The following is a 57671-nucleotide window of genomic DNA, read 5'->3' on the forward strand; positions in this document are numbered from 1 at the left end:
ACGAACTGGGTGAACGAGTTCACCACAGCGATAATCGGCTTGCCGAAATCCTCATCCTTCATGCCGGTGGCGCGCCATAGGCCGCGCGCACCCGCCATATTGCGGCCGTGGGTGGTTGTTCGCGAACGATAAGGAGGCATTTTCAAACCTTTTAGGAACTATTCTAATTGTAACCGTTATGACAGAACCGTTTCCGCAGAGCAAAGCGCAATTTGCCCCATATTGCCCGATATTATCGGGAGGGGCGGGACCGTTTGCAGGCTTGCGGACAACGGAAAGGGTTCCGGCGTGCGACGATTTTCGCAGGCGCAGACAAGGCAAACTAGCACATTATTGTTATAATGCAAAAGATTTCGCGCTGGAAACGTAAGGAAATTACCCGGCCTTAAGAGGAGGCACCGGCCATGGCGGTATCGAGCAGGGCGTTGGCTGTCTTCATCCGCTGTTCTGCAGCGGGGCGAAACTCTTCCGGCAGGCGGTCCGGATGATTGCTGGCGGCAAAGCTGCGACGACGACGCTGCAGCTCGGCACGCTTCAAGCCCGGCTGCAAGTCCAGCTCGTGGCGGATTGCATCCGGTGACTGCTTCTGCATGCGCGCGGCCAGCTCCTGCTTTGCCTGTTCGGGCCCGATTACGGTCTCCGGCAAACTTCCAATGTCGAACAGGCTTTCGAGGTCGTCCGGTTGTCGCGGCATCGCTGGCGTATCGCCAAGCTCTGCGGACAAGATCGCGGAGGCAAACCCGAATTGCGGCCGACGAATGTCGTCCGCCGGGCCTGCGTCAGCCTCGACTTCCTTCAGCACAGTTGCAAAATCGGGAAATGTCGGCTGCATCCTGCCCCGTCACACCACATGCGAAACGAGGGCGGAAGCCAGCGTTCGCGTCAGCACGGATGGCGGGATAGGCTTTTGGAAAACGGGCACTTCCGGATAGCGCGCTGCCAGACGGGGAGGCAATCCGCCGCCGGTGTGGATGACCACGAAGACATTCCGGCTCTTCAGCCGGTCCAGCACAGCTTCCACATCGCCATCGGCAAGGTTCACATCAAGAATGGCCGCATCTATTTCATTGCGGTTGATGATGTCTATCGCCTGCCGGACGGTGCCGACCGGACCGAGAACGGTTCCGTTCGCATCCTCGACAGTCGCGGCGACATCAAGGGCGACGAAAATCTCGTCTTCCACCACCAAAACCCGCCGCTGTCCAAGATCGTTCATCACTTGTCTCGCTGCCTCCCTTTTGAGGTAAGCCCTTCACGCAAGAAATGCGCGAGCGCAAGCAGAGGTTCCCTTGGCCGACATGATAATTCGCTAATGGTGAATCAAACCTTTACCAGCCTGGCAACAGTGTCAGAAGGCGGTGAAGGTCAATGTCGTCAGCGAGCGGATGATATTGGGAATGTTGAGAACATTCTCGTTGATGAACTTGCCGATATCCTGATCCTCGGCGATGTAGATCTTGGCCAGAAGGTCGAATTCGCCGCTGGTGGAGTAGAGCTCGGAGACGATTTCGCGCTGAAAGAGCGTATCGGCAACCTCATAGGTCTTGCCGGGGGCGCACTGCAGTTGCAGGAAAACGGGCTTCATGTCTCTTCCTTTCGCGACGGGACTGCGTGGCGCATATGATAGCGCATATCACGGCAATGTTTGCAGGTTACAAACACGGACGGCTCGATGAAATCAAGAGCGAAAACAGGGCGGATCGTGACATCCGGTCTAAGGGTCGTGTCCGCAGTCCTGTCCTGCATGCATGGCTGGTTTACCGGGGCGTTTTAATTTACTCAATTGTAATTTTCTTGAGAGGACGCAATAAGACTTCTCCCAGAAATTGTAATTTGCGCGTCCGATTTATATGAAGTTCGTACTCCCTGCCGTTCTGTTGCTGTTCTCGCTCGCCTTTTTCACGGCGTGGCTGTCCGATCGCGGCCGCCAGTTTCTGGTGTCCAGCAGCGCTTGCTTCCTGTTGATCGGCCTCGCAATGCTGGTCCAGCTTGGCAATTTTCCTGCAGACGACAGGCTGAACACAGTGCTTTCAGCTGCATTTTATGTCGGCGGCACGCTGGTTGGCGGTTACGGCATTCTGCAGCGCAGTGATCTGCGCCTCACATCTGCTTTTTACATATTGAGTTTCGCGCTCATCGTCGGCGGCGTCTGGTATTACTGCTATATCGAGCCAAATCTTCTGTCGCGGGTCTATGTGCTCAATCTCGGCATGGCCACGCTGATCCTTTCTTTCGCATGGCAGACACGAGGCCTGTTCAAGGGTGCGCTGGTCGACAAACTGCTGCTGGTCATGCTCGTTCTGGTGGCATTGCAATTCGTGCCGCGCACGCTTCTCACCGCCCGCTCCCTGCTCGGGGAGGTCGACGGTGAAAATTTCGCAATGACGGTATTCTGGCAATGGACGGTGTTTTCCACTGCCGTCGCCGCAGTGCTCACCGGCTTTGCCTTGCTGGCCGCCGCCGGTTATGACCGGATCGGCGAGCTGTCGCATGAGCGTGACAGCGATCCCCTGACCGGACTTCTCAACCGGCGTGGGCTGGAAATGCGTTATATCGCGTTTTCACAGGCGAGAAAGGGCGTGCCGGGCTGGGTTGCCGTATGCGATATCGATTACTTCAAGGCATTGAACGATGCCTACGGCCACGCGGCGGGTGATGCGGTCCTGAAGGAATTTGCCGGGATTTTGCGCAAGCTCATCGGCGAACGGCCGTTGATCGCCCGTACCGGTGGCGAGGAATTCGTGATCTGCCTCGATGACATGCACGCCGAGAATGTTTTCCAGCTTATGGAAGGCGTACGGCAGAACATCGAGAGGCATCGCTTCCAGCATCTGTCCGAAGGAACCAGTGTCACATGCAGCATCGGCTGCGTCCGCATGCCGGAACAGGGCGATTTCTGGCAGACGGTCGATCAGGCCGATAAAATTCTTTATGCCGCCAAGAACGAAGGGCGCAACCGCACCCATGTGGAAGGATTGGGCCCGAACAGCGCCGATTAATCTATTCGCAGGGATGAAATTTGGGGATGGCGGTTTTTAAGGTTGGCCTTCGATAACATTCCGGTGATGATCCGCACATTGCCGCAAATCATGCTTATTATCGCCGCCCATAATGCGATTGCCGAGGAGTTCCTGAAAGTCCGATGAAATTCATGTCCGTTGTGTTGCCTGCGTCCGCTTTTGTCAGTCTCCTCCTTCTTGGCCTGGCGGTTTCTCCGTCTTCTGCGATGAACGCCTCTGAAAAAGCCCAGCTTGAGAAGCTCGACCCGGCAACCCGTCTGGAGCAGCGCTGCGACGTGGAGGCCATGGAACGCATCACGCGGGAGCAGAACAAGTTTTCGGTCGACAAGGTTCTGGCCTATGCTTTCTCCGATCCGGTGACCAGGAAAAACTCCATCAAGGCCGATGGCGCAGCCTTCCGCAGCCGGGAACACTGGTACAAGCTGTCCTTCGTCTGCAAGACGGACGAGGAACACATCAATATTGTTTCCTTCCGCTATGACATCGGCGATGAAGTGCCCCAGAACCAGTGGGACAAGCATTACCTCGTCCCTTAGAGCCTGTTCCAAAAGTCGTCCTGTGCGGCTGCAAATGGCAATATCTGCGTTCCGGTGCTCACGTACCTTGAGTACGCTCCGCTCCGTTACTCGAAAATCACCATTTTCGCACACACACGCCGCTTTTGATCAGGCTCTTAGAGCGCATCCCGAAAAGTGTGAAACGGCTTTCGGTTAAGATGCGTGTTAAAACAAGTATTTAGAGCGCGCCCTATTCTTCAGAATCGTCGGAACGGCAGGCCGAAAGCAGCGTCACTTCCTTGGCGGTGTGATCGGCTTCGAGATGGCTCAGCACGGCCTGACCGTCCTTGTCGCTCCAGCGGTAGCTATCCTGCTCATCGATGGCGACGTACTTCTTGAGATTATCGTGCCATTGGAGCGCGATCATCTTGCCCTCGGCGTCGAGAACGGCAAAGCCGGGGGCATCGCCGTTACGAATATAGGTGACAGGCACGACAACCCCGCGTTCGCAGATGTAATCGACCCGTTCGATAGCATTTGTCTGGGAGTTCTGCGCCGACGCCGACAATGCGGAAGCGAGCGTCAAACCCGCTACAATCGTCGGCAAGACGTAAAATTTGCCTGTGCTGTATGCCATGATTGAAAATCCTCTGGTCAGCCAATTCAGCATCTTGAAGATATTCCTTCGCCGCAAGGGTTCAAGGCCGGATGGGTTTCCTTGGTTAATGGTCGAAAGCGCCCGAAAAAAGATTACCGGCCGACCGATTTCCTGCAACCGAAACAGGTTTAGTGCGTTGTTAGCCTGCCGGTCGCGAGATCGGCTGAGGCCCGGATGAATACTTGCCCCCCGCAACCCCAATCCGGGCCTCACTTTTGGGGAGCGGAACACCTATCCCTCAATTTATTGGGATTGTTTCCGAATGGGGAAAGCTTAGTTCATATGAAACCCAATTAATCAGAAAACTATAATAAGTTCCGGTGATTTTTCATGACGCTTAATATTGTCGCAGCCTTTGTTGTCGTTGGTTTGCTCCTGTTGCTTTTGAAATGGCGCAAGACGGGATTCGTTTTGATCGGCCTAGCGGCGGTTCTTTATGGTGCGATTGTTTCGGCAATTCTCCCCGACTATCTGATGAACCGCTTGCAATCGTCCTATTCATCGCAATTGCAAACGCCGCTTGAAGACAATACCGCCTTCATCGTCTTCGGCATGGGAACGCAGACTGTCCACGAACGCGGCCAGAAAGTGGTCGAACCGCTTGCTTTCTCCTATGGGCCGATTTTAGCGGCTGTCGCCATGAACCATCAGTGTGTCGAAAAGGGCTTTAGCTGCAAATTTATTACCAGCGGCGCCGATGTGGCCGGAACGGGCGTTTCCGAGGCTGCTTCGATCGCTCGACAGCTCGAAGGGGCCGGTATTGATCCGGCGTCCATCCTGCTTGACGAAAAGAGCCGCAACAGCTGGCAGAACTCCAAGAATACAGCCGCAATCCTGCGCGAGATCAAACCGGCGAAGGTCGTTCTGCTGCAGGCAGCGCCGATGATGAACCGCGATCTTCTTTATCTGGCGCATTTCGGCGTGACGCCCGAGCCGGTTGCTGCCGCCTATCTGACGGGATCCCATACGAATATGTCTTCGCCGGGCCTGTATTTTCTGGCGACAGATGTGGCGCTTCACGAGGAGATCGGCGTCCTGCGTTATGCGGTTTATAATTTCATGGGCTGGAACGAGCCGAAACAGCCTCCGCTCGAACTGGGGCAACCTGCGGTGAATACACCCGCAGCAACTGCGCCGTCTGCCGAGCCCGTGCCGGTACAGTAAGTGGGCGCAGTGAGTTAATGATGCTATCGCCGGCATGTTTCGACATGCCGGCTGAAAAAATATCCCCGATATCTCCCATAAAATGAGTAGATTTTTCGAAGTCGTTTCAAATAACGACCGGCTTGTGGCATCCTGTCTTCAAAGAGCTCTGATACTGTCTTGGCCAATGAAACATGGAGGCGGTCATGAAGATATCGAGATTTTCGCTCACCTTGGCAGCATTGGTCGCTGCGGCTTCGCTGGCCGGAACCGTTCAGGCAAGCTTTGCCGATCAGACGCTTCTGAACGTATCCTACGATCCGACGCGTGAGCTCTACAAGGATTACAACGCCGCTTTTGCTGCCCACTGGAAGGCTGAAACCGGGGAAACTGTCACTATTCGCGCTTCCCATGGCGGGTCGGGCAAGCAGGCGCGTTCGGTGATCGACGGCATCAAGGCCGATGTGGTTACGCTGGCGCTTGAAAGCGATATCGATGCCATCGCCCAGCTTTCGGGCAAGATCGACAAGGATTGGCGCAAGCGCCTGCCCAACAATTCGGCTCCCTATACGTCAACCATCGTCTTCCTCGTGCGCAAGGGCAACCCCAAGGGCATCAAGGATTGGGGCGATCTGGTAAAGGACGGCGTCGAGGTCATCACACCGAACCCGAAGACGTCCGGCGGTGCGCGCTGGAATTATCTCGCGGCGTGGGCCTGGGCCCATAAGCAGTACGGTGGTGACGAGCAGAAGATCAAGGATTACATCGGCGAGCTGTTCCGTCACGTGCCTGTGCTCGATACAGGCGCACGCGGCTCGACCACCACTTTCGTGCAGCGTCAGCTCGGCGATGTGCTGCTAGCCTGGGAAAACGAAGCCTATCTTTCGGTCGCGGAATTTGGTGAGGATGCATTCGATATCGTCGTTCCGCCGCAGTCCATTCTGGCTGAACCACCGGTCGCCGTCGTGGACAAGAACGCCGAGGAAAATGGCACCACCAAGCTGGCGCAGGCCTATCTCGAATATCTTTATTCTCCGGAAGGTCAGGCCCTTGCTGCCAAGCATTTCTACCGTCCGTCGAAACCTGATGTCATTCCTGCCGACAAGCAGCGCAAGTTCCCTGACTTGACGCTGGTGACGATCGATGATCCGATTTTCGGCGGATGGGCGAAAGCACAGCCCTATCATTTCGGCGACGGAGGAACGTTCGACCAGATTTACAAGCCGGGAAAATAATCCGGAATTTGAAGGCAATCAGTAAAACAAATACTGAAGAGGGAACAAACCAGCGCATGTCCTCGCTCCCTGCACGGGCCAGAGCAGGGTCGCACTTCAGAAAGCCGAGCGTCATTCCCGGTTTCGGGCTGACGTTCGGCTTCAGTGTTGCCTATCTGACCCTTCTCATTCTCATTCCGCTTGCGGCATTGGTGCTGCGTTCCACCGAAGTCGGGTTTTCCGGTTTCTGGCGTCTCGTCACGGACGAGCGCACATTGAAAGCGCTTGAAACCAGCTTCGGCACCGCTTTCATCGCGGCGCTGGTCAATGTCGTCTTTGGCGTCATCCTTGCCTGGGTTCTGGTACGCTATCGGTTTCCGGGACGACGGTTCGTCGATGCGATCGTCGATATTCCTTTCGCGCTGCCGACTGCAGTGGCCGGTATTGCGCTCGCCGCAATCTATGCGCCGAATGGCTGGATCGGCAGCCTGCTGGCTCCGTTCGGCATTCGCATCGCCTTTTCGCGGGCGGGCATCATTATCGCGCTGATCTTCATCGGCCTGCCCTTCGTGGTGCGCACGGTCCAGCCGATCATGGAGGAAATCAGCCGGGAGGTCGAAGAGGCGGCGGCAACGCTTGGCGCATCCCGGTTCCAGACGATCTGGAGGGTGCTGCTGCCAAGCCTGCAGCCCGCCATTCTGACCGGCTTTGCGCTCGCTTTTGCGCGCGGCGTCGGCGAATATGGCTCGGTTATCTTCATCGCGGGCAATACGCCCTATGTCTCGGAAATTGCGCCGCTTCTGATCGTCATCAAGCTGGAGGAATATGATTATGCCGGGGCGACAGCGCTTGCCACTGTGATGCTGGCGCTTTCCTTCGCGATGCTGCTTTTCATCAATCTCATCCAGTCGTGGACACGGAGGAAATACGGTCATGGCGAATGAACCTGTGTCTTCCGCTCCCCGTAACAGCCGAAGTGCTGTCACCGAAAGTCTGCCGACGCGGATTACGCTGATTGCTTTGGCGCTGGCCTTTCTGGCGCTGTTTCTCATCCTGCCGGTGATTGCGGTCTTCGTGGAAGCCTTCCGCAAGGGGGCGGGTGAGTATCTGGCGGCACTGGTCGAGCCGGATGCCTGGGCCGCGATAAGGCTTACGCTCATGGTTGCGGCCATCGCCGTGCCGCTCAATCTGGTCTTCGGCATCGCGGCGGCATGGGCCATCGCGAAGTTCGAATTCAAGGGCAAGGCCCTGCTGACAACGCTGATCGATCTGCCGTTTTCTGTGTCGCCGGTCATTTCAGGTCTTGTTTTCGTGCTGCTTTTCTCAAGTCACAGCCTGCTCGGGCCGTGGCTGTCGCGGCACGGTATCGAGATATTGTTCGCCGTTCCGGGCATCGTTCTGGCAACGGTGTTCGTCACGTTTCCCTTCGTCGCACGCGAACTGATCCCGCTGATGCAGGAACAGGGAACCGGCGATGAGGAAGCGGCGATTTCGCTCGGCGCCAATGGCTGGCAAGCCTTCCGCTATGTGACGCTGCCCAATATCAAATGGGGGCTGCTTTACGGCGTGCTGCTTTGCAATGCGCGTGCAATGGGCGAGTTCGGCGCTGTTTCCGTTGTCTCTGGACACATTCGCGGTCTCACCAATACGATGCCGCTACATGTGGAAATTCTCTACAACGAATATAATTTCGTCGGTGCATTTGCTGTGGCATCGCTCCTGGCCTTTCTGGCGCTCCTGACACTTGCCATCAAGACCGCATTAGAATTGCGCTATGGCGATGAACTGGCCGGCAGCGGAAACGGGCACTAACATTTGAGTAAACGGTTCGCCGCAAGGCGGCAGAAATAAAGCATGGCCGCGCGGCGGCAGGGGAAAGGATTGGGAATGGAAGTTCGTGTTGCCGGTGTGCGTAAGGAGTTCGCTCGCTTCCCGGCGTTGCATAATGTCTCGCTGGATATTCGTTCCGGCGAGCTGATCGCTTTGCTGGGGCCTTCCGGTTCTGGCAAGACCACGCTTTTGCGCCTGATTGCCGGGCTGGAAACCCCGACCGAGGGAACGATCTTCTTCGGCGACGAGGATGCGTCTCAGAAGAGCGTCCAGGAGCGCAATGTCGGCTTCGTCTTCCAGCATTATGCGCTGTTCCGTCATATGACGGTGGCGGATAATATCGGCTTCGGTCTGAAGGTGCGTCCAAGCGCGACACGTCCGTCGAGTGACGATATTCGCAACCGCGCGCTGGAACTGCTTGATCTCGTCCAGCTGCAGGGACTGGAAAAGCGCTATCCGGCGCAGCTTTCCGGCGGTCAGCGCCAGCGCGTGGCGCTCGCCCGCGCCATGGCGATCGAACCGAAAGTCCTGCTTCTCGACGAACCTTTTGGTGCCCTCGATGCGCTGGTGCGCAAGGAACTGCGCCGCTGGCTGCGCGAAATTCACGACAAGACCGGCCACACGACCGTCTTCGTGACGCACGATCAGGACGAGGCGCTGGAGCTTGCCGACCGTGTGGTGGTGATGAGCCAGGGCCGTATCGAGCAGGTCGGCACGCCGGACGAAGTCTATGACAATCCGAATTCCCCTGGCGTCTATGGCTTCATCGGTGAGTCCAGCGTGCTTCCGGTGCGGGTCGAAAAGGGCGAGATCTGGCTGGTGGATCGCAATATCGGCATCAGGGCCGAAGATGAGGCGGATGGCGACGCGCAGCTCTTCTTCCGTCCGCACGACGTCGAATTGCTGGATGGTTGCGGTGGCTGCATCGCAGGGACAGTGGTGGCAAGTCGCCGTTCGGGCGGCAAGCGGCGCGTGGAACTGGAAGTCGGCGGCGCGCGCGAGAGGGTCGAGATCGAAATTCCAGCCGAACATCCGGCTGCGGAAAAAAGCCGTATCGCTTTTCGCCCGCGTTACTGGAAGCTTTTTCCGGCCACTGAAAACAGCCCGGAAACAGGTTCGCAATCTGGTTCCTGATCGTCACTTTCCGGTGAAGCGAAATACGAGGCCCGGCAGACATGCGGTGATTCCCGCAAGCCTGCCGGGCTTTTCTGTATTGAAGGCCGTGATCCGGGTTGCGATGAAATTTTCCGGCACGTTACCTGCGGTAGTATTATTTTTATTTTCAATATGTTAGGGTTGCAGGAAACGGGGTGTTCCATAACGCAACATTAATGGGCGGAAAGAATTGTGCGTTGCGATTCAAACGGTTTGAAGATCAGCACATTGCGCCGTCGCATTTTGGCCAAATGCGGTCGACATTCAGGGAACCGATCACGGATACTGCCGTTTCCTTGAAATGAAAATTTGGAATAATGTCAGTATCCACCCGCCGCAGAAAACTCATTTCCTTCGGAAAGGCTGTTAAGGCAGATGCCGGAATTGTCTTCTTCGCTCTCCAAATCAACCTCTACCGAGAATAAATCGCCGATGCCGCAATCTTCGATGGAACCCAAATCCAGCGAGCCCGATGCGTCGGGCCGGATTCCGCCTGAACAACCATCCCCGATCCGGGCCCTATACAAAACCGAGGAAGAGCTCGGCGCGCTTGCCGCTGCCGTAGCGCGCGGCGAAGACATTCCGCTGCCAGGCTATATTGCCTTCCCGTTCGATCAGCGCCTGTCCGAGAACGGCAAGCTGATCCTGCATGCCTATCGCGCATCCGATGCCGCGTCGCGTGCGGGGGAAACCATCACGCCAGCCGCTCAATGGCTGCTCGACAACCATTATCAGATCGACAAGAACGTGCAGCAGGCCCGTCGCGACCTGCCGCGCCGCTTCATCCGCCAGCTGCCGCTCTACAAGGCTCCGGTCGAAAAATATGAAGGTATGCCGCGCATCTTCGCGCTGGCCTGGCTTTATGTCGCTCATACGGACAGCAATTTCTCGCTGAAGACGCTGACGGCCATCGTCAAGGGTTTCCAGACTGTCGAACCGCTGAAGATCGGCGAATTGTGGGCGTTGCCGTCTGCGGTGCGCTATTTCCTGATCGAGAATGCACGCCGTCTGGCGCTGCGCGTTGATCGCGCGCGCATTATGCGCAATCTCGCCAATACGGCTGCCGACCGCATCGTGGTCGCTGCCGATGGAACCGAACTGGATTCGGTTCTGGCGCAATATGCCGATGCCGCCCGCGACAGCACGTTCGCGACCCACCTTCTTTATCGCCTGCGTTCCTCATCGACAGACACCACGGCTGCCGCGAGCTGGCTGGAACGGATTCTGGAGCAGGAAGGCAGCAATCCGGAAGACGCCATCGTCGAGGAACATGCCCGCCAGTCCACCGGCGGCGTCACGATGGGCAACGTCATCCGCAGCCTGAAATCCATTGACGACGTGGACTGGGAAACCTGGTTCGAAACCGTCAACGAGGTCGATGCGATCCTGCGCGACCACAGCGATTTCGAGCTGCTGGATTTCCGCTCCCGCAATGCCTATCGCGTGACCATCGAAAAGCTCGCCCGCTATTCGGACATGAGCGAAATCGATATCACCTGGGCAGCGCTCAAGCTGGCCGAGGATGGTCATCGTGCGGAAAAGGCAGGCCATCCCGAGGCGGAAGGCAAGGGCGCGATCGCCTATTACCTTTCCGGAGAAGGCCGCGAGGAACTGGAGAAAGTTTGCGGCTACAAGGCACCCTTCGGCGTCAAGGCGCTGCGCTTCTATCGCGGCCTTGGACTGTTCGGTCTGTTCATTCCAACCGCGATCTTCACGATCCTGATTCTGCTGCTCGTCAATTATTGCATGAGCCGCGCCGGTCTATCGACCGATCTGCGCACGCTGTTCACGCTTCTGGCCGTTTTCCCGGCAATGGATGCGTCCTATTCGCTGTTCAATGCGCTGGTGCCGTGGTTCGTCCAGCCGACACGGCTGATCGGTTTCGAATATAAGGAAGGCTTGCCCGCGGAAGCCTGCACGCTGGTTGCGGTGCCGACCTTCATCACCTCGCGTGATTCCATCGACGAGCAGATCCGCAATCTGGAAGTCCATTATCTCACCAATCCGCGTGGTGAAATCTACTTTGCGCTGGTCAGCGACTGGACCGATGCGAAGCAGGAAATCACGCCTGCGGATATGGAAATCTATGAATATGCCCGCGAGGAAATCGCCAAGCTCAACGAGCACTATACCGGCGACGACCAGCCGCGCTTTTTCCTCCTGCACCGCCGCCGCCTGTTCAACGAGAAACAGAATTGCTGGATGGGGTGGGAGCGCAAGCGCGGCAAGCTGCACGAGCTGAACCTGCTGCTGCGCGGCGATCAGGATACGAGTTTCTTTCCGGCGGACGAGCGCCTGCCGAAGGAAATCAAATATGTGATGACGCTGGACGCCGATACGCGTCTGACGCCGGAATCCGTCACGCATCTGGCCGGCAAGCTCAGCCATCCGCTGAACCGTCCCGTCATCGATGACAAGACCGGCAAGGTCGTGCGTGGTTACGGTATTCTCCAGCCGCGCGTCACGCCGTCGCTCACCACTGGCGACGAGGCGTCGTTCCTGCAGCGCGTCTTCTCGGTCAATCGCGGTATCGACCCTTACGTCTTTGCGGTGTCCGACACCTATCAGGATCTGCTTGGCGAAGGCACCTTCACCGGCAAGGGGCTTTACGACATCGACGCTTTCGAGGCGGCGTTGAAGGGCCGAGTGCCGGAAAACACGCTTCTCAGCCACGATCTTCTTGAAGGCGGCTATGCGCGTGCGGCACTGGTCAGCGACGTCGAAGTGGTCGAGGATTATCCGACCGGCTACAATGTCGACGTGTCGCGCCACCATCGCTGGGCACGCGGCGACTGGCAGCTTCTGCCATGGCTGTTTTCGGCGAGCCGTGGCGTCAGCCACATCACGCGCTGGAAGATGGTCGACAATCTGCGCCGCTCGCTCAATCCGATCCTGTGGCTGATTGCAGCCGTCGTTGGCTGGAGCGTGTTGCCGATCGGGCCTGCTGCCGTCTGGCAGGGCTTCCTTATTCTCTCCATGTTCGTCGCGCCGACATTCGGCATTGTTACCAATCTCATTCCATCGAACATGGACTATTCGCTGAAAGGTCATGCGCAGTCGGTGCTGACCGACATCGCACTTGGCACGGCTGACGTGGCGCTGCGCACCACCTTCATCGCCCACTCGGCATTCCTGATGGCCGATGCCATTGCGCGCACCGTCTATCGCCTGTTCGTTTCGCACCGCAATCTTCTGGAATGGCGCACGGCGGCGCAGGCGAGAACCTCTCCCGATACGTTGCTGTTCTATTTCCAGCTCATGTGGCCCGCCATAGCCATTGCGGGGCTGGCGATCCTCTTTCCGCTTGCCGCCCAAAGCCATGCGGCAATGATTGCGGCACCTTTTGCCGTCATCTGGTTTGCCTCGCCGCTGATTGCATGGCTGGTCAGCCGTTCTGCCAAGCCGCAGGACACGCTGGAAGTGCTTTCTTCCGACAAGTCCGATCTGCGCCGCTATGCGCGCCGGACCTGGCGTTACTTTGCCGAATTTGCAAATGAAGAAAACCATCATCTGCCGCCGGACAACTTCCAGGAGGATCCGGCGCCGATTGTCGCGCAACGCACGTCGCCGACCAATATCGGTGTCTATCTCCTGTCCGTCGTCGCCGCACGGGACTTCGGCTGGATTGGCTTCGGTGAAACGCTGGATCGCGTCGGGGCGACCGTCGATACGCTCGAGAAGATGGAGAAGTATCAGGGCCATCTCTACAACTGGTACGAGACCAACACGCTGACGCCGATGCGTCCGCTCTACGTCTCGGCGGTCGATAGCGGTAATCTTGCCGGGCATCTCGTCACCCTGTCGTCGGCACTGGAAGAATGGGCGGAAGCGCCGTCTGTCTACATGCAGGGCGATCTCGACGGCATTCTCGATGTCAACGACATTCTGGAAGAGACAATCGCGAAAATCCCCGATGACCGCCGGATCCTGCGTCCGTTGCGCCGTCGTCTGGAAGAGCGGATTGCCAATTTCCGTCGCGCCGTGATTTCCATCAAGGATGAGCCGGAAACGGCCTCCTTCCGCACGATCAACCTGTCGCTGTTCGCAACCGATATTGTTCGCCTGATGGACGAACTTGATGGCGAAATCGAAACACCGGCAAGTGCTGAAGCCGTGGAATGGGCGCGCATTCTGGTCGATACCTGCAAGGCGCATACCGATGATTCCATCGGCGAGCATGACACGGATGCGCTGCGTGAGCGTCTGCGTGATCTTGCTACCCGCTCGCGCCAGCTCGCATTCGACATGCAGTTCGGTTTCCTTGAACGGAAAGAACGTCGCCTTCTTTCTATCGGGTTCCGCGTGCAGGAAAACGAACTGGACGAAAGCTGCTACGATCTTCTGGCGTCGGAAGCACGTCTGGCGAGCCTGTTCGCCATTGCCAAGGGCGACGTGCCGGTCGAACATTGGTTCAAGCTTGGCCGCCTTCTGGTGCCGGTTGGCTGGAAGGGCGCTCTGCTCTCCTGGTCCGGCTCGATGTTCGAATATCTGATGCCGCCGCTGGTCATGTCCGAGCCGCTCGGTTCGCTGCTCGACCAGACCAACAAGCTCGTGGTGCAGCGCCAGATCGACTATGCGACCTCGCGCGGTCTGCCATGGGGTATTTCGGAAGCGGCGTTCAATGCGCGCGACGCGCATATGAACTACCAGTATTCCAACTTCGGTGTGCCGAATCTCGGCCTGCAGCGCGGCCTGTCGCGCAATGCGGTTATCGCACCCTATGCGAGCCTGCTTGCCGCGCAGTATCAGCCTGCGGCAGCCGTCGCAAACCTGAAGCGCCTTGCCAAGCTCGGCGCGCTCGGACGCTATGGCTTCCACGATTCGGTGGACTTCACGCCGTCGCGTGTTCGCGAAGGCGAACTCTGCGCAGTGGTGAAGAACTATTACGCCCACCATCATGGCATGGCGATCATCGCGGTCAACAACGTGATCTTCGAAGGCCGGATGCGCGAGCGTTTCCACTCCGATCCGGTGATCGAGGCTGCCGAACTGCTGCTGCAGGAAAAGGCACCGCGCGAAATCCCGATGATCTACGCCAAGACGGAAAATCCGATGCGCGTGGATTCCGGCGGCTTCGACGATGCGCCGATGCGGATCGTCGACAAGCCGTTCAAGGCACCGCGCACCACGCATATGATGTCGAACGGCCAATATGCGTTGATGGTGACGGCCAATGGCTCGGGCTATAGCCGCTGGCACAATTGGGACGTCACCCGCTTCCATGCCGACGCCTCGGAAGACCTTCAGGGTACGTTCCTGTTCCTGCGCGACATGGAAAGCGGCTATTGGTGGTCGGCGACCGGCGAGCCGGTCCGCAATCCGGAAGAAGAAACCAAGACGGTCTTCACCGAGGACAAGGCGGAATTCTACAAGACCGCCGGTGATATCAAGACCGTCATGGAAGTGATTGTGTCGTCGGAGTCCGACGGTGAAGGCCGCAGGCTCGACATCATCAACACGTCTGCCCGCGACCGTATGATCGAGGTTACCTCCTATGCGGAGCTGGTGCTGACCGATAGCGACAGCGATGCCGCCCATCCGGCCTTTGCCAAGATGTTCGTGGAAACCGAAATCTCCGATAACGGTTCCACCATCTATGCCAAGCGCCGCAAGCGCGCGCCGTCCGATCCGGATATTCACGTTGCGCATTTCGTGACCGATCTTTCCGGCTCGATCCGCGAAACGGAAGTCGAAACTGACCGCCGCGCCTTTGTCGGGCGTGGCCGCAGCTTGCGCGATGCGGCGGCCTTCGATCCGGGTGCCAAATTCACCGGCAGCCAGGGCTGCGTACTCGACCCGATTGCATCGGTGCGCACACGTGTCCGTGTTCCGGCGCACAAGAAGGTGAGCCTCGTTTTCTGGACCTTCGCAGGCGGTAGCCGCGATGCGGTGGAGCATGCCGTGGCGCTTCATCGCCACCCCGAAACCTTCGCCCGCGAATATTCGCTGTCGTGGACCAGTTCGCAGGTGCAGCTCTACCATATCGGTATCAAGCCTGCGGAAGCAGCCGATTATCAGAAGGTTGCCGCCTATCTGCTCTATCCCGAGCGGACGCTGCGCCAGCCGCCGGAAACCATCGCCAGCGGCCTCGGCAAGCAGTCCGATCTGTGGCCGATGTCGATTTCCGGCGACTATCCGATCTTTGCGCTGCGCATCGATAACGAGGCTGATCTTGACGTATTGCGCGGTGTGCTGCGCGCGCAGGAATACTGGCGCAGCAAGGGCCTCACGGTCGATGTCGTGGCGGTTAACGAGCGTGCCTTCTCCTATGCGCAGGACACCCAGCGCGCCATCGACTGGATCGTTGAAGGTTTCCGGGCCCGTGGCGGCGGTCAGCCGCACATCTTCGCGGTTCGTCGTGACCAGATGAGCGACGAAAGCTACAACACGCTGCTCGCTTCGGCCCGCATCGTCATGCATGCGCAGAACGGCTCGCTGGCCGAACAACTGCGCCGCAGCGAGGAAATTACCGTCGATCTGGCGGCACGTGATGCCAAAACCGCAATTGCCGGTCAGGCGTCCGGCCAGAATATCAGTGCCGCAGGACTGGCACCTGTCGCCATCGAGCGCGGAACGGAAGAACGCCGCCCGTTGCTTACACCGGCGGTCAAGCCGGCACCGGGGCATCCTGCTCCGACCGGTGACGATCTCCGCTTCTGGAACGGCTATGGTGGCTTTGCCGAGGATGGCAGCTATGTGGTGCGCATCAACAACCGCACCACCACGCCGCATCCGTGGATCAATGTGATCGCCAATCCGAATTTCGGTTTCCATGTCTCGGCGGAAGGTTCGGCCTTCACCTGGGCAGGCAACAGCCGCGATTACCAGCTCACCCCATGGGCGAACGATCCGGTCACGAACCGTCCGGGCGAGGCGATCTATATTCTCGACCGTGAAACGGGCCGCACCTTTGCGCCGACGGCAAGCGTGCTGCGCGACGAGGCGGCGACCTATGAAGCGCGCCATGGCCACGGCTATTCGAGCTTCGGGGCACAGCATGGCGAGCTGGCGCTCGATCTCACCCACATCGTGGATGCGGACAAGCCGGTGCGCCTGTCGCGCCTTACCATCACCAATAACGGGCGCTCCAAGCGCAAGCTGCGCGTCTATGGTTATGTCGAATGGGTGCTGGGCAGTGCCCGGTCCAAGAATGTGCCTTTCATCGTACCGTCGCAGGACGAGGAACTGGGCGCGCTCTTTGCGGGCAATCCGTATCATCCGGACAAGTCCGGGCAGATCGCCTTCTTTGCAGCAACCGAGAAGCCGCAATCCGTCACGGCCGACCGCAGCGAGTTCATCGGCACCACCGGTTCGGTGGACAAGCCGGAGATCGTTCTGGCTGGCAAGGCGCTTTCGGGTACGGTCGAAGCAGGGCGCGATCCATGTGCCGCGCTCGCTCTCGATATCGAGGTGGGTCCAGGCGAAGCGCGTGAACTTGTCTTCCTGCTCGGCAATGCTGCCGATCAGAGACAGGCAAAGGCTCTGATCGCCGAGACCCGCAAGGCTTCGTTCGGCGACAAGCTTGCTGCCGCCAAGCGCCAGTGGGAAGGTCTGTTCGACCGCGTTCAGGTGAAAACGCCAGACCCGGCTTTCGACCTTCTGGTCAATGGCTGGCTGCCCTATCAGGCAATTGCCTGCCGTATCTGGGCACGTGCTGCCTTCTATCAGGCAAGTGGTGCGTTCGGCTTCCGTGATCAGTTGCAGGACACGCTGTCGCTGCTTCTCATCGATCCGACGCTTGCCCGTGCGCAGATCCTCAATGCCGCATCGCGCCAGTTTCCGGAAGGCGATGTCCAGCATTGGTGGCTACCGGCAACGGGAGCGGGTGTTCGCACGCTGATCTCGGACGATGTTGTCTGGCTTGGCTATGGCGCTTCGCTTTATGTCGAGACGACGGGCGACCGTGCGATCCTCGATGAAAAGCTGCCGTTCCTCGAAGGACGCAAGCTGGAAGAGGGCGAACATGACGCCTTCTATCAGCCGGAAATCTCCGAGCACACGGCAAGCCTCTATGAGCATTGCGCCCTGGCGCTCGATCTTGCTGTCGAGCGGACCGGCAAGCACGGCCTGCCGCTGATCCTGGGCGGCGACTGGAATGACGGCATGAATCTTGTTGGCGTGAAGGGCGAGGGCGAGAGTGTGTGGCTCGGCTGGTTCCTCGCCTATACGCTGGGCAAGTTCATCCCGATTGCCGAAGCGCGCAAGGACAAGAAGCGCGTCGATATCTGGAAAGCCCATCTGGAAAGCCTGACGGCCGCACTCGACCGCGATGGCTGGGATGGCCAGTGGTATCGCCGCGGTTTCTACGATAACGGCGCGCCGCTCGGCTCGAAGGACAGCGATGAATGCCAGATCGACGCCATTGCGCAGTCGTGGAGCGTGCTGTCCGGCGTTGCCGATCCGAAACGCGCCGAACAGGCGATGGCCTCGCTCGAAAAATACCTGCTGGATGACGAAGGCGAATTGCTGCGTCTCTTCACGCCGCCTTTCGACGTGACCATTCAGGAGCCGGGTTACATCAAGGGCTATCCGCCGGGCGTTCGCGAGAATGGCGGCCAGTATACCCATGGTGCGACCTGGGCCATCATGGCGCTTGCCCGTATGGGCAAGACAGCAGAAGCATGGCGCTTGTTCTCGCTGATCAGCCCGGTCAGCCATGGCCGCAACCCGGATGTCTACCGTGTGGAGCCCTATGTGATCGCAGCCGACATCTATTCCGTCGAGCCGCGTCGCGGACAGGGCGGCTGGACCTGGTATACGGGTTCCGCTGGCTGGTTCTACCGCGTTGCGACGGAGGGTATCCTCGGCGTCACCAAACGTGGTGACAGGCTGCATCTCGACCCGGCCTTGCCGCCGGAATGGGACGGCTATGAAGCAGAGCTCCGCTTCGGCGAAGCGCTTTATCGCGTGAAGGTCGTGGCCGGTGCTAAAGACAAGGCCGTAAAGCTCAATGGCCGCAAGGTTAGCAAGCCGGATGAAGGTGTGCCGATCAAACCTGATGGCGAACACGAAATCATCGTAGAGCTTCCCAAACAGAAGTGAACCGATTAAAAAGGCGGGTGAAAACCCGCCTTTTGCACGACCCGGCCAAGTAAAGCCGGTCACCTGTGCTATCGGAAACATGATTTTTTTTCTGGAGGCCGTCATGGCCAAGACTGATATTGCGCGCCGCGTCTATAACCACGCATGGAAGCTCGATCCCATTGTCCGCAGCCTTCTGGATACGGATTTCTACAAGCTTCTGATGCTGCAGATGATCTGGGGCCTTTACCCCAAGGTGGACGCAACCTTCTCGCTCATCAACCGCACGACCTCGGTGCGCCTTGCCGATGAAATCGACGAGGGGGAATTGCGTGCGCAGCTCGATCATGCCCGTACGCTGCGTTTCTCCAAGAAGGAGATGATCTGGCTGGCGGGTAACAGTTTCTATGGCCGTAAGCAGATTTTCCAGCCCGAATTCTTGAACTGGCTGCACGATTTCCAGTTGCCGGAATATGACCTGCGCCGCAAAGACGGCCAGTACGAGCTGCATTTCCATGGCGCCTGGTCGCACACGACCATGTGGGAAATTCCCGCACTTGCCATTATCAACGAATTGCGGTCGCGCGCGGCGATGAAAAACCTCGGGCCATTCTCGCTCGACGTGCTTTATGCCCGCGCCAAGGCGAAGATGTGGAGCAAGGTCGAACGCTTGCGCCAGCTTCCGGGTCTGAAGATTTCCGACTTCGGCACGCGCCGCCGCCATTCCTTCCTGTGGCAGCGCTGGTGCGTCGAAGCGCTGAAGGAAGGTATCGGCGATGCCTTTACCGGCACCAGCAACGTGTTGCTCGCCATGGATACAGATCTTGAAGCGCTCGGCACCAATGCGCATGAATTGCCGATGGTGCTGGCCGCGCTCGCCAAGACTGACGACGAACTGCGCTCTGCGCCCTATCGCGTGCTGCAGGACTGGAACCGTTACTATGGCGGCAATCTTCTGATTGTGCTGCCCGATGCCTTCGGCACTGCTGCCTTCCTGCGCAGCGCCCCGGACTGGGTTGCAGACTGGACGGGTTTCCGCCCTGACAGCGCCCCGCCCATCGAAGGCGGCGAGCGCATCATCGAGTGGTGGAAGTCACGCGGCAAGGATCCGCGCGAAAAGCTTCTGATCTTTTCCGATGCGCTCGATGTGGACACGATCGAGGAGACCTATCGCCACTTCGAAGGGCGTGTGCGCATGAGCTTCGGCTGGGGCACCAACCTCACCAATGATTTTGCGGGCTGTGCCCCGAAGGAAATCGAAGGGCTGAATGCGATTTCGCTGGTTTGCAAGGTGACGGATGCCAACGGCCATCCGGCGGTCAAGCTTTCCGACAACCCACAGAAAGCGACCGGCGATCCCAAGGAAGTGGCGCGTTATCTCAAGTTCTTCGGAAATGAAGAACGTGTGGACCAGCTCGTCCGCGTGTGACGAGCTGTAGCGCTGTTTATTCCATCAGTCGTGCGGTGCCGGAAACGCGGATAGAGCCGCCGCGCTCATTGCCGATCTGCGCACGCAGGTGTGATGGGCTACCCATATCCTCACCCTGAAAGACCTCGATCTCGCCGCCATGCGGCCAGCCGCTGTCACGCAGATAGGCGGCAAAGGCTGCCGTGGCCGCACCTGTGGCCGGGTCTTCATAAACCCCGCCCGATGCAAACGGGTTGCGGCTGTGGAAGCGCTTCGGCGTCTCGGAATAGATGAGCAGGATTGTCGTCCAGCCCTGCCGATTCATCAGGATGCGCCCGCGCGCCATGTCGTAATGCATCGAAGCCAGCTTTTCGCGTGAGCGAAGCGGAAGCACGATATGGTCTGCCCCGGCATGGATCAGAGCCGGTGCAAGGCCGGGCGCGAGGTCGTCCTTTTCGAAACTGAACAGCGCCAGCGCCTGTTCCACTTCCGCATCGTTGGCGGCGCGCTGGCGCGTCGGCGGCGATTGCAGGCTGGCCGCAAACAGCTCGCCTTCCTTGCGTCCTTCGACGCTGATATCGCTATTGTTGAGCTTGAGGGCGAAACGACCGTCGCCCATACGCATGGCCAACGCAGCGCCGAGAGCAATGGTGGCATGGCCGCAGAACGGGACTTCCATTTCCGGCGCAAAATAACGAACGCGCCAGCTATCGCCGTCAGGCGCGGCAAAGGCTGTTTCGGAAAAGCCGACGTCCTTTGCGATTTTCTGCATATCTTGCGGGGAGGGCAGGCGGTCGGCGATCAACACTCCAGCGGGATTGCCACCCTGATTGCCTTGCGAAAAGGCTGCAATACGCAACACGTCCAATGGTTTCTCCTCGCCAGTCTGATTCGTGTCCCGCCCACCCCTATAGAAAGCGTGAAATGTGGCCGGTCAAGCAGTCTGTCGGCCAGTGTGGCGAATCCGAAATTCGCATCACTTAGGAGCAGCGCCGTGAACGTACTTCAAATCCACCACACTAGCGGAGACTATCAACAGCATAGGCCGCTCCATTTCCTCCGACAGTGCCGGCCATGCCGCGATCTGTTCTGGCGACGGGTGCCATTCCTCCAGCCGGTTGATGGCAAATCCGGCTTCGATCAGCGCATTGACGGTCGTGCTGAGACGGCGGTGATATTTGATGACGCCCTCTGCCAGCCAGTCAGTTCGCCGCTCGCCTTCCACCGCATAATGATCGACCGGCCAGCGCTTCTGGCCATTGCCTTCTTCGATCCAGCCAGGCGCAAGCGGCGCCATGAAGACCGGATGCTCGATCGTGAATACGAACCGGCCTTGGGCCCGCAACGCTGAATGGATCGAGGTCAAAAGGCGCGGGAGGTCGCGGATATAGTGAAAGGCCAGCGAGCTATAGACGAGATCGAAACTGGATTTCGGCAGCTCCAGTTCTTCCATGTCTGCCTGGATGTAGTGAACGGCGTCGTCCCGAGTGTCGTGGCGGGCGCGTTCGAGCATGTTCTCCGAAAGATCGTAGCCAGTGACTGAGGCAGCCCCCTGTTCGCGGGCGAAGCGGCAAAACCAGCCAAAACCGCAACCGAGATCGGCAACATCACGACCGGTCAGATCGGGTAGAAGGGAGCGGACAAAGGGCCATTCCGGTGCGCCTTCCAGCCCATGTACCGAGCGCGGCAACTGGCTGTAAGCGGTGAAGAAATCATCACGATCATAAATATTCTGGGCCATGGTCTATCGTTCGGTCAGCGCAAGTTTTGCCCCGAGCGCGACGAAGGCGGCAGCAAAGCTGCGGCGCATCCATGCAAGAACGGCAGGGCGCGAGATGATCTGGTTACGGACGGCAGCGGCGAAAACACCGTAGATAGCAAACACCACGAATGTCATGGCCATGAAGACGAGAGACAGTTCCACCATGCGGGCCACCGTTCCACCCTGCTGCGTATTCACGAATTGCGGCAGGAAGGCGAAGAAGAATATCGACAGTTTGGGATTCAGCAGATTGACGAGGATCGCCGACCAGATGACCTCGCGGTCCGAACGCGGTGCCTCGTCGGTCTCGATCTTCAGCGTGCCGTGTTCCTTGAGCGTCATCCACGCCATATAGAGCAGATAGGCGACGCCAGCATATTTGATGATTTCAAAAGCCAGTGCGCTGGCATGGAGCAGAGCTGCGAGCCCGGTCACGGCTGCCAGCATATGCGGCACGATGCCGAGCGTGCAGCCGAGCGCGGCAATGACCGAAGCCCGTGCACCACGGGAAAGCCCTGCCGCAAGCGTCACCAGTACGCCAGTGCCCGGAGACGCAACAATGATGAAGGATGTCAGCAGAAATTCGATGCTCATGATGCGTCAGCTTTCTTTTGCGCATTATCCTAAGCAGAACCGCTTCGCACTTTTGCTGGAAATGCCCGTACTGGAAATGCCAGTACTGGAAATGCATGTGCACGCATCATGTCACGGCTTTGCCGTGCGTCAATCCTTCATCTCATGCGCCCATGGTGGGTTTGCACCTGCACGCGAGACGGTCACAGCAGCAGCCCGGACGCCGAGCGCGACAGCGGAATGGATCTGGTCTTCGGTCAGTTCGACAAGCGCGTCCTTGTCGAGAAGGCCCTGATTGTGAAGGCTGGCAAGAATGCCGGCATTGACTGTGTCGCCTGCGCCAACGGTGTCGACCACGTCCACTTTCACACCGGGTACGCGTACGGTTGCCTTGGCCGTATAGGCGTCGGCGCCATGCGCACCCTTGGTGATGACCACCAGTTTCGGTCCAAGCTTCAACCATTCAGCAGCGATTTCGTCATGGCTGCCCTTTTCACCAAACCAGGCGAGGTCTTCGTCCGAGAGCTTCACGATATCGGCAAGCGCGATCATGCGCTTCATGCGGTGCAGATGTTTTTCGCGGTCGGTGATGAAGCCTGCACGGATATTCGGGTCGAGGAACATGACCCGTCTTGGTGCCTCGCGGGTCATCAGCGCTTCATAGACACTGCCGCACGGTTCGGAAATCAGGCTGATGCAGCCGAACAGCATGGCGTCAATGGCGTCGTCGACATAGGGCATGTCGCTCTCGGTCAGCATGCGGCCCGCAGTGTTTTCATCATAGAAGGCGTAACGTGCCTGTCCGTCGACCAGACGCACGAAAGCCAGTGTCGTCGGGCGGTCTGAGATTGCGGCAAAGGAATAATCGACGTTGGATCGGGCCAGATTATCGCGCAGCACTTCGCCGAAAAAATCAGACGAAATACCCGAAAAGAAACCGGTTGGAACGTCGAGGCGTCCAAGCGCGATGGCCGTGTTGAAGACGGAGCCGCCCGCGAAAGGCTGAAACGCGGTCTCCCCCGCCGCAGTTTCGCGTGGCAGCATGTCGATCAGGGATTCACCGCAGCAAAGGATCATGAACACGCAACTCAATTGTTAAATCGATTAAAACAGACATAAGCACAAAAGCGCGGAGAATTTCAATCTCCGCGCTTTGTTTGGATATCAGACGTGCTGGCCGCCATTGATATGAATTTCCGAACCCGTCACATAGGATGAGGCCTCGGAGCAAAGGAAATAGATGGTTTCCGCCACTTCCGATGTCTTGCCGAGGCGGCGCATCGGGAGTTGTTCCACCAGCTTGTCGGTCCCTGGCGAAAGGATCGCCGTATCGATTTCGCCCGGTGCAATGGCATTGACGCGGATACCATAGGGGCCAAAGTCGGACGCCATTTCGCGGGTCAGTGCGGCGAGCGCGGCCTTCGACGTTGCATAGGCGGTTCCGGCGAAGGGATGCACGCGGCTACCGGCGATCGAGGTCACATTGACGACCGAGCCCTGCGCGGTTTCGAGTTCCCTGAACAGGCCGCGTGCCAGCATGATCGGCGCCATGAAGTTCACCTGGAACACGTCACGCCAGACCGCCATCGGCGTCTCGATGGAGTTCATGCGGCGCCCGCCTTCCGCCTTTGGCGAAATGCCCGCATTGTTGACCAGCGCATGAAGCTTGCTGCCATCGGCTTCGAGGCGGCGGCGGATTTCGGCAATTGCCTTGCCGACATCTTCCTGATCGGCCAGATCGACCTTGATATGATCTTCCGGACCTGCGGGCCACGGGCAATTTTCGGAAAAATCCTGTCGCGAGCAGGTGATGACACGCCACCCGGCACGCGAAAAACGTTTCACTGTCGCGTGGCCGATGCCGCGGCTGGCACCGGTCAGGACCAGGGTCCTGCGCTCGGTATCCGTCTTGGAAGTATCGGAACCGGAAACGTCTGTTTTGGTGACTTGGGACATGGAAACCTCGCTCTCCAATCTTGAATAGACCAAGCCGCTCAAGATTTCGAGGGGAATTAAAGCGCATCACGAAAAGTGTGAAACGGTTTTCGGATTTAATGCGCGTTAGCGAAAATAGTGAGAGCGATGATCTGTTTCAATCAGATCGAAATGCGCTTGAGCACGCTTGCATTGAAGCTGCTTCACCTGATCGCACGTAAGGGCCGCCTGTGGTGACGGCCCTTGCCGGTGTTGCCGGTGCTACTGCGAATTGCCCATAATGATGTCGAGCAATGTCGTGGATTTTCCTGACGGCTGCGGCTGCCCGCCGCCCACATCGCCGGGCGGCATCGGACGATAGTTTTCGTTGGCGTTGGCAGGATATGTCGCCGCGCCGGGTTGTTCGGCGAGCGGGCGCCCTGTCTGGCCGGACTGCTGGATACCGCTGCGAACCGGGGAATCCGGCGCAGGCGGCCAGTAGCCGTCATCGCCATTGCCCGCGATTGGCTGATTGCCATAGGAGTCCTGCGGCATCATGCCGGGATCGTAAGGCGCATTCGGGTCGATGCCGTCGCTGCCGCCAGGCACAATGTTCTGAATGTCGTAATGGCCGGGAAGCTCGGCAACAGGCACACCCTTATGCGCTTCCTTCATGAAGTTCTTCCAGGCTGCCACGGGCAGGGTCGAACCGAACACGCGCTTCATGCCCTTGCCGTCATCATTACCGAACCACACGCCGGTCGTGAGATTGGCCGTGTAGCCGACAAACCATGCGTCGCGGAAATTCTGGCTGGTGCCGGTCTTGCCTGCTGCAGGCCAGCCGAAGGCGGCACGCTTTGCCGTCCCGTCCTCCACGGTGCGGCGCAGCATCGCATTCATCATGCCGACATTGCGCTCGTCGATGACACGCGGGCCGACACCATCTTCCTTCTGATAGAGAACCTTGCCGTCAGAATCTGTTACCTTGGTGATGAAATAAACCGGCGCGCGATAGCCACCATTGGCGAAAGGCACATAGGCGTCAGTCAATTCCAGCAATGTCACTTCCGATGTACCAAGGGCCAGTGAGGCATTGGCTTCGAGTTTCGATTGAACACCGAGCCGATGCGCCGTGTCGATCACGGTCTGCGGGCTGACCTCCATCACGAGCTGCGCGGCAACGGAGTTCAGCGAGTGGGAAAGCGCCGTGGCCAGCGTCACCTGTCCCATATATTTGCCGTTATCGTTGCTTGGCGTCCATTTGCCGATACGAACGGGTGCGTCATTGCGGACCGAGTCCGGTGTCCGGCCCTGTTCTAGCGCCGTCAGATAGACGAAGGGCTTGAAGGATGACGCAGGCTGGCGATGGGCATCGGTAACACGGTCGAACTGGCTTGTGGCGTAATCGACGCCGCCGACCATGGCGCGAACTGCGCCGGTGCTGTCGATGGAAACAAGCGCACCCTGGCTGGCATTCATCTTTTTGCCGTTCTGCGAAATCTGGTCCTTGATTGCCTCTTCGCCAGCGCGTTGCAGGTTGAGGTCGATGGTGGTCTCGACGGTGATGTCGTCCTTCGCCTCACCTATCAGTTCGGGCAGTTCTGCGACGACCTTGTCGGCAACATAATTTTCCGAACCTTGCCAGTAGGATGGCGCGCGCGTCATCGGTTCGCTCTCGGCGATGGCCATCTGGCTGTCGTCGATCATGCCTTCCTCGCGCATGGCGCCCAGCACCAGCTTGGCGCGTGCGGCCGCCGCTTCCGGGTCGCGAGCCGGCGAAAGGCGTGAAGGCGCCTTCAGAAGACCGGCAAGGGTTGCCGCTTCCATCAGATTCACATCCTTGGCCGGTTTGTTGAAATAGCGTCGCGAGGCTGCATCGACGCCGAAAGCGCCGGAACCGAGATAGACCCGGTTCAGATACATCTCCAGAATCTGGTCCTTGGTGTATTTGTGCTCCAGCCACAATGCCAGCATGACTTCCTGCACCTTGCGCTCAAGTGTGCGGTCGGGAGAAAGAAACAGGTTCTTGGCAAGCTGCTGGGTAAGTGTTGAGCCGCCCTGAACGGCACGGCCCGAAACGACATTGGTTACAACCGCACGGGCAAGGCCGATGGGGTCGATGCCGAAATGCGAATAGAAGCGGCGGTCCTCGATGGCGATGACCGCCTTCGGGATATAGGGCGACATCTCGTGCAGGCCGACAGCCTCGCCGCCGGTGGTGCCGCGATTGGCGATCAGGTTTCCGTTTACGTCGACGATGCGCACATTCGGCGGGCGATCTGGGATGGCCCAGTCGGTCGTCGGCGGCATCTTGGCGGCGAAATAAACCAGCAGGCCCGCAAAGGCGATGCCGCCCCATAATCCGAGCACAAGACACCAGTAGATCGAGCGGCGCAAAAAGCCGAGGAAGCCGCGTGGCTTCTTCTTGCCGCGTCGCGAAGCGCGCGGTTCCTGGGTGTCGGATTGCTTGCGTCGGCGCTGCTGCGAGCGAGCCATGCGGTCCTCCTCATCGACGCGAAAAACCTCGTCATCTTTTTTCTCTTCGCCACCGAAGGAAGGTTCGATGCGCCGGTTCTTGTCGTCACGCGATGCCATATCAGCCTGGATCCGCCCACCCGTTCGCCGGTCTCATCGTGATGCAGACCGGTCATTTTGAATAATGTATGCGTGCTTTACGGGATTTTGCGCCGCAAAAGCAAATAAGGGCCTAATCCGGTGCAGGGTAAATGCGGCAGTTTAAAGGGACGTAAATCGTCCATGCACAAAAAAGCAACGGTGTTAGTGGTCAAGCACCGTTGCGTATGCGTCTCGCATTTTTGCGTTGAGGATAATGATCATTTTTCGCATGACGGCAACGAGGGCGACCTTTCCGGGCTTTCCCTTTTGCTTGAGGTGCATGAAGAATGCCTTCATGGCTGGATCAAAGCGAATGGCTGGTAGCGCTGCGACGTAAAGCGCGTCGCGCACCGGCTGTCTTCCGCCTGCAATCATCCGCTTGCCGCGCATCAGCCCGCTATCGCGATTAAGCGGCGCAACGCCAACCAGCTTGGCAATCTGCCCTTTGCCGATGCGGCCCAATTCCGGCAGATCGGCCAGGATGAAACAGGCCGTCCGCAGGCCGATCCCCTTGAGCGACATGAGGATATCGGCTTTACGGGCAAGTTCCAGATCAGCCTTCAGACAAGCTTCCATCGCATCGACAACTGCCTGGCGCTGTTCGAGCAGTACGTGCAACATCTCCTCAATCCAGTCCTTGAGGGTCTCGTTCTGCTTTTCCCTGCGGTTCTTCTCCTGCACGATCATGTGCGATAACTGTCTGTAACGACGGACCAAATCCACCAGAGCGCCTTGCTGAGAAGAGCGTTGCGGCACAATGCGTGTTTCCATGCGTCTTGCATAATCGGCAAGGATGAAGGCATCGATCTTGTCAGTCTTGGAGAGCTGGCCGCAGGCTTTGGCAAATTGCCTGACCTGTTTGGCATTCACGCGTGCGACCGGCAATTGTGCTGCCTGCAAGGCTGCAAAGATATGACGCTCGTAACCGCCGGTCGGCTCGAGAACGAGGCGTTCTATTCCGCACAAAGGCTCAATGAACACGAGGAAACCGGCAATGCCTTCTGCCGAATTGGCAAAGCTTGCCGAGCGGCCATCTGGCAAAACACAGACATCGAAGGAAGATTTCGATATGTCGATGCCGACAAAACGGGTAATATCAGTCATGAGGCTGGTCTCCCTTATACTCGAGCGCGAAGCTCTCTCAACGGTTCGACGAAGCCTCAAGGATGCAAAGGGTTCTGCTTTTTTACGAACGAAAGTTCATGCCCCGATGGGCTCAACCACTTTGCACCCGCCATCGTGAAGTGCGACAACACAACGGCAAAGAGGCCGGAACATCCTAACAGGTGTTCCGGCCTCTAATGTATAAGGCCCCGCCGGGGCGGAGCCTTTTCTCAGTGATGACCGGGCTTGCGCTTAGAACTTGTAAGCGACGCCGACGCGGATGTCGTTCGTGTTGAACTTGCTGCTGGTGCCGACGTTATCGGCGTTTCCGAAGCTGAGGTTCTTTTTGCCGAAATCAGTGTAGCGATATTCGAGGCGAAGCAGGATGTTGTCGGTCGCAGCATAATCAATGCCTGCGCCAGCGGTCCAGCCGGTGAGAGTCTTGTCGCTATTATAGTCGCTGCCGCCAATGTTGAGCGAGTTCTTCACGCCACCAAAGGCAACACCGCCGGCGATGTAAGGCATGAAGCGGTCAACGGCATAGCCCGCGCGTGCGCGAACGGCACCCGACCACTGCAGTTTCGTCTCGGCCGAAGTCTGAACAGCGTTGCCGTTCGAGATGTAGTTATGGGACTTCTTCATGTCATTATAGTCGAAGTTACCGTCGACACCGAGAATGACGTTGTTGCCCATGTCGAAATTGTAGCCAGCGTAGACGCCGCCGATGAAGCCGTTCGGCTTCAATTCGCTGGACTGGTCCGTGGACTTGTTGTCAAGCTTGGCGCGACCCCAGCCCCAGCCAACTTCACCACCGACATAAGCACCGCCCCACGAAAAGACGGGAGCTGCAATCGGGAAGGGGTCCTGCGAAACGATTGCGTCCGCTGCATAAGCGCCAGTGCTGGCAACGATCGCGAGCAAGGATGCTCCAAGTAAAATTTTGAACTTCATCAAAAACTCCTATAAAATGTGAAATCTATGATTTCCATATAGTATTGTTTGGCGATAATGTATGTAACATAATGGCAACATGAATATTATGACAGGGAATATTCACAAATTTATATTCTTAATTGCAGTATTTATTACTTTTACATTTATAACTAATTATAGGATTTATTCTATATTTTAGTTTTGAATGAATTTCATCGCAATAAACTTAAACTCTGACCAACGAAAAAAGGCCCCGCGATGCGAGGCCTTTCCCCATATGTGTTCAACCAGAATTAGAACTTGTATGCGACGCCGAGGCGAACTTCGTTGGTCTTGAAGTCCTGATTGATGTTCAGGCCGCCGAAGTCGATGTCCTTGTCGCCGTAGTCGGTGTAGCGATATTCAAGGCGAACGATCAGGTTGTCGGTTGCGGCATAATCCACGCCCGCGCCTGCGGTCCAGCCGGTAAGCGTCTTGCTTTCGGAGAAGCTGCCAACGCCATCAATGCTGCCGCTGTTCTTGATGTTGCCAAAGGCCACACCACCGGCGAGGTAAGGCATGAAGCGATCAACCGCATAGCCGACACGGGCGCGAACGGCACCGGACCAGCGAAGCTTGGTCTCGAAGTCGCCAACGTTTACGTCGCTCCCGTCATAAACATTGATGCCCTTGGAGACGTCATTATAGGTCACATCACCGTCGATACCGAGAACAATGCTGTTGCCGAGATCGAAGTTATAACCGGCATAAACGCCACCGAGGAAACCGTCCGGCTTGACGTTGCCGAAGCTGTAGATGTCACCATCGAAGTTCGACTTGCCCCAGCCATAGCCGATCTGGCCACCGATATAGGCGCCGTTCCAGGTGAAGGTCGGAGCGATCACAACCGGAGCTGGTTCCTGTTCGATCACGGCGTCAGCAGCCTTTGCGCCAGTAGCGGCCACAAGGGCGACAGTCGATGCAAGAAGAAGGGCCTTGAGCTTCATGATAAACCTCCTGAAGGAAAGTCTCAGAACCAATATTTGTCCCTAATATAAGCGATTACTGCTAAAAGTCTGTAGCAAACGGGACACATCAAGGGGAATGTCGCCCCAGCGCTACACGTTCCCGTGAGTGCGCTGCGACGGGTTGTTATACGGGACAGGTGCAATATGGCGCAGGCTTGCACGAGTGGTCGGATTCCGACATTTGCATCCCTCGGATATGGATGCCGAGCAAATGTCGGAATCGAGATGACCACCAGTAGATTTGTGTTTCCGGTAGATTTTCGAATTTGACGTTTGAAGCGTGACGCCCTGTCAGGCGGGTATCAAACGTCAAATTCAATCCACTGGCTCTTCGGGATGTGATTCCGCTGCGGTTCGCGTTATAGAAAGCGGCAAAATTTGCGGGGGAAACAGAAATGCATGACACGAAGGGCATAAAAGGGCGGATCGATTGGGTCGATATTGCCAAGGGCATCTGCATCATCTTCGTGGTCATGATGCATTCCACGCTCGGCGTGGAGAAGGCAGCCGGTGGGCAGGGCTGGATGCACTATGTGGTCGCCTTCGCCAAGCCGTTCCGTATGCCGGATTTCTTCATGATATCAGGTCTCTTCCTCAGCCTTGTCATTGACAGGCCGTGGCGGCGTTATCTCGACCGCAAGGTTGTGCATTTTCTCTACTTCTATATTCTATGGCTGACGATCCAGTTTGCCTTCAAGGTGCCGGCTATCGCCAGTGAAGCCGGAATTCCGGGTGTGGTGAACGCCTATCTGATGGCATTCATCGAGCCGTTCGGGACGCTCTGGTTCATCTATATCCTGCCGGTTTTCTTCATCGCGACACGGCTTTTGAAGCGTGTGCCGGTGGGGATAACCTTCATGGTGCTTGCCGTACTGGAAATCCTGCCGATCCATACAGGCTGGGTCATGGTGGATGAGTTCTGCTCGCGCTTTGTCTATTTTTATGCGGGCTATGCCTTTGCTCCCGCCATTTTCCGGGCCGCTGACTGGCTGCGCCAGCGCCCGCTCATCGGTATTGTCGGACTGCTTGCCTGGGGCTTGATCGAATATAAGCTCGTCTTTATGCCGGTGTCGGAAAGCCTTGCCGTGTTGATAACGCCTGCAGGCGATCTTCTGGACGGGCGCGGGGCTGTCAGCGATCTGCCGGGTGTTTCACTTCTCCTGGGATTGGTGGGCGCACTGGCGATTATTTCGATCTCTTCGCTTCTCAGCCTTCTGCCTGCGCGCAACTGGTTGCACCGCGGCTTGAGCTGGCTCGGCGCGCATTCAATCGTCGTCTATCTGGCATTCTTCCTGCCGATGGCCATTGCCCGCACGGTGCTGTTGAAACTTGGCATCGGCGATATCGGCACAATCTCACTTCTGACGACAGCAAGCGGCGTCATTGGCCCGGTCATACTTTACGGGCTTATCCAGTGGAGCGGCTATGGACAGTTTCTGTTCCGCCGCCCGGCATGGGCCTATATCGATCAGATGCCGCAAAAGAAAACGGCGGCTACCGCCGCCGTTTGATCGCGTTACGAATGCGCGAAAATATCGTCCTCGGGCCAGCCCATCAGGTCGAGCTCGGAGCGCGTCGGCAGGAACTTGAAGCAGGCTTCGGCCTGCTTGGCGCGGCCGTCGCGTTCAAGGCGATGTTCGAGCACGGCTTTCAGGCGATGCAGGTAGAGAACGTCGGAAGCCGCATATTCTAGCTGTGCGGCTGACAGCGTTTCCGCTGCCCAGTCCGAAGATTGTTGCTGCTTGGAAATCGAGACGTCGAGAAGCTCGTTGCAAAGCTCTTTCAGGCCATGCCGATCCGTATAGGTACGGGTCAGCTTCGATGCAATCTTGGTGCAGAAGACCGGCTGCGGCATGGTACCGAAAGCGTGCGCCAGCACGGCCAGATCGAACCTGCCGAAATGAAAGATCTTGGTGATCGAGCGATCCTTCAAAAGCTTGACCAGATTGGGCGCCTTCTTCTGGCCGGCTTCGATCTGGATCACGTCGGCGGTGCCATCGCCGGGCGAAATCTGCACGACACAGAGCCGGTCGCGATGCGGGTTCAGGCCCAGCGTTTCGGTATCGATGGCGACCGCGTCGACCTGATAATTGTCGAGGTTAGGCAGATCGTTTTTATGAAAACGGATAGTCATCTGGTGTTCCTTAGTTGGCAGCAATAGCGGCCATAATTCTGGCCTTACTTGGCGGCGATAGCCGCCATAATTCTGGCCCATGAGCGCTGGCCCTTGTGGAAGGAGTTCAGCTCGTATTTTTCATTGGGCGAGTGGATGCGGTCATCCTCGAGGCCGAAGCCGACCAGCAGCGATTCCATGCCGAGGAACTTGTCGAAGTCGCCGACAATCGGGATCGATCCGCCCATGGCGATCAGCACGGCTGGCTTCGGCCATTCGTCGGAAAGCGCATCCTTGGCCTTGGAAACCAGCGGAGAATCGTAGGGTAGCTGGATGGCAGGCGAGCCGCCATGTGGATGGAATTCCACCGAGCAATCGGCCGGGATACGTTCCTTGACGAATGCACGGAAGGCTTCGCGAATCTTGACCGGGTCCTGACTGTGCACGAGGCGGAAGGAAACCTTGGCGGAAGCTTCCGCCGCGATCACGGTCTTGAAGCCTTCGCCGGTGTAACCGCCAATGATGCCGTTGACTTCTGCCGTCGGGCGCGCCCATGTCAGTTCCAGCACGCTGCGGTCTTTTTCGCCGGATGGAATGGACAGGCCGATCGGGCCAAGGAAGTTTTCAGCCGTGCGGCCAAGGCCTTCCCATGACTTCAGAATCTGCGTCGGTGTTTCTTCCACGCCGTCGTAGAAGTCGGGAACCGTCACGCGTCCGGTTTCGTCATGCAGGTCAGACAGAATCTTGGTCAGAATGTGGATCGGATTTGCCGCAGCGCCGCCGAAGAAGCCGGAATGCAGGTCGCGGTCAGCAGCCTTGATGACGATTTCCTCGCCGACAAGTCCGCGCAAGCCCACGCTGATGGCTGGCGTTTCCGCGTCCCACATGGCCGTATCGCAGACAAGCGCCACATCGGCCTTCAGCTCTTCCTTGTTGGCATCGAGGAAAGGCTTCAGCGATGGCGAACCGGATTCTTCCTCGCCTTCAAACAGGAGCGTCACCTTGACCGGCAGATTGCCATTGATCGCCTTATAGGCGCGGCAGGCTTCCACAAAGGTCATGAGCTGGCCCTTGTCATCGGACGTGCCGCGACCGGTCAGGATCTTGCGACCATTACCGACATCCTTGATCGCCGGGGCGAAAGGATCGTTTTCCCACAGGTTCAGCGGGTCGACCGGCTGCACGTCATAGTGACCGTAGAACAGCACATGCGGCGCATCAGCTGTCGCACCTTCGTGATGAGCAACAACCATCGGGTGGCCGGGTGTGTCACGCACGCTTGCATCGAAGCCGATTGTCTTCAGATCGTCGACCAGCCACTCGGCGGCCTTGCGGCAATCGGCCTTGTAGGCAGGGTCGGTGGAAATCGACTTGATCCGCAGAAGATCGAACAGGCGATCAAGGCTCTTGTCGAGGTTGGTGTCGAGATGGGTAAGGACTTTGTCGAGCGATTGCGCGGACATGGATGCTCCGTGACGTGTCAAAAACTGGGACCAGTCGAAAAATTTGGACGAGTCGAAGAAAACTGGCGGCACAGTACAACCAGCCTCATCAAGAAGAAACCCAATTTGAGAGAAGAGCACCCTTCAGAAAATGAATTGGCCGTTACGGTGAGGGGGTTACCGCAACGGCCATATCACTACACTCAAAGCGGCAGCCCGGAGAGGGGAATGAGGCTGCCACTAACATCCGGCATCCAACGGGGGACGGGTCAGAAAACCGGCGACCGACGAACTGTCGATGACCTGAATTTGGCCTTTCAACTGTGGCTATTCAAGGGCACGGAAGATTACAAATCTGTAACAAACGTGTTACCGAGGCGTGATGGATTTTCTTTCACGTGGACGGATGTTTCTCCTGACACAGGAGCGGTTTCCTTTACGGCTGCTTTCCTCTAATTCTACCTTATGAAAAAAGGCGATCATCTCTTTCTCGTTGACGGCTCGGGTTATATTTTCCGCGCCTACCATGCCCTGCCACCGCTGACCCGCAAGACGGATGGTCTGCCCATTGGTGCTGTCTCGGGCTTCTGCAATATGCTGTGGAAGCTCTTGAAGGATGCGCGCAACACTGATGTCGGCGTGGTGCCGACCCATTTCGCGGTTATTTTTGACTATTCGTCGAAGACGTTCCGCAACGAAATCTACCCTGAATACAAGGCCAATCGTACCGCGCCGCCGGAAGATCTCGTTCCGCAGTTCGGTCTCATCCGACAGGCAACGCGCGCGTTCAATCTGCCTTGCATCGAGAAGGAAGGTTTCGAGGCCGACGACCTGATCGCGACTTATGCCCGTATCGCCGAACAGGCAGGCGGTGATGTCACCATCGTTTCGTCCGACAAGGACCTCATGCAGCTCGTGACGCCGAGCGTGTCGATGTATGACAGCATGAAGGACAAGCAGATTTCGATCCCGGAAGTGATCGAAAAATGGGGTGTTCCGCCGGAAAAGATGATCGACCTGCAATCGCTGACAGGCGATAGTACCGATAACGTGCCCGGCATTCCCGGCATCGGCCCCAAGACGGCGGCGCAATTGCTGGAAGAATTCGGCGATCTTGACACGCTTCTGGCGCGTGCTTCCGAAATCAAGCAGAACAAGCGTCGCGAAAACATTCTGGCCTTCGCAGACCAGACCAAGATTTCGCGCGAACTGGTCACGCTCAAGACCGATGTACCGCTGGATGTCGATCTCGATGCGCTGGTGCTGGAACCGCAGAACGGGCCGAAGCTGATAGGCTTCCTGAAAGCGATGGAATTCGCCTCGCTCACCCGCCGGGTTGCCGAGGCAACCGACACCGACGCTTCCGCCGTTGAACCATGCCATGTGGAGACCGACTGGGGTGCGGACGCTCATGGTCCGGACCTCGATGTTCCTGCCAAGGGTGACGATACAGCGTCGCAACCGGCGGCGGCCCCTGTTCCCGCAACGGATCAGGGCTATACGCCGAAGGGGCTGGCGGAGAAGCGGGCGGCAGAAGCCACCGCACAGAAGATTGATACCAGTGCCTATAGCTGCATTCGCGATATCGCCACGTTGAAGCTTTGGCTGGCCGAAGCGGTCGAAACCGGTGTTCTGGCCTTAGATACGGAAACGACGTCGCTCGATCCGATGCAGGCTGAACTGGTTGGCTTTTCGCTGGCACTGGCACCGGGCAGAGCCGCTTATATTCCGCTTCAGCACAAATCAGGTGCGGGTGATCTTCTCGGCGGCGGCATGGTCGAGGGACAAATTCCACTGGGTGAAGCGCTGGCCGCTTTGAAGATCGTGCTTGAAGACGCCTCCGTTCTCAAGATCGCGCAGAACATGAAATATGACTGGCTGGTCATGCGTCGCCATGGGATCGATACCGTATCGTTCGACGATACGATGCTGATTTCCTATGTGCTGGATGCGGGCACGGGCAGCCATGGCATGGACCCATTGTCCGAGCGCTGGCTCGGCCATACGCCAATCCCATACAAAGAGGTGGCAGGCAGCGGCAAGAGCGCCATCGGCTTCGATATGGTCGATCTCGACCGCGCTACGGCTTATGCAGCAGAAGACGCCGATGTGACGCTGCGTCTGTGGCAGGTGCTCAAGCCGCGTCTGGCGGCGGAAGGATTGATGTCGGTCTATGAACGGCTCGAACGCCCGCTGGTCGATGTGCTGGCGCGCATGGAAGAGCGGGGCATTTCCGTAGATCGTCAGGTTCTGTCGCGTCTGTCTGGAGATCTGGCGCAGTCTGCTGCTGCCTATGAAGACGAGATTTACGAGCTGGCCGGTGAGAAGTTCACCATCGGATCGCCGAAGCAGCTCGGCGATATCCTGTTCGGCAAGATGGGCCTGCCGGGCGCGTCGAAAACCAAGACCGGCCAATGGTCCACATCTGCACAAGTGCTGGAAGATCTGGCCGCAGAAGGCCATCCGCTGCCGCGCAAGATCGTTGACTGGCGCCAGCTTACCAAGCTCAAATCAACCTATACGGATGCGCTGCCGGGCTTTATCAATCCCGAGACCAAGCGCGTCCATACATCCTATGCGATGGCGTCTACTTCAACCGGACGTCTCTCCTCATCCGATCCGAACCTGCAGAATATTCCGGTCCGCACCGCAGAAGGCCGCAAGATCAGGACCGCCTTCATTGCCGAACCCGGCAACAAGCTGGTTTCTGCCGATTACAGCCAGATCGAACTGCGTGTTCTGGCGCATGTGGCCGATATCGCGCAACTGAAACAGGCCTTCGCCGATGGCATAGACATTCACGCCATGACGGCCTCTGAAATGTTCGGCGTGCCGGTGGAAGGAATGCCGTCGGAAGTGCGCCGCCGCGCCAAGGCGATCAATTTCGGTATCATCTACGGCATTTCCGCCTTTGGCCTTGCGAACCAGCTTTCCATCCCGCGCGAGGAAGCCGGACAATATATCCGCACCTATTTCGAACGGTTCCCCGGCATCAAGGATTACATGGAAGCGACCAAGGCTTTCGCGCGCGAGCATGGTTATGTCGAAACGATTTTCGGACGTCGTGCGCACTATCCCGATATCAGGGCATCCAATCCGCAGGTTCGTGCTTTCAACGAGCGCGCGGCGATCAATGCGCCTATCCAGGGGTCTGCCGCAGATATTATCCGCCGCGCCATGATCCGCATGGAAAATGTACTGGCAGAGCAAAATCTTGCCGCACGCATGTTGCTGCAGGTGCATGACGAACTGATCTTCGAAGTGCCTGATAATGAAGTCGAAAAGACCATTCCGGTGGTTCGCCACGTTATGGAAAATGCGGCGATGCCTGCCGTCTCGCTTACAGTGCCACTGCATGTCGATGCGCGCGCAGCGCATAACTGGGATGAGGCCCATTAGAGCGCGTTTCGATCTGATTGGATCAGATCGGCGCTCTAATTTCTTCTATTTCAAGCATAATCTTATCGACCCTCGTTTCACTCCGGTCGGAGTATGCTCTAAAGCGCATTCCGAAAAGTGTGAAACGGTTTTCGGGCCAAAAGCGTGTCAAAAAAGACTCGAGCGCCGATACGATTCAATCGGATCGAACTGCGCTCCAGCGTCTCCCCCGGTTGACCTCACGACGCTAACCCTATAGGGAAGCATCAATTCTGTTGCTTCGGTGGTCGTCAGGGGAGTTGTGAACAAGTGGGTTCACGACCGATGGGTATACGACTTGAGAAGCTTTTTTCGTGAAAGTGGTTCATGTCTTTGCCCGAAACCATCGCTCCGGCTCTGTCCGGAGCATTAGCCGCTCGCGGTTATAATACCCTCACCGCCGTTCAAAACGCCGTTCTGGCGCCTGAAACGCTTGATGCCGATCTTCTCGTTTCCGCACAGACCGGATCGGGAAAAACGGTTGCTTTCGGCCTTTCCATGGCCAACACCATCCTCGAAGACGAACTGCGTTTCAGCGATGCCGGTGCACCGCTTGCCATGATCATCGCGCCGACGCGCGAACTGGCGCTTCAGGTGCGCCGCGAACTGGAATGGCTCTATGCCGATACCGGTGCGCGCATCGCATCTTGCGTTGGCGGCATGGATATCCGCTCTGAACGCCGTGCGCTTGAGCGCGGTTCGCATATCGTTGTCGGTACGCCGGGCCGCCTGCGCGACCATATCACCCGCAATGCGCTCGATATGTCCGAACTCCGGGTCGTCGTTCTCGACGAAGCCGACGAAATGCTCGACATGGGGTTCCGTGAGGATCTCGAATTCATTCTCGGTGAAGCGCCGGAAGACCGCCGCACGCTGATGTTCTCGGCAACCGTGCCGAAGCCGATTGCCCAGCTTGCCAAGCGTTTCCAGAACGACGCGCTGCGCCTGACAGTTCAGAGTGAAACCAGCCAGCACGCCGACATCGACTATGTCGCCATGCCGGTGCCGCCGCATGAGCGCGACCACGCGATCATCAACACGCTGCTTTATTACGATTCACAGAACTCGATCATTTTCTGCTCGACCCGTGAAGCAGTGAAGCACATGGCCAGCCGGCTTTCCAATCGCGGCTTTGCCGTGGTTGCGCTGTCGGGCGAGTTGAGTCAGGCTGAACGCAACAACGCATTGCAGGCAATGCGTGACGGACGCGCCCGCGTCTGCGTTGCGACCGATGTTGCTGCACGCGGCATCGATCTGCCCAATCTCGACCTCGTCGTTCACGCCGATCTGCCGAACAATCCTGAAACGATGCTGCATCGCTCAGGCCGTACAGGCCGCGCCGGTCGCAAGGGCACCTGCGTGCTGGTTGTGCCGTTCTCGCGCCGCCGCACTGCAGAGCGTCTTCTGCACATGGCAAAGCTTGATGCGCAGACGGTTCCGGCGCCCAGCATTGCTGCGGTTCAGGCCAAGACCAATGAGCGCATTTTGAACGCGGAAGTCTTCAACCAGCCGGTTGAAGAAGAATATCAGGATCTCCTGAAGGCACTGACCGAGCGTTATACATCGGAACAGATTGCCGCTGCCTTTCTCAACCGCGAAGTGGCTTCCTATCCGGCCGCAGAAGAAGTTTCCGATGCACCCGTGCATGCGGTTGGCGGCAAGAAGCCCAGAGATCGTTTCGAAAAAGGCGAGCGTTCTGATCGCGGCGACCGCTTTGAGCGCCGTGAACGTAGTGAGCCGGGTGAACGCTTCGACCGCAATGCTTCGTTCGATGGCGTGTGGTTCTCGGTTTCTGCCGGTCGCAAGCATCGCGCCGATCCAAAATGGCTTCTGCCGCTCATCTGCAAGGCGGGCGATGTGTCCAAACGCGATGTCGGTTCGATCAAGATTTTCGACAATGAAACCCGCTTTGAAATCACAGCCTCGAAGGCTGATGAGTTCCGCCGTTCGGTCGAAGAACGCGGCACCGGCGAAAAGGGTCTCGTGATCCGCAGTGCCGTTGCAGGTGCAGGCGGTGACGCCGCTCCGCGCGAAGGCAAGGGCGGTTTCAAACCACGTGGCGACAAGTTCAAGGAAGGCGGCTTCCGGGACGGCTACAAGAGCGACGGCTATAAAGGCGACCGCTCGAAGGGTGACAAGCCGCGTGATTTCTCACGCGGAGACGACTTCAAGAAAGACGGCTTCAAGAAGGGCGGTAAAAAACCCGAAGGCGGCGGTTACAGCAAGAAGCGTCGCGGCGAATAACATTCACAATAAAAGAAAAGCCCGCCATTTGGCGGGCTTTTCTTTGGCTATTATAAAACCCCGAGAAGCTTTCTGGCTTTTCGGGGTTTGTGTTTTTAGAGCGCACCCCGAACAGTGTGAAACGGTTTTCGGATAAGATGCGCGTCAAAAAAAGTATTTAGAACGCCGATCTGATTCAATCAGATCGAAACGCGCTCTAAACGTCGAGATTGGCAACGCTCAGCGCGTTTTCCTGAATGAATTCGCGTCGCGGTTCCACCTCGTCGCCCATCAAGCGCGTGAACAGTGAATCTGCGTCGGTCGCATCCGTCACCTTGACCTGCAGCAGCGAACGCACGTTCGGATCGAGCGTGGTTTCCCAAAGCTGCTCGGCGTTCATTTCGCCAAGGCCTTTGTAACGCTGCAAGGTCAGTCCCTTGCGGCCTGTCGCAAAGATTGCATCGAGAAGGGCCATCGGGCCGGAAAGTGTCTCCACCTTGTCCTTGCGGCGCAGCACTGGTGGTTCTGCGAAAACTTCCGACAGGCGCGAAGCTACACGGCCTATCTGACGGGCATCGGCAGAACCGAGCAGCGCCATATCGAGAATGGCAACGTCCTTCACGCCGCGCACCATGCGCTCGAAGAGGTAGCCGCCATCCTCTGTCACATGCGCCGTCCAGCCACGCTCGGTTTCCTCCGAGATCATGTCGAGACGCTTGGCAACAACATCGGCGGAACGCTGCGCGGTCGCATTGTCTTTCGAGGCGTCGGGATTGAGCAGCCCGGCGATAGCTGCCTGTTCCACAACGCGACGATCATAGCGCGTGTGAAGGCCGGTAAGAAGCTGACGCATGGTGCGGGCGTCTTCCACCACCGAACGCAGGTCCGGCCCGGCGCGAACTTCGCCGCTTGCCATTTCCAAAGTGGCTTCCTCAAGACCTGTCTCGATGAGAAAATCCTCGAAAGCAGCTTCGTTCTTGATGTATTGCGAGGACTTGCCGCGCGATACCTTATAGAGCGGCGGCTGCGCGATATAGATATGGCCGCGCTCGATCAGTTCCGGCATCTGACGGAAGAAGAAGGTCAACAGCAATGTGCGAATATGCGCGCCGTCAACGTCAGCATCCGTCATGATGATGATCTTGTGGTAGCGCAGCTTGTCCGGGTTGAAGCCGTGCGTTTCGTCCTTGCCGATCGATGTGCCGAGCGCGGTAATCAGTGTGCCGACCTGATCGGAGGAGATCATGCGGTCGAAGCGAACGCGCTCCACATTGAGGATCTTGCCGCGCAGCGGCAGGATGGCCTGGTTCTGGCGTGACCGGCCGCTCTTGGCCGAACCGCCTGCCGAGTCACCTTCCACGATGAAGATTTCTGACTTCGCAGGATCGCGTTCCTGACAGTCTGCAAGCTTACCTGGCAGCGACGTCACGCTCAGATTGCTCTTGCGGGTGATGTCGCGTGCCTTGCGGGCTGCTTCGCGTGCGGCGGCGGCCTGAATGACCTTCTCGACCACGATCTTGCCGCCTGCGGGATGTTCTTCCAACCAAGTTGAAAGCGCTTCGTTGACGAGGCTTTCAACGACCGGGCGAACTTCCGAGGATACCAGCTTGTCCTTGGTCTGCGACGAGAACTTCGGATCGGGAACCTTGACCGAAAGAACAGCGGTCAGGCCTTCGCGGCAGTCATCGCCGGTAAGCTGGACCTTTTCCTTTTTGGTCATGCCCGATGCATCGGCATAGCCCGTCACCTGACGGGTCAGCGCACCACGGAAGCCGGCCAGATGCGTGCCGCCATCGCGCTGCGGAATGTTGTTGGTGAAGCACAGCACCTTCTCGTGGTAGGAATCATTCCACCACATGGCGACTTCAACCGTCATCCCGTCTTTTTCGCTGCGGATATAGATCGGCTCTTCCAGAAGTGATTTCTTGCTCTGGTCGATATATTTCACGAATTCGACAAGCCCGCCATCATAGTGCAGCTCGTGCTCTACCACATCCGCATGACGACGGTCGGCGAGCTTGATGCGCACGCCGGAATTGAGAAACGCAAGTTCGCGCAGGCGGCGTTCCAGCGTATCGAAGTCGAATTCGACCATGGTGAAAGTGTTGGGGGAGGGCAGGAAGCTTACTTCCGTGCCTGTCTCTGCTCCCGCATCACCGGTTACCACCAGCGGGGCATCAGCCACGCCATGGGTAAAGCTCATCTCATGGGTTTTCCCGGCGCGACGTATTTTCAGCTTCAGCCAGATCGACAGCGCGTTCACCACCGATACGCCAACGCCGTGCAGGCCGCCGGAGACCTTGTAGGAATTCTGGTCGAACTTACCGCCGGCATGAAGCTGGGTCATGATGACCTCGGCTGCCGAAACGCCTTCTTCCTTATGGATATCGGTCGGGATACCGCGACCGTTATCGGTCACGGTGCAGGACCCATCGGCATTCAAGGAGACGGTTACAAGCGTGGCATGTCCGGCCAACGCTTCATCGATCGCATTGTCCACGACCTCGTAGACCATATGATGCAGGCCGGAGCCGTCATCCGTGTCACCGATATACATGCCGGGACGCTTGCGAACGGCATCCAGACCTTTCAGAACACGAATGGAATCCGCGCCATATTCGGCGGGGGCTTCGGAATTCATCTCGGGCATCTCGCTCATGAAAATCTTTCGAAAAACGCGCTGCGAATGCAGCTTCAAAGATATGTCGAATCACGCGACAAACATGGCTTTAATATAGGTGCTAAAGGCTATTTTTCCAAATTTCGGCGGTAAATTTACCGGGGATTCCGCCTGTCTGACCATATGAAGGCGATCCCGGTGCGATGCGGCTTCTGGAACCGCCACAATTGATGCCTATATCCGGTTTGACGGAGACGTTCTCGACCTGTTTTATGACGAAAGGAACGTTTGATGGAAATTGCGAACGTTATGAGCGAAAGACCGGGTCCATTCGTGCCGCCTGCACCGCGACCGCGAGAAAAGCCGGTCGGGCGTTTCGAGATGATGCGGGTCGTCTACAAGAACCCGCTCGAGCTGTGGGGCGAGCCGTCCTATAACGAGCGGTGGATCTCGGTCAGCTGGTTCGGCATGAAAACCATCATCGCCAATGATCCGGGACTGATCCGTCATGTGCTGGTCGACAATGCCGCCAATTATCCCATGTCCGCCATTCGTCAGCGCGTGCTGCGGCCCTTGTTGCGCGATGGTCTGCTGACGGCCGAGGGCCAGGTGTGGAAGCGGTCGCGAAAAGCCATGGCGCCGGTTTTCACGCCGCGTCATATCGGTGGTTTTGCCGAGGCCATGCGCGACCGGTCGCGCCAGTTCGCCGATCGATACAAGACCTCCGGTACAATCACCGATGTCGCTCATGATATGACGCTCCTGACCTATGACATTCTGGCCGAGACGTTGTTTTCAGGTGAGATCGCAGGCGATCCCAACGATTTCGCACATCAGATCGACAAGCTGTTCGAGACCATGGGGCGGGTCGATCCGTTCGACCTTCTGGGACTGCCCGACTGGCTTCCACGCCTCACACGCCTGCGCGGACAGCAATCGCTCGGCTTCTTCCGTGAGCTGGTCTCCGACACTATCGCACTCCGCAAAGCTCGCATGGACAAGGGCGAAGATGTGCCGAGCGATTTCCTCACTTTGCTTTTGCGTGCGGAAGGCCCGGAAGGATTGAGCCGCTCCGAGATCGAGGACAATATCATTACCTTCATTGGCGCAGGTCATGAAACGACTGCACGTGCACTTGGCTGGACGCTCTATCTGCTCGCCAAGGCGCCGAGCGAGCGCGAAGGTATTGAAGCGGAAATTGATGGCTTTTTTGCAAAAGGCGGGCGTGACCTGCCACCGCAGGAATGGCTGGCATCGCTGCCTTTCACACGCGCAGCCTTCGAGGAAGCGATGCGGCTTTATCCGCCCGCACCGTCGATCAACCGTGAGGCGGCGACCGACGATACCTATGACGATCTGAAAATCCCAAAGGGCGCGACCGTGCTGGTCATGCCGTGGGTGATCCACCGTCACCGGCTCTATTGGGATCAGCCGGACGCTTTCATGCCCGAACGCTTCTGGCCCGAAAACCGAGACAAGCTTGACCGCTTTCAGTATTTGCCCTTCGGTGCGGGCCCCCGTGTCTGCATTGGCGCAAGCTTTGCCTTGCAGGAGGCTGTGATTGCACTTGCCATCCTGCTCGATGGCCGTCGTTTCGAGGTGCTGGAAACGACGAAGCCGTGGCCGGTACAAAAGCTCACCACCCAGCCGCAAGGCGGTCTGCCGATGAAGGTGATGAAGCGCTGACTAGCTTTTCAGGCGTTCAGCGTGCCAGCGCAGATGGCCATCCATGAAGGTCGAAATGAAGAAATAGGAATGATCATAGCCCTCACGCATGTTGAGCGCGAGGGGAATGCCAGCCTTCTTGCAGGCTTCTTCCAACAGCCACGGGCGCAGGCCGTCATTCAGGAAACCGTCTGCGGTGCCCTGATCGACCAGAAATTCCGGAAACTTGTAGCCATCTTCGATCAGCAGCGTGGCGTCATTGGCGCGCCATGCCCGCTCTTCCGGTCCGAGATATTTTTCCAGCGCCGGTTTCGACCATCCGGCAGTCGATGGCTGGACGATGGGCGCGAAAGCCGAGGCTGACTTGAACCGGTCCGGGTTTTTCAGCGCAATCGTCAGCGCGCCATGACCACCCATGGAGTGGCCGGTGATGGCCTGCCGCGCCATATCGAGCGGAAATTCGCGCGTCACCAGATCGGTCAGTTCCTGCGTGATATAGCTGTACATCTGGTAGTTCTTGGCGAACGGTTCTTGCGTGGCATCAACATAAAAACCGGCACCCTTGCCAAACTGCCAGTTGTCCGGCTCATCCGGAATGTGATCGCCGCGCGGGCTCGTATCGGGGCAAATAACGGCAATTCCCAGCTCCGCGGCCAATTGCCGATATTCGCCCTTGTCCATCACGTTTTGATGCGTGCAGGTCAAACCGGAAAGATACCAAAGCACCGGCACAGGCCCGTTAGCGGCTTGCGGCGGCAGGAAGACAGCAAAGGTCATGTCGCACTGGTTCGTCTCGCTCTTGTGGCGATAAACGCCTTGCGTTCCATCAAAGCACTTTGCGGTCGAAATGGTTTCCATGAAAGAACCTCAGTTTTGTTCAGCTTCCGAGCGCCACTGCGACATTGACAGAAGCGGCGACCAGCACGGTGTTGAAGAAGAAGGAGACGATGCTGTGCAGCAGCGTGACCCTGCGCATGGCAGGCGTCGTGACACTCGTGTCGGACGTTTGTGCCGTCATGCCGATGACATAGGCGAAATAGGCAAAATCCCAACCGGAGGGTTCCGGTGTTCCGGGGAAGTCGAAGCCGCCACGATAACGGCTGGCATGGCTGGTGTCGTCGCCAGCCAGTTCACCCGGCTGCCAATATACGTGCGCATAATGCAAGGCCGTCATCATATGTATGGTGAACCAGCCGAGCGGCACAGACGCAAGTGTCATGACCAGCGAGAAAGTATCGGCCTTTGTCTCGCTGTTGATGAGAATGAACAGCGAGACGATTGCGACGAGAACTGTTGCAAAGGTCACCAGAAAGATGATCCAGACGGGCTCGTCAGCGCTTGCCGCGTGTTTTTTCAGGAAGCCAGCAGTGAGTTTTGGCAAGGCGGAGGCCGCCAGCCCCAGATAGAGCACGAAGAAGCAGTTTGCGCCGACGACCGGGGCAAGGGGGCTTTTAAGAAGCCAGGCAATGATGAATGCTGCAACACCGCCAAAGGCGCCAAGATAGAAGGACATATGGCGGCGCAGCAGAAACATCAGGCAACCGTTTCCCTTGGTTCCAATCGCATGTCGACATGCGGAATGCCATCTTCGAGATATTCGTCGGAAATCGCCACGAAGCCGAACGAGCCATAGAATTTCTGCAAATGGCTCTGGCCTCCAAGCTCAATCGCGATGCCTGGAAAGCGGGCATGAGCAAAATCGATAGCCTCTTGCATCAGACGCTGGCCGAGCTTGTAGCCGCGATAATCCGGCGCGACTACGACGCGTCCGATCTTCACCGGCTTTCCATCCTGTTCCGGTGGTAGAACTCGCAGGCTGGCTGCAAGTTCCTCACCATCGAGAATGCGCAAGTGAAACGCATCGGCGTCCTTACCGTCGATTTCCGGATAGGGACATTTCTGCTCGACGACGAAGACATCCACGCGCAGTTTCAGCATCGCATAAAGTGCGCGTGGGGTCAGGTTGTCGATTTCGTCCCATTGGGAAACGAGAAGTTTTTCACTCATCAGTAGACAATCACCGAACGGATCGACTTGCCTTCATGCATGAGGTCGAAGGCGGTGTTGATTTCATCAAGCGGCATGGTGTGGGTGATGAGATCATCGATGTTGATCTTGCCGTCCATATACCAGTCGACGATTTTCGGCACGTCGGTGCGACCGCGCGCGCCACCGAAGGCGGTGCCTTTCCAGACGCGGCCCGTGACCAGTTGGAACGGACGCGTGGCGATTTCTTTGCCAGCTTCCGCAACGCCGATAATGATGGATTCACCCCAGCCGCGATGGCAGCATTCCAGCGCCTGACGCATGACATTGGTGTTGCCGGTGGCGTCGAAGGAATAGTCTGCGCCGCCGTCGGTCAGGTCCTGAATGGCCTGAACGACCTTGTCATTGCCGATTTCACGCGGGTTGACGAAGTCGGTCATGCCGAACTTCTTTGCCATTTCGACCTTGGCCGGATTGATATCCACGCCGATAATCTTGTCAGCGCCGACCATGCGCGCGCCCTGAATGACATTGAGGCCAATGCCGCCGAGGCCGAACACGACGACATTGGAGCCCGGACGAACCTTAGCCGTATAAATCACTGCGCCGATGCCGGTGGTTACGCCGCAGCCGATGTAGCAGATCTTGTCGAATGGTGCGTCTTCGCGGACCTTGGCGACGGCGATTTCCGGCAGAACGGTGAAGTTCGAGAAGGTCGAGCAGCCCATATAGTGGAACACTTCGCCGCCATCGCAGGAGAAGCGCGAGGTTTTGTCAGGCATCAGGCCCTGACCTTGCGTGGCGCGGATCGAGGTGCAGAGGTTCGAGCGCTGCGACAGGCAGGTTTTGCACTGGCGGCATTCCGGCGTGTAGAGCGGGATCACATGGTCGCCCGGCTTGACCGAGGTCACGCCAGCGCCCACTTCGCGCACGATGCCTGCTCCTTCGTGGCCGAGAATGGCCGGGAACTTGCCTTCGGAATCGAGACCCGAAAGGGTATAGGCATCTGTATGGCAAACACCTGTCGCCATGATTTCGACCAGCACTTCGCCAGCTCGTGGACCGCCAATCTCGACTGTTTCGATGGTGAGCGGCTTTTTCGCCTCCCACGCAACGGCTGCGCGTGATTTCATGACGATGTTTCTCCCTTTCAGTCTATCTTAGAGCAACGCACTCATTTGAGGTAGGTGCGTAGAATCCGCATGATTTCGTCGATTTGCGTATCGGGGTCAGCTTTGGTTTCCTGCACGTCCCCGATTTCCTGTGCAAATGTCTCGCGGAAATGGCTTTCCAGCACTTCCGCCATCAGCCCGTTGGCCGCACCGCGCAGGGCCGCGATCTGCTGCAGCAATGCCGCGCATTCCGTGCCAGCCTCGACCGCGCGCTCCAGCGCTTCGGCCTGTCCGCGAATGCGGCGCAGGCGCGTCAAGGCGCGCTTCTTGTCTTCCGGTGAATGCGGCATGGAAACTCCCGACTTCAGCGAAATCTATATACTCTAGGGGAGTATGTCAATTGCTCCGGAAATGCCTTTTGTAGGAATAGTTTTCTCAACAATTGGCACGTCCTGGATTTTAAGCCTCAAGCTTGAGATGCAGCAGCGGATAAGGGCGTCCCTGATCGTCAGTTTCCGAGCGACCTGTCTCGACAAAGCCCACATGGCGATAAAAGCCCACGCCTTGCGTGTTCTGCTCATTCACATCGACGGTCAGCGTGCCGCGCTTTTTCGCGTGCGCAATCATATGCTTGCCAATACCTTTGCCGCGCTGGTCGGGTGCGATGAACAGGCTGTCGATATTGTTATCGGTCATGCCCATAAAGCCAACCGGCTTACCGTCATCCTCAATGACATCGACTTCTACATTTGGCAGATATTGCTCACCGACCAGCTTTTCGATTTCAGCGAAATCTTCGCGGCTTAGAAAGTCATGCGTTGCCAGCACGCTTGCGCGCCAGATGGCGGTGAGGGCGGAGGCATCCGCCGGATTAGATTTTCGAATATGGATCATGTGCGTTCCCTGTGTGATAAGCACGAAAGCGAAAGCCTTATCTAACGGAAATTATTTTGACGAGTCTGCCCGATCTTCCTGTGACACGAATTCTGCCTCAGCTGGATGAGGCATTGGCGCATCATGCGAGCGCAGTCCTTGTCGCGCCGCCCGGTGCAGGCAAGACGACACTGGTGCCTATTCATATGCTGAATGCCACTTGGCGTAAGGATGGCATGATCGTGCTGCTCGAACCGCGTCGTCTGGCGGCACGCGCAGCCGCCCGTCGTATGGCACAGCTTCTGGGCGAGGAGCCCGGCGAAACGGTCGGCTATCGTATGCGCCTCGAAAGCAAGGTCTCGGCGAAGACCAAAATCCTCGTTGTCACCGAGGGCGTTTTTGCGCGTATGATCCTGGACGACCCTGACCTGAAGGGCGTTGCAGCAGTTCTCTTCGATGAGTTCCACGAACGCAGCCTTGATGCGGATTTCGGGTTGGCGCTGGCGCTCGATGTGCAGGCGGCGTTGCGCGACGATCTGAAAATTCTGGTCATGTCGGCAACGCTTGATGGCGCGCGCGTGGCTGCCCTTCTGGGCGACGCGCCGGTGATCGAAAGCGAGGGCCGGGCCTTTCCTGTCGATATTCGTTATCGCGAACGAAAAGCCGACGAGCGCGTGGAAGATGCGATGGCGCGCAGCATTCGCGACGCGCTGGCCGACGAGACGGGCAGTATTCTGGCTTTCTTGCCGGGGCAGGGCGAGATCGAGCGAACGGTGCGCCTTCTGGAAGATCGCGTGCCGACCCATGTGATGCTTGCGCCGCTTTATGGCGCAATGGAGGGTCGCGATCAGGATGCGGCGATCAAGCCAGCACCGGAAGGCAGGCGCAAGGTGGTTCTGGCGACCTCGATTGCCGAAACCTCCATCACGATTGACGGCGTGCGCGTGGTGATCGACAGCGGCCTTGCCCGCCTGCCGAAATACGAACCGGCTACCGGCCTGACACGTCTGGAAACCGTGCGCACGTCTCGCGCAAGCGCCGATCAGCGTGCGGGACGCGCGGGGCGGACTGAGCCCGGCATTGCCATTCGCCTCTGGCATCAGGGACAGACAGCCGCGTTGCCCGCTTTCTCTCCGCCTGAAATTCTGGAGGCTGATCTGTCAGGCCTCGTGCTGGATAGTGCCGCTTGGGGCGTAACCGATCCGGCAACGCTTGCCTTTCTCGATGCACCACCGAAACCGGCGCTGAGCGAAGCCCGCGCTCTGTTGCGTAGGCTCGGTGCATTGGACGAGGCCGGGCGTCTGACCCCTGACGGCGAAGCGATGCGTCATCTCGCTCTGCCTGCACGTCTTGCCCATATGGTGGCCGAGGCAGGCAAGCGCGGCGAAGCCTCAAAGGCTGCCGAACTCGCCGTGCTTTTGACGGAGCGTGGCCTTGGCGGCAACGAAACCGATCTCGACACACGTTTCTCGCGTTTTCGCAACGACCGTTCGGACCGTGCCCAAAGGGCCAAAGGTCTGGCGAAGCGCCTTGCCGCCAATGTGCTCAATCAGGGTGCACCCGCAGGATCAGGGATCGGTCGTATGTTGATCGACGCTTATCCCGACCGCATCGCCAGAGCGCGCGGGCAGACCGGGCAGTTTTTGCTGGCCAATGGTCGTGGCGGTGAGGTGGATAATGCGATCAGTCTCAGCCGTACGCCATGGCTGGTGGTGGCGGATATGTCCGGCAAGGCAGGACGCGCACGCATTCTTTCGGCTGCCGAAGTGTCGGAGGCGGAGATACGGGCAGCTCTTGGCGACCGGATCGAGAGTGGACGACAGGTGGTCTACGATCCGGAAAAGAACGCGCTGCGAGCACGCGAAGCCGTGCGCATCGGCGCAATTGCTCTTTCGGAAAAGCCGCTGGCCGCGCCATCGGGAAGTGCTGCCGATGAGGGCGTGATTGCCGCCGTGCACGAAAATGGGCTTGGTATTCTGCCCTGGGGCAAGGAAGCCGATATTCTGCGGCGTCGTCTTGGCTGGCTTTATCGCGGGCTTGGTGACCCCTGGCCATCCATGGAAGACGAGTATCTGCTGGAGACGCTGGAGGATTGGCTGCCGCCCTTCCTGACCGGCGAAGCGCAGCTCGACCGCATACCGGGCCATGTTTTGAAGAACGGCCTGATGAGCCTCGTACCCTTCGACCTTCAGCGCAGTGTGGATCAACTGGCGCCGACGCATTTCACGGTGCCGACCGGATCGCATATTCCGATCCGCTATGATGCCGAAGAGCCGGTGCTCGCAGTTCGCGTGCAGGAACTGTTTGGTCTTGGCGTGCATCCGGCCATCGCCAACGGCAAGGTGCCCTTGCTGCTGGAGCTTCTGTCGCCAGCCCATCGCCCGATCCAGATCACCCGCGATTTGCCGGGTTTCTGGAAAGGATCATGGGCCGATGTGCGGTCCGATATGCGTGGGCGCTATCCCAAACATGTCTGGCCGGAAGATCCGGCCAATGCGGAAGCAACACGCCGGGCAAAGCCGCGCGGAACCTGAATCTAGCCTGCGACCGGATAGCGCAGTTCCGCTTGCATTTCTGTCCGCGCTTGCCCCATAAGGGGCAAGATAGAGGGATCAATGCACGCAGAATTCGAGAATCGCGCTTCCAATCTTTCGCGCCGGCCGCGTCTGACCACACTGGTCCGCGTGCGCTGGCTGGCCATCGCCGGGCAGACGGCGGCAGTCATGCTGGTGGCGCTTTATCTGCAGTTTCCGTTTGCTGTCGGGATTTGCTTTGCGCTGATTGCCTGCTCTGCCTGGCTCAATCTGTATCTGGCATTTCGCTTCCCCACCAATCACCGGCTGAATCCGGCAGCGGCAAGCCTTGTGCTGGCCTTCGATGTCCTGCAATTGGCTGGCCTGCTCTATCTCACCGGCGGCCTGCAAAACCCCTTCGTCATTCTCATGATCGTGCCGGTCATCATTTCGGCGACCTCGCTATCCGCACGGCATACGCTGGTTCTGGCCTTGCTGGTCGTGGCCTGTACCTCGATTCTCACCGTCAAACATGAGCCATTGCCCTGGTATCCGGGCGAAACACTGAACCTGCCATTCCTGTTTGTCATTGGTATCTGGTGCGCGATTGCGTCGGCGCTGGGCTTTACCGGGGTTTATGCCTACCGCATCGCCGAAGAAGCACGCCAGCTTGGCGATGCGCTGAGTGCCGCAGAACTCATTCTTCAGCGTGAGCATCACCTGACGGCATTGGACGGACTTGCCGCCGCCGCCGCCCACGAGCTTGGCACCCCCCTTGCCACCATTGCGCTGGTGGTGAAGGAAATGCAGCGCTCCTATGCCAAGAATCCCGTCGATGTCGGTCTTAGCGAAGACATTGCACTGTTGCATTCGCAGACGCAGCGCTGTCGTGAAATTCTGCGAAGGCTGACCAGCCTCTCCTCGGAAAATGAGGAACACATGTCGCGGCTACCGCTGTCCTCACTCATTGAGGAGGTGATCGCACCGCACCGTAATTTCGGCATCACCATTGACGTGCAGAAGGTAGCGGGACCAATGCCGGAACCGGTGACACGGCGCAATCCCGGACTGCTTTACGGTTTGGGTAATCTGGTGGAAAACGCGGTCGATTTCGCGCGCGGCAATGTCAGTGTCACTTGGGGTTGGACGGATAATCAGGTGAGCGTGACCATCCAGGACGACGGCAGCGGCTTCAAGCCGGAAATCCTCGATCGTATCGGCGAGCCGTATATGACGAGCCGTGATAACACCCGTAATGGCGGCGGGCTTGGCCTTGGCCTGTTCATCGCCAAAACCCTGCTGGAACGCTCCGGCGCGCAAATTGCTTTCCGTAATCGAAGCAATCCGGGGCAGGGGGCGGAAGTGAAAGTGGTTTGGCCCCGCTCCGCATTCACATCCGGCTGAAGAAGGATGCCGCATGACGATCCCGCTTGAAATCCAGAGGGCAACGCAGGAGTTCGACAAGTTTCTCCATATGGCGCGGGATGAGGCAGGGCTCGCTACACGCAATCAGGCCTATACGATGGTGGAGGCCGTTCTGCTCACCTTCCGCCACCGGCTCGATGTCGGTCAGGCGATTCGCTTTGCCGGGATACTGCCGCCGGTTCTTCGCGCGATTTTTGTAGAAAACTGGGATATTGGCGAAGCGAAACGACCATTTCTGAGCCGGCAAGCCTTGACCCGCGAAGTGCAATCGCTGCGCAAGAATCACAATTTCGCACCAGATTCAGCTATTTACGACGTTGCCAAGGCGCTTCGGGTGCATATCGATCAAGTGAAGCTGGATGACGTTCTGGCAGGGCTCCCTGCCGAGGCGCGGGAATACTGGTCCGTCTGAAGCGGCTGCCTGCGATACACGATTTTACGATCAAATCCTTGTGTCCATATTTCAAAATATTCTGAAAATACAAAGGTTTGCATCGTTCCTGCATGTGGATGAATGCTGAGATTGCTTCAACAATTCAATGGCTATTTGACTTTTTGACGCAGGGGTATCAATAAGGAAAGAAAAATACAGGCAGGAAGCACCCGATGGACGACTTGAAGCAGGAAGACACCGAAGCCATAGGCAACGATCCGACCCTCCTTCTGGTTGATGACGACAAGCCCTTCCTGCAGCGCCTTGCCCGCGCCATGGAAAGCCGGGGTTTTCAGGTGACGACTGCGGAATCGGTTGAAGAAGGCATTGCCGCCGCCAAGGCCGCTGCGCCTGCCTATGCGGTCGTGGATATGCGGCTCGGCGATGGCAACGGTCTCGATATCATCGAGGCTATCCGCTCGCGCCGTGCCGACACGCGCGCTATCGTTCTTACCGGATACGGCAATATCGCAACCGCTGTGAATGCCGTTAAGCTCGGTGCCATCGACTATCTGTCGAAGCCTGCGGATGCGGATGAGGTCTTCGCAGCATTGACCCGCCGTCCTGGTGAAAAGGTTGCACCGCCGGAAAATCCGATGTCTGCCGACCGAGTTCGCTGGGAGCATATCCAGCGCGTTTATGAAATGTGCGAGCGCAACGTCTCCGAGACGGCACGTCGTCTCAACATGCATCGCCGTACCTTGCAGCGCATCTTGGCAAAACGGGCGCCTCGTTAAAACGCGTTTCGATCCGATTGAATCAGATCGGCACTCTAACGATTTGTTTTGACGCGCATCTTACCCGAAAACCGTTTCACATTTTTCGGGATGCGCTCTAATACCAAGGCGCTGAGATGCTGACGCATCACGCCTAGAAAAAGTTCAATCGCCACTCGGGCTTAACCAAAAACCGATGAGTCATACTCATCGGTTTTTGGTATAAATCAATCTATTTCGGTCTCGGGTACATCGAGACCGGCGAGTTCGGCAATCGTCAGGCGAGCAGCGCCTGCTCGCGCAAAGCGCAACATCAGCGCCTTTCGCGTTGCGCCGGGCAATTTATGCTCTGGCGCATCGCGCAGGATTTCCGCTCCATATCCGTCTGACAGGATGAAGCCGCATTCTTGCGGGAATATTTCGCGCGGTACCGCCGGATGGGTGGCGAAGAACAGCCGATCGCAATAAGCGCGATATTCAGGCCATTTGCGGTCCGCCTTCCAGTCCTCGATCGAGGATTTGATTTCCACGATCCAGATTTCGCCCTTGCGGCTGACCGCGATCAGGTCGGCGCGCCTGCCGGATGCCAGTGGCAGCTCGGGTAATGCCGCAAGCCCCATCTCCAGAAAAAGACGCTGCACCCCACGACGCACCAGCATGGCGTTCTCGGACTGCCGGCCGTCGGAAAGGGGATGAGTCTGATTGGGAATCACAATGGGCATGGATGCATTTTGTGCGTGGTTTCGGATCGAAACAATCGGAAAGCAGGTGCAAGCCGCACGAAAATTGCGGCAAAAAGGCGAAACATGGCTAAAAAATGTCATTATCAAGGAATTTTCAATTTACGGTTAACGCCTGGTTAACAATACTACCCCATCTTCAACAAGAACGAGCGATTCGCTTCTATCTTCGACCCTTCGTGGTCCCATTGACGGAATGAACCAATCTGGGGGAATGCATGAATTCTCGCGTCCTAAAATTGACGACGGCTCTCTTTCTGGCAGGTGCCTTGGCAGGCTGCTCGACTGTAGGCGGCACTTTCTATACGGCATCCTATTCTTCGGTCACGGACGCCGGTTATGTCGTTCCGGCCATCCCAAGCACGAAGATCCCGGCGCAATATCGCCGCCAGATCGTCAAATATCCGACTGATGAGGCCCCTGGCACGATCATCGTCGATACGCGGGAAAAATTCCTTTATCTTGTCATGCCTGAGGGCAAGGCCATGCGTTACGGCATCGGCGTCGGTCGCGAAGGTTTCGAATGGTCCGGTTCGGCGCGCGTCGCCATGAAGCGGGAATGGCCGACCTGGACGCCGCCGTCTGCGATGATCAAGCGCCAGCCGGAACTGGCAAAATATCGCAACGGCATGGATCCCGGCCTGCGCAATCCGCTCGGCGCGCGTGCCCTTTATCTGTACAACAAGGGCGGCGATACGGGCTATCGTCTGCACGGAACGCCGGAATGGTGGTCCATCGGCAAGGCCATGTCTTCCGGTTGCATCCGCCTCATGAATCAGGACATCATGGATCTCTACGACCGCACCGAACAGGGTGCGAAGGTCGTTGTGAAACAATAAGTCCAGACGATAACAGACGTGAAAAAGGCCGCTTTGAGCGGCCTTTTTCATTGCAACTTTAATCAGGTCAGATCTGTTCGACCTGCTGCACTTCCGGCACGAAATGGCGCAGAAGGTTCTGAATGCCGTGCTTCAATGTTGCCGTCGATGATGGGCAGCCGGAGCAGGCGCCCTTCATATGCAGGAACACGGTGCCGTTTTCGAAGCCGCGGAAGGTGATATCGCCACCATCCTGCGCAACAGCTGGACGAACACGGGTCTCGATCAGCTCTTTGATGATTTCGACGGTTTCGGTATCGGCCTCATCGAAGAACTCTTCTTCGCCATGCGCGGCAGCGGCGTCGACATTGCCGTTGCTTGCCATTGCAGGGGCGCCCGACATGAAATGTTCCATGATGGTGCCGAGGATGGCCGGCTTCAGATGCTGCCACTCACCGTCTTCCTTGGTGACAGTGATGAAGTCGTAGCCGAAGAAAACACCGGTCACGCCCGGAACCGAAAAGAGCTTGGCTGCGAGCGGTGATGTGTTGCCAGCGGTGGAGGCGTCGCGGAAATCGGCGGTGCCTTCCGACATAACGACCTTGCCGGGAAGAAACTTCAGGGTCGCCGGGTTGGGCGTGGTTTCAGTCTGGATGAACATGCCAGTTGTCCCGCTTTCAGATTTTGGAACGATTCTCGTAAGCGCAGATCCATATGGACGCAAGTACTGTCCTGATCCTGCGTGTATCAGTTGTCATCAATATAGGGTGATTAGGTCACCGCATCAATGTCATCGTCGCTCATACCTGCCGGAATGACGGTAACCGGGATTGGGAACTGGGAACGGCCGGCAAGCGATTGCACGAGAGGGCCCGGTCCTTCCTTGCCAGAACCAGCAGCGAGAACCAGAATGGCGATGTCCTGATCTTCCTCGATGAGACACATGAGCTCTTCGGCGGTTTCGCCTTCACGGATGCTGATTTCCGGCTCAATCCCTTGATCCGCACGCACGGTTGCCGCGAATTTTTCAAGCGCTGCGCGGGCACGATCCTGTGCTTCGGAACGCATGATTTCGCCGACGCCCAGAATTTGCTGGAAATCGGAGTCATCGATCACGAAGAGCAGGATGAGCGAGCCGCCGGTGTTTTTTGCACGGCGCGCGGCATAGGCAACAGCACGCCCGCATTCGGGCGTCTCGTCGATGACAGCAAGAAACTTGCGGCGGTGACCGGCTTCCCGGCTAAGTCGTTTTGATACCATGGCCGCAATTTGCCATCGGGATTGATCGTCTGCAAGCTGACATTTGATGGATGCTTGAGGATCGAACGCTGATTTTCAAATGAAGACGGACGGCAGCAAAAATACCGCCGCCCGTTTGATAAATAAGAAATTTAGTTCTGCAGCCAGCCGACGATATCGCGAACATGACGCATGGTCTGTTCTGCAATCACACCAGCCCGTTCGCCGCCATCGCGCAGAACGCTGTCGATATGGGCCGGATCGGCAACCAGTCGGCGCATCTCGTGGGTGATCGGCGAAAGCTTCGCCACCGCCAGATCGGCCAGTGCCGCCTTGAATTCGGAGAACTGGCGCCCGCCAAATTCCTTCAGCACCTCTTCCTTCGATTGAGAGGAAAGTGCTGCATAGATGCCAACCAGATTTTCCGCTTCCGGGCGACCGGCGAGACCGTCAAGCTCTGTAGGCAGGCCGTCCGAGTCGGTCTTTGCCTTGCGGATCTTCTTGGTGATGGTGTCTTCGTCATCGATCAGATTGATGCGTGACAGATCGGACGGATCGGACTTCGACATTTTCTTGGTGCCGTCGCGCAACGACATGATGCGCATGGCAGGGCCAGAAATAACCGGCTCGGTGAGCGGGAAGAACCCCGATACATGCTCGTCACCCACCTGCATATCCACACCGATTCCCAGCGAGGCGATACGGTCGGAATAGTCATTGTTGAATTTCTGCGCAATGTCGCGGGTCAATTCCAGATGCTGCTTCTGGTCTTCGCCAACCGGCACGGCGGTGGCGCGATACAGCAGAATGTCGGCAGCCATCAGGCTTGGATAGGCGAACAGGCCGAGCGAAGCATTTTCGCGGTCCTTGCCTGCCTTGTCCTTGAACTGGGTCATGCGGCTCATCCAGCCGATGCGCGCAATGCAGTTGAACACCCATGCAAGCTCCGCATGCTGCATGACGCGGCTCTGGTTGAAAACGATGCTCTTCTTCGGATCAACACCGGCGGCGAGATAAGCAGCCGTCACTTCCCGGGTCGAGTTTGTCAAATCAACCGGATCGGGCGAGATGGTCAGCGCATGCATATCGACGACACAATAAATGCAGTCGTTGGTATTCTGCATGTCCACCCACCGCTTGATCGCACCCAGATAGTTACCGAGGTGAAGATTTCCGGTCGGTTGTGCGCCGGAGAAGACAAGCGGTTTGAACGTGCTCATAGCTGTTTCCTAAAATGAACCCCTGCCGGTGGAGAGCAGGGGGCTTTGACGATGTGGCGTGTTTTCGCAGAGACGCAAAGGTGTTTCAAGGACAATTATGCGTCATTGTCGGGCTGTTTCTTGGCTGCGCCGCGTTTGACATTGCGGCGGATCATACCGGTATTTGCGCCACCGAGAGCGAAAGCGAGGCCGAAATAGACGATCATCGCTGCAATCACCATGGCACAAACGGTTCCCGCCCGCGTGACCAGCGGCGCTGCAGAGGAAAGCTCGTAGGCAAAATAGCCGATGGCATAATGGATACCGAATGCCATGACGCCTGCGGCGATCAACAGGCGCGGAATACGGGTGAGCAGCGGAATATCCCGCCCCCAGTGGCCGCGCTTCACCAGCATGGCGAACAGGAGGATAGCATTGACCCAGCCAGCCACGATTTCGGCAGTGGCGATGCCGGCCGGGCCGAGGCGCGGGAAAAGTGTGAGGGCGAGCGTGACGTTTACCGCAACGGAAATCGCGGCGAAGATCATCGGCGTGCGCGTGTCTTCGCGGGCGAAGAAGCCGGGAATAAACGCCTTGATCAGCACGAAAGCGGGCAGGCCGAGGCCATAGATCGCAAGAATGTTGGAGACGACGAGCGTGGAATCCGGGCTGAACTTGCCGCGCTCGAACAACAGCCGGACGATGGGTTCCGACATGACCAGAAGCGCGGCAGCGGCTGGCAGGGTCAGAAACAATGTGAACTCGACCGAGCGGTTTTGCAGGTTCGAGGCTTCCTTCATGTGACCGCCGCGCAGAGCGCGTGACAGCTCAGGCAGAAGCACGGTGGCAACCGCGATGCCGACGACGCCGAGCGGAAGCTGATAGATGCGATCCGCATAGACCAGCGATGAAACAGCGCCTTCCATGCCCGATGCGATATTGGTGTTGATGAGCAGATTAATCTGCGTGATGCCGCCGGTGATCGCTGCGGGAAGCGCCAGCACCAGCAGTCGTTTGACATTTGATGTCAGGCGCGGACGACGGAAGCCGATCTTGATGCCAGCATTGCGCACGGCAAGCCAGACAATAGCAAGTTGCACCAGACCTGCAGCCATGACACCCCAGGAAAGGCCGTAGCCAACCGAAAGCGCGTCATAGCCGCGCCACCAGGCAACGGCCAGCACCCCGATCAGGATGATGTTGAGGAAGACCGGCGCAATCGCCGCCGCAAAATAGCGATGCAGCGAATTGAGCATGCCACCCATCATCGCTGCCAGCGACA

At 57.8% G+C, this 57671-nt stretch carries 46 protein-coding genes (2 of these 46 only partly in view); 18 read left to right on the forward strand and 28 right to left on the reverse strand.

Annotated elements, in window-relative coordinates:
• The 4 genes from ilvD to CQZ93_RS00570 form a co-directional block, all read right to left on the reverse strand.
• Nucleotides 1–140: the start of a dihydroxy-acid dehydratase gene (gene ilvD, locus CQZ93_RS00555; protein WP_105540849.1), read on the reverse strand. The gene continues 1696 nt to the left of window position 1, outside the view; 140 of the gene's 1836 nt are visible here — the first part of the coding sequence; it begins with the start codon at nucleotides 138–140; its stop codon lies beyond the left edge, outside the window.
• Between the two features lie 245 nt (nucleotides 141–385).
• The gene (locus tag CQZ93_RS00560) at nucleotides 386–832 is read right to left on the reverse strand and encodes a hypothetical protein (RefSeq protein WP_105540850.1); all 447 of its coding nucleotides are present in this window, start codon (nucleotides 830–832) and stop codon (nucleotides 386–388) included.
• Between the two features lie 9 nt (nucleotides 833–841).
• The gene (locus CQZ93_RS00565; protein ID WP_105540851.1) at nucleotides 842–1216 is read right to left on the reverse strand and encodes a response regulator; all 375 of its coding nucleotides are present in this window, start codon (nucleotides 1214–1216) and stop codon (nucleotides 842–844) included.
• A gap of 132 nt (nucleotides 1217–1348) precedes the next feature.
• Complete coding sequence (locus tag CQZ93_RS00570) at nucleotides 1349–1585, reverse strand: Lrp/AsnC ligand binding domain-containing protein (RefSeq protein WP_010657951.1); 237 nt, start codon at nucleotides 1583–1585, stop codon at nucleotides 1349–1351.
• A 265-nt stretch (nucleotides 1586–1850) separates the two neighbouring features.
• Here CQZ93_RS00570 and CQZ93_RS00575 point away from each other — a divergent pair, with 265 nt between their 5' ends.
• Nucleotides 1851–2999: a GGDEF domain-containing protein gene (locus tag CQZ93_RS00575; RefSeq protein WP_105540852.1), complete on the forward strand. Its 1149-nt coding sequence runs from the start codon at nucleotides 1851–1853 to the stop codon at nucleotides 2997–2999.
• 143 nt (nucleotides 3000–3142) lie between these two features.
• Nucleotides 3143–3556 (forward strand): DUF930 domain-containing protein, encoded by a 414-nt coding sequence (locus tag CQZ93_RS00580; RefSeq protein WP_105540853.1) that lies wholly within the window; start codon nucleotides 3143–3145, stop codon nucleotides 3554–3556.
• A gap of 211 nt (nucleotides 3557–3767) precedes the next feature.
• On the opposite strand, the gene CQZ93_RS00590 is transcribed toward CQZ93_RS00580, so the two are convergent.
• Entirely contained in the window at nucleotides 3768–4154 is a 387-nt protein-coding gene (locus CQZ93_RS00590) for a hypothetical protein (protein ID WP_105543118.1), read from the reverse strand.
• 351 nt (nucleotides 4155–4505) lie between these two features.
• On the opposite strand from CQZ93_RS00590, the gene CQZ93_RS00595 reads away from it, so the two are divergent.
• The 7 genes from CQZ93_RS00595 to pncB all read left to right on the forward strand — a co-directional run bounded on the left by CQZ93_RS00595 (nucleotide 4506) and on the right by pncB (nucleotide 19967).
• The gene (locus CQZ93_RS00595; protein ID WP_105540855.1) at nucleotides 4506–5339 is read left to right on the forward strand and encodes a YdcF family protein; all 834 of its coding nucleotides are present in this window, start codon (nucleotides 4506–4508) and stop codon (nucleotides 5337–5339) included.
• A 185-nt stretch (nucleotides 5340–5524) separates the two neighbouring features.
• Nucleotides 5525–6553 (forward strand): sulfate ABC transporter substrate-binding protein, encoded by a 1029-nt coding sequence (locus tag CQZ93_RS00600; protein WP_105540856.1) that lies wholly within the window; start codon nucleotides 5525–5527, stop codon nucleotides 6551–6553.
• A gap of 56 nt (nucleotides 6554–6609) precedes the next feature.
• A complete protein-coding gene (gene cysT, locus CQZ93_RS00605) occupies nucleotides 6610–7476 on the forward strand; it encodes a sulfate ABC transporter permease subunit CysT (RefSeq protein WP_010657957.1) in 867 nt (288 codons plus the stop codon).
• Nucleotides 7466–8344 carry a sulfate ABC transporter permease subunit CysW gene (gene cysW / locus CQZ93_RS00610; RefSeq protein ID WP_105540857.1) on the forward strand — a complete coding sequence of 293 codons (879 nt, stop codon included), beginning with the start codon at nucleotides 7466–7468 and terminating at the stop codon, nucleotides 8342–8344. The genes cysT and cysW overlap by 11 nt, the downstream gene beginning before the upstream one ends.
• 75 nt (nucleotides 8345–8419) lie before the next feature.
• The gene (locus tag CQZ93_RS00615) at nucleotides 8420–9496 is read left to right on the forward strand and encodes a sulfate/molybdate ABC transporter ATP-binding protein (protein WP_105540858.1); all 1077 of its coding nucleotides are present in this window, start codon (nucleotides 8420–8422) and stop codon (nucleotides 9494–9496) included.
• Between the two features lie 396 nt (nucleotides 9497–9892).
• Nucleotides 9893–18559 (forward strand): glycoside hydrolase family 94 protein, encoded by an 8667-nt coding sequence (locus CQZ93_RS00620; protein WP_105540859.1) that lies wholly within the window; start codon nucleotides 9893–9895, stop codon nucleotides 18557–18559.
• Nucleotides 18560–18662: 103 nt separating this feature from the next.
• Nucleotides 18663–19967, forward strand: coding sequence for a nicotinate phosphoribosyltransferase (gene pncB / locus CQZ93_RS00625; protein ID WP_105543119.1), 1305 nt, complete (start codon nucleotides 18663–18665; stop codon nucleotides 19965–19967).
• 16 nt (nucleotides 19968–19983) lie between these two features.
• Here pncB and CQZ93_RS00630 read toward each other — a convergent pair whose 3' ends face one another.
• The 9 genes from CQZ93_RS00630 to CQZ93_RS00670 all read right to left on the reverse strand — a co-directional run bounded on the left by CQZ93_RS00630 (nucleotide 19984) and on the right by CQZ93_RS00670 (nucleotide 29834).
• Nucleotides 19984–20814: a PhzF family phenazine biosynthesis protein gene (locus CQZ93_RS00630; protein ID WP_105540860.1), complete on the reverse strand. Its 831-nt coding sequence runs from the start codon at nucleotides 20812–20814 to the stop codon at nucleotides 19984–19986.
• Nucleotides 20815–20922: 108 nt separating this feature from the next.
• Nucleotides 20923–21687: a class I SAM-dependent methyltransferase gene (locus CQZ93_RS00635; protein ID WP_105540861.1), complete on the reverse strand. Its 765-nt coding sequence runs from the start codon at nucleotides 21685–21687 to the stop codon at nucleotides 20923–20925.
• A 3-nt stretch (nucleotides 21688–21690) separates the two neighbouring features.
• Entirely contained in the window at nucleotides 21691–22302 is a 612-nt protein-coding gene (locus CQZ93_RS00640; protein WP_105540862.1) for a LysE family translocator, read from the reverse strand.
• Between the two features lie 129 nt (nucleotides 22303–22431).
• Complete coding sequence (locus CQZ93_RS00645) at nucleotides 22432–23358, reverse strand: carbohydrate kinase family protein (RefSeq protein ID WP_105540863.1); 927 nt, start codon at nucleotides 23356–23358, stop codon at nucleotides 22432–22434.
• Between the two features lie 87 nt (nucleotides 23359–23445).
• Nucleotides 23446–24237 carry an SDR family NAD(P)-dependent oxidoreductase gene (locus CQZ93_RS00650; RefSeq protein WP_105540864.1) on the reverse strand — a complete coding sequence of 264 codons (792 nt, stop codon included), beginning with the start codon at nucleotides 24235–24237 and terminating at the stop codon, nucleotides 23446–23448.
• 240 nt (nucleotides 24238–24477) lie between these two features.
• Entirely contained in the window at nucleotides 24478–26790 is a 2313-nt protein-coding gene (locus tag CQZ93_RS00655) for a transglycosylase domain-containing protein (protein WP_105540865.1), read from the reverse strand.
• Between the two features lie 183 nt (nucleotides 26791–26973).
• Nucleotides 26974–27915: an IS110 family RNA-guided transposase gene (locus tag CQZ93_RS00660; RefSeq protein WP_210201085.1), complete on the reverse strand. Its 942-nt coding sequence runs from the start codon at nucleotides 27913–27915 to the stop codon at nucleotides 26974–26976.
• Between the two features lie 252 nt (nucleotides 27916–28167).
• On the reverse strand, nucleotides 28168–28866 hold the full coding sequence (locus tag CQZ93_RS00665; protein WP_105540866.1) for an outer membrane protein: 699 nt from the start codon (nucleotides 28864–28866) through the stop codon (nucleotides 28168–28170).
• 275 nt (nucleotides 28867–29141) lie between these two features.
• Entirely contained in the window at nucleotides 29142–29834 is a 693-nt protein-coding gene (locus tag CQZ93_RS00670; protein WP_105540867.1) for an outer membrane protein, read from the reverse strand.
• Nucleotides 29835–30250: 416 nt separating this feature from the next.
• Here CQZ93_RS00670 and CQZ93_RS00675 point away from each other — a divergent pair, with 416 nt between their 5' ends.
• Nucleotides 30251–31366 carry an acyltransferase family protein gene (locus tag CQZ93_RS00675; protein ID WP_105540868.1) on the forward strand — a complete coding sequence of 372 codons (1116 nt, stop codon included), beginning with the start codon at nucleotides 30251–30253 and terminating at the stop codon, nucleotides 31364–31366.
• A 5-nt stretch (nucleotides 31367–31371) separates the two neighbouring features.
• Here the strand turns inward: CQZ93_RS00675 and CQZ93_RS00680 are convergent, their stop codons facing one another.
• Entirely contained in the window at nucleotides 31372–31989 is a 618-nt protein-coding gene (locus CQZ93_RS00680) for a ribonuclease D (protein WP_105540869.1), read from the reverse strand.
• Nucleotides 31990–32033: 44 nt separating this feature from the next.
• On the reverse strand, nucleotides 32034–33431 hold the full coding sequence (locus tag CQZ93_RS00685; RefSeq protein ID WP_105540870.1) for a dipeptidase: 1398 nt from the start codon (nucleotides 33429–33431) through the stop codon (nucleotides 32034–32036).
• A gap of 444 nt (nucleotides 33432–33875) precedes the next feature.
• Between CQZ93_RS00685 and polA the strand changes: the two genes are divergently transcribed.
• Together polA and CQZ93_RS00700 are read left to right on the forward strand one after the other, a co-directional pair.
• Nucleotides 33876–36809 carry a DNA polymerase I gene (gene polA / locus CQZ93_RS00695; RefSeq protein WP_105540871.1) on the forward strand — a complete coding sequence of 978 codons (2934 nt, stop codon included), beginning with the start codon at nucleotides 33876–33878 and terminating at the stop codon, nucleotides 36807–36809.
• A 345-nt stretch (nucleotides 36810–37154) separates the two neighbouring features.
• Nucleotides 37155–39071, forward strand: a complete 1917-nt coding sequence (locus CQZ93_RS00700; protein ID WP_105540872.1) for a DEAD/DEAH box helicase — start codon at nucleotides 37155–37157, stop codon at nucleotides 39069–39071.
• A gap of 196 nt (nucleotides 39072–39267) precedes the next feature.
• Here CQZ93_RS00700 and gyrB read toward each other — a convergent pair whose 3' ends face one another.
• Nucleotides 39268–41709: a DNA topoisomerase (ATP-hydrolyzing) subunit B gene (gyrB, locus tag CQZ93_RS00705; RefSeq protein ID WP_105540873.1), complete on the reverse strand. Its 2442-nt coding sequence runs from the start codon at nucleotides 41707–41709 to the stop codon at nucleotides 39268–39270.
• Between the two features lie 270 nt (nucleotides 41710–41979).
• Here gyrB and CQZ93_RS00710 point away from each other — a divergent pair, with 270 nt between their 5' ends.
• Nucleotides 41980–43356, forward strand: coding sequence for a cytochrome P450 (locus CQZ93_RS00710; RefSeq protein WP_286151623.1), 1377 nt, complete (start codon nucleotides 41980–41982; stop codon nucleotides 43354–43356).
• Here CQZ93_RS00710 and fghA read toward each other — a convergent pair whose 3' ends face one another.
• The 6 genes from fghA to CQZ93_RS00740 form a co-directional block, all read right to left on the reverse strand.
• On the reverse strand, nucleotides 43357–44193 hold the full coding sequence (fghA, locus tag CQZ93_RS00715) for an S-formylglutathione hydrolase (protein ID WP_105540875.1): 837 nt from the start codon (nucleotides 44191–44193) through the stop codon (nucleotides 43357–43359).
• 19 nt (nucleotides 44194–44212) lie between these two features.
• Nucleotides 44213–44869, reverse strand: a complete 657-nt coding sequence (locus CQZ93_RS00720) for a DUF1345 domain-containing protein (protein ID WP_105540876.1) — start codon at nucleotides 44867–44869, stop codon at nucleotides 44213–44215.
• Nucleotides 44869–45342, reverse strand: coding sequence for a GNAT family N-acetyltransferase (locus CQZ93_RS00725; RefSeq protein WP_105540877.1), 474 nt, complete (start codon nucleotides 45340–45342; stop codon nucleotides 44869–44871). The genes CQZ93_RS00720 and CQZ93_RS00725 overlap by 1 nt, the downstream gene beginning before the upstream one ends.
• Complete coding sequence (locus CQZ93_RS00730; RefSeq protein ID WP_105540878.1) at nucleotides 45342–46454, reverse strand: S-(hydroxymethyl)glutathione dehydrogenase/class III alcohol dehydrogenase; 1113 nt, start codon at nucleotides 46452–46454, stop codon at nucleotides 45342–45344. The genes CQZ93_RS00725 and CQZ93_RS00730 overlap by 1 nt, the downstream gene beginning before the upstream one ends.
• A gap of 41 nt (nucleotides 46455–46495) precedes the next feature.
• Nucleotides 46496–46783: a metal/formaldehyde-sensitive transcriptional repressor gene (locus CQZ93_RS00735; protein ID WP_105540879.1), complete on the reverse strand. Its 288-nt coding sequence runs from the start codon at nucleotides 46781–46783 to the stop codon at nucleotides 46496–46498.
• Between the two features lie 109 nt (nucleotides 46784–46892).
• Complete coding sequence (locus CQZ93_RS00740; RefSeq protein WP_105540880.1) at nucleotides 46893–47327, reverse strand: acetyltransferase; 435 nt, start codon at nucleotides 47325–47327, stop codon at nucleotides 46893–46895.
• Between the two features lie 56 nt (nucleotides 47328–47383).
• Between CQZ93_RS00740 and hrpB the strand changes: the two genes are divergently transcribed.
• The 4 genes from hrpB (at nucleotide 47384) to regA (ending at nucleotide 52414) form a co-directional block, all read left to right on the forward strand.
• Nucleotides 47384–49840, forward strand: a complete 2457-nt coding sequence (hrpB, locus tag CQZ93_RS00745; RefSeq protein ID WP_105540881.1) for an ATP-dependent helicase HrpB — start codon at nucleotides 47384–47386, stop codon at nucleotides 49838–49840.
• 81 nt (nucleotides 49841–49921) lie between these two features.
• Complete coding sequence (locus CQZ93_RS00750; RefSeq protein WP_105540882.1) at nucleotides 49922–51223, forward strand: ActS/PrrB/RegB family redox-sensitive histidine kinase; 1302 nt, start codon at nucleotides 49922–49924, stop codon at nucleotides 51221–51223.
• 13 nt (nucleotides 51224–51236) lie between these two features.
• Nucleotides 51237–51656, forward strand: a complete 420-nt coding sequence (locus CQZ93_RS00755) for a DUF2267 domain-containing protein (RefSeq protein WP_105540883.1) — start codon at nucleotides 51237–51239, stop codon at nucleotides 51654–51656.
• A 194-nt stretch (nucleotides 51657–51850) separates the two neighbouring features.
• Entirely contained in the window at nucleotides 51851–52414 is a 564-nt protein-coding gene (regA, locus tag CQZ93_RS00765; protein WP_006465866.1) for a global response regulator transcription factor RegA, read from the forward strand.
• Between the two features lie 206 nt (nucleotides 52415–52620).
• Here regA and CQZ93_RS00770 read toward each other — a convergent pair whose 3' ends face one another.
• Nucleotides 52621–53115 (reverse strand): MmcB family DNA repair protein, encoded by a 495-nt coding sequence (locus CQZ93_RS00770; RefSeq protein ID WP_105540884.1) that lies wholly within the window; start codon nucleotides 53113–53115, stop codon nucleotides 52621–52623.
• Between the two features lie 236 nt (nucleotides 53116–53351).
• Between CQZ93_RS00770 and CQZ93_RS00775 the strand changes: the two genes are divergently transcribed.
• Nucleotides 53352–53972 carry a L,D-transpeptidase gene (locus tag CQZ93_RS00775; RefSeq protein ID WP_105540885.1) on the forward strand — a complete coding sequence of 207 codons (621 nt, stop codon included), beginning with the start codon at nucleotides 53352–53354 and terminating at the stop codon, nucleotides 53970–53972.
• A gap of 67 nt (nucleotides 53973–54039) precedes the next feature.
• Here the strand turns inward: CQZ93_RS00775 and CQZ93_RS00780 are convergent, their stop codons facing one another.
• The 4 genes from CQZ93_RS00780 to murJ all read right to left on the reverse strand — a co-directional run.
• Nucleotides 54040–54612 (reverse strand): NifU family protein, encoded by a 573-nt coding sequence (locus CQZ93_RS00780; protein ID WP_105540886.1) that lies wholly within the window; start codon nucleotides 54610–54612, stop codon nucleotides 54040–54042.
• A 110-nt stretch (nucleotides 54613–54722) separates the two neighbouring features.
• Nucleotides 54723–55211, reverse strand: a complete 489-nt coding sequence (locus CQZ93_RS00785) for a universal stress protein (RefSeq protein WP_105540887.1) — start codon at nucleotides 55209–55211, stop codon at nucleotides 54723–54725.
• Nucleotides 55212–55342: 131 nt separating this feature from the next.
• Nucleotides 55343–56410 (reverse strand): tryptophan--tRNA ligase, encoded by a 1068-nt coding sequence (gene trpS, locus CQZ93_RS00790; protein ID WP_105540888.1) that lies wholly within the window; start codon nucleotides 56408–56410, stop codon nucleotides 55343–55345.
• A gap of 95 nt (nucleotides 56411–56505) precedes the next feature.
• Nucleotides 56506–57671, reverse strand: partial view of a murein biosynthesis integral membrane protein MurJ gene (gene murJ, locus CQZ93_RS00795; protein ID WP_105540889.1) — the 3' portion only. It continues 424 nt past the right edge of the window; the window shows 1166 of its 1590 coding nt (coding positions 425–1590); its start codon lies beyond the right edge, outside the window — the gene reads right to left on this strand; the stop codon is at nucleotides 56506–56508.

This window comes from Ochrobactrum vermis (assembly GCF_002975205.1).
Taxonomy (GTDB): domain Bacteria; phylum Pseudomonadota; class Alphaproteobacteria; order Rhizobiales; family Rhizobiaceae; genus Brucella; species Brucella vermis.

Excerpts from the sequence above, each read along its gene's own strand:
- CQZ93_RS00685 (WP_105540870.1), bottom strand. The coding sequence starts at position 33,431 with ATGTCCGCGCAATCGCTCGACAAAGTCCTTACCCATCTCGACACCAAC.
- CQZ93_RS00720 (WP_105540876.1), bottom strand. The coding sequence starts at position 44,869 with ATGTTTCTGCTGCGCCGCCATATGTCCTTCTATCTTGGCGCCTTTGGC.
- CQZ93_RS00570 (WP_010657951.1), bottom strand. The coding sequence starts at position 1,585 with ATGAAGCCCGTTTTCCTGCAACTGCAGTGCGCCCCCGGCAAGACCTAT.
- trpS (WP_105540888.1), bottom strand. The coding sequence starts at position 56,410 with ATGAGCACGTTCAAACCGCTTGTCTTCTCCGGCGCACAACCGACCGGA.
- CQZ93_RS00670 (WP_105540867.1), bottom strand. The coding sequence starts at position 29,834 with ATGAAGCTCAAGGCCCTTCTTCTTGCATCGACTGTCGCCCTTGTGGCC.
- CQZ93_RS00565 (WP_105540851.1), bottom strand. The coding sequence starts at position 1,216 with ATGAACGATCTTGGACAGCGGCGGGTTTTGGTGGTGGAAGACGAGATT.
- polA (WP_105540871.1), top strand. The coding sequence starts at position 33,876 with ATGAAAAAAGGCGATCATCTCTTTCTCGTTGACGGCTCGGGTTATATT.
- cysW (WP_105540857.1), top strand. The coding sequence starts at position 7,466 with ATGGCGAATGAACCTGTGTCTTCCGCTCCCCGTAACAGCCGAAGTGCT.
- fghA (WP_105540875.1), bottom strand. The coding sequence starts at position 44,193 with ATGGAAACCATTTCGACCGCAAAGTGCTTTGATGGAACGCAAGGCGTT.
- CQZ93_RS00710 (WP_286151623.1), top strand. The coding sequence starts at position 41,980 with ATGAGCGAAAGACCGGGTCCATTCGTGCCGCCTGCACCGCGACCGCGA.
- CQZ93_RS00730 (WP_105540878.1), bottom strand. The coding sequence starts at position 46,454 with ATGAAATCACGCGCAGCCGTTGCGTGGGAGGCGAAAAAGCCGCTCACC.
- CQZ93_RS00615 (WP_105540858.1), top strand. The coding sequence starts at position 8,420 with ATGGAAGTTCGTGTTGCCGGTGTGCGTAAGGAGTTCGCTCGCTTCCCG.
- CQZ93_RS00700 (WP_105540872.1), top strand. The coding sequence starts at position 37,155 with ATGTCTTTGCCCGAAACCATCGCTCCGGCTCTGTCCGGAGCATTAGCC.
- CQZ93_RS00660 (WP_210201085.1), bottom strand. The coding sequence starts at position 27,915 with ATGACTGATATTACCCGTTTTGTCGGCATCGACATATCGAAATCTTCC.
- CQZ93_RS00750 (WP_105540882.1), top strand. The coding sequence starts at position 49,922 with ATGCACGCAGAATTCGAGAATCGCGCTTCCAATCTTTCGCGCCGGCCG.
- CQZ93_RS00645 (WP_105540863.1), bottom strand. The coding sequence starts at position 23,358 with ATGATCCTTTGCTGCGGTGAATCCCTGATCGACATGCTGCCACGCGAA.
- CQZ93_RS00620 (WP_105540859.1), top strand. The coding sequence starts at position 9,893 with ATGCCGGAATTGTCTTCTTCGCTCTCCAAATCAACCTCTACCGAGAAT.
- CQZ93_RS00560 (WP_105540850.1), bottom strand. The coding sequence starts at position 832 with ATGCAGCCGACATTTCCCGATTTTGCAACTGTGCTGAAGGAAGTCGAG.
- CQZ93_RS00635 (WP_105540861.1), bottom strand. The coding sequence starts at position 21,687 with ATGGCCCAGAATATTTATGATCGTGATGATTTCTTCACCGCTTACAGC.
- regA (WP_006465866.1), top strand. The coding sequence starts at position 51,851 with ATGGACGACTTGAAGCAGGAAGACACCGAAGCCATAGGCAACGATCCG.
- CQZ93_RS00650 (WP_105540864.1), bottom strand. The coding sequence starts at position 24,237 with ATGTCCCAAGTCACCAAAACAGACGTTTCCGGTTCCGATACTTCCAAG.
- CQZ93_RS00725 (WP_105540877.1), bottom strand. The coding sequence starts at position 45,342 with ATGAGTGAAAAACTTCTCGTTTCCCAATGGGACGAAATCGACAACCTG.
- gyrB (WP_105540873.1), bottom strand. The coding sequence starts at position 41,709 with ATGAGCGAGATGCCCGAGATGAATTCCGAAGCCCCCGCCGAATATGGC.
- CQZ93_RS00780 (WP_105540886.1), bottom strand. The coding sequence starts at position 54,612 with ATGTTCATCCAGACTGAAACCACGCCCAACCCGGCGACCCTGAAGTTT.
- CQZ93_RS00640 (WP_105540862.1), bottom strand. The coding sequence starts at position 22,302 with ATGAGCATCGAATTTCTGCTGACATCCTTCATCATTGTTGCGTCTCCG.
- CQZ93_RS00785 (WP_105540887.1), bottom strand. The coding sequence starts at position 55,211 with ATGGTATCAAAACGACTTAGCCGGGAAGCCGGTCACCGCCGCAAGTTT.
- CQZ93_RS00740 (WP_105540880.1), bottom strand. The coding sequence starts at position 47,327 with ATGATCCATATTCGAAAATCTAATCCGGCGGATGCCTCCGCCCTCACC.
- cysT (WP_010657957.1), top strand. The coding sequence starts at position 6,610 with ATGTCCTCGCTCCCTGCACGGGCCAGAGCAGGGTCGCACTTCAGAAAG.
- CQZ93_RS00775 (WP_105540885.1), top strand. The coding sequence starts at position 53,352 with ATGAATTCTCGCGTCCTAAAATTGACGACGGCTCTCTTTCTGGCAGGT.
- CQZ93_RS00655 (WP_105540865.1), bottom strand. The coding sequence starts at position 26,790 with ATGGCATCGCGTGACGACAAGAACCGGCGCATCGAACCTTCCTTCGGT.
- CQZ93_RS00675 (WP_105540868.1), top strand. The coding sequence starts at position 30,251 with ATGCATGACACGAAGGGCATAAAAGGGCGGATCGATTGGGTCGATATT.
- CQZ93_RS00665 (WP_105540866.1), bottom strand. The coding sequence starts at position 28,866 with ATGAAGTTCAAAATTTTACTTGGAGCATCCTTGCTCGCGATCGTTGCC.
- CQZ93_RS00595 (WP_105540855.1), top strand. The coding sequence starts at position 4,506 with ATGACGCTTAATATTGTCGCAGCCTTTGTTGTCGTTGGTTTGCTCCTG.
- CQZ93_RS00755 (WP_105540883.1), top strand. The coding sequence starts at position 51,237 with ATGACGATCCCGCTTGAAATCCAGAGGGCAACGCAGGAGTTCGACAAG.
- CQZ93_RS00735 (WP_105540879.1), bottom strand. The coding sequence starts at position 46,783 with ATGCCGCATTCACCGGAAGACAAGAAGCGCGCCTTGACGCGCCTGCGC.
- CQZ93_RS00770 (WP_105540884.1), bottom strand. The coding sequence starts at position 53,115 with ATGCCCATTGTGATTCCCAATCAGACTCATCCCCTTTCCGACGGCCGG.
- CQZ93_RS00580 (WP_105540853.1), top strand. The coding sequence starts at position 3,143 with ATGAAATTCATGTCCGTTGTGTTGCCTGCGTCCGCTTTTGTCAGTCTC.
- CQZ93_RS00590 (WP_105543118.1), bottom strand. The coding sequence starts at position 4,154 with ATGGCATACAGCACAGGCAAATTTTACGTCTTGCCGACGATTGTAGCG.
- CQZ93_RS00600 (WP_105540856.1), top strand. The coding sequence starts at position 5,525 with ATGAAGATATCGAGATTTTCGCTCACCTTGGCAGCATTGGTCGCTGCG.
- CQZ93_RS00680 (WP_105540869.1), bottom strand. The coding sequence starts at position 31,989 with ATGACTATCCGTTTTCATAAAAACGATCTGCCTAACCTCGACAATTAT.
- pncB (WP_105543119.1), top strand. The coding sequence starts at position 18,663 with ATGGCCAAGACTGATATTGCGCGCCGCGTCTATAACCACGCATGGAAG.
- CQZ93_RS00575 (WP_105540852.1), top strand. The coding sequence starts at position 1,851 with ATGAAGTTCGTACTCCCTGCCGTTCTGTTGCTGTTCTCGCTCGCCTTT.